Annotated in this window: 50 protein-coding genes and 1 other RNA gene (1 of these 51 only partly in view); 33 read left to right on the top strand and 18 right to left on the bottom strand. The window is 38.0% G+C overall.

What is annotated here, in order from left to right:
- The first annotated feature begins 645 nt into the window (after window positions 1-645).
- Entirely contained in the window at window positions 646-774 is a 129-nt protein-coding gene (locus ACFIJW_RS08520) for a hypothetical protein (RefSeq protein WP_375634011.1), read from the top strand.
- 72 nt (window positions 775-846) lie between these two features.
- On the opposite strand, the gene ACFIJW_RS08515 is transcribed toward ACFIJW_RS08520, so the two are convergent.
- From ACFIJW_RS08515 to gshB, 11 genes are all read right to left on the bottom strand, one after another.
- A complete protein-coding gene (locus ACFIJW_RS08515) occupies window positions 847-1,467 on the bottom strand; it encodes a ribonuclease D (RefSeq protein WP_375634010.1) in 621 nt (206 codons plus the stop codon).
- Entirely contained in the window at window positions 1,460-2,854 is a 1,395-nt protein-coding gene (locus ACFIJW_RS08510) for a M20/M25/M40 family metallo-hydrolase (RefSeq protein WP_375611787.1), read from the bottom strand. The genes ACFIJW_RS08515 and ACFIJW_RS08510 overlap by 8 nt, the downstream gene beginning before the upstream one ends.
- A gap of 82 nt (window positions 2,855-2,936) precedes the next feature.
- Complete coding sequence (gene mutM / locus ACFIJW_RS08505) at window positions 2,937-3,812, bottom strand: bifunctional DNA-formamidopyrimidine glycosylase/DNA-(apurinic or apyrimidinic site) lyase (RefSeq protein ID WP_375634008.1); 876 nt, start codon at window positions 3,810-3,812, stop codon at window positions 2,937-2,939.
- 273 nt (window positions 3,813-4,085) lie between these two features.
- Window positions 4,086-5,333: an aminopeptidase gene (locus tag ACFIJW_RS08500; RefSeq protein ID WP_375634007.1), complete on the bottom strand. Its 1,248-nt coding sequence runs from the start codon at window positions 5,331-5,333 to the stop codon at window positions 4,086-4,088.
- A 177-nt stretch (window positions 5,334-5,510) separates the two neighbouring features.
- Window positions 5,511-6,344, bottom strand: coding sequence for a cell wall hydrolase (locus tag ACFIJW_RS08495; protein WP_375634006.1), 834 nt, complete (start codon window positions 6,342-6,344; stop codon window positions 5,511-5,513).
- A gap of 550 nt (window positions 6,345-6,894) precedes the next feature.
- Window positions 6,895-7,617 carry a phosphate signaling complex protein PhoU gene (gene phoU, locus ACFIJW_RS08490; protein WP_375634004.1) on the bottom strand — a complete coding sequence of 241 codons (723 nt, stop codon included), beginning with the start codon at window positions 7,615-7,617 and terminating at the stop codon, window positions 6,895-6,897.
- 21 nt (window positions 7,618-7,638) lie between these two features.
- The gene (pstB, locus tag ACFIJW_RS08485) at window positions 7,639-8,397 is read right to left on the bottom strand and encodes a phosphate ABC transporter ATP-binding protein PstB (RefSeq protein WP_375611792.1); all 759 of its coding nucleotides are present in this window, start codon (window positions 8,395-8,397) and stop codon (window positions 7,639-7,641) included.
- Between the two features lie 51 nt (window positions 8,398-8,448).
- Window positions 8,449-9,738: a phosphate ABC transporter permease PstA gene (gene pstA / locus ACFIJW_RS08480; protein ID WP_375634003.1), complete on the bottom strand. Its 1,290-nt coding sequence runs from the start codon at window positions 9,736-9,738 to the stop codon at window positions 8,449-8,451.
- Window positions 9,735-11,195, bottom strand: a complete 1,461-nt coding sequence (gene pstC, locus ACFIJW_RS08475; protein WP_375621207.1) for a phosphate ABC transporter permease subunit PstC — start codon at window positions 11,193-11,195, stop codon at window positions 9,735-9,737. Before pstC ends, pstA begins: the two co-directional genes overlap by 4 nt.
- Before the next feature lie 75 nt (window positions 11,196-11,270).
- Window positions 11,271-12,317 carry a substrate-binding domain-containing protein gene (locus ACFIJW_RS08470; RefSeq protein WP_375613323.1) on the bottom strand — a complete coding sequence of 349 codons (1,047 nt, stop codon included), beginning with the start codon at window positions 12,315-12,317 and terminating at the stop codon, window positions 11,271-11,273.
- Window positions 12,318-12,450: 133 nt separating this feature from the next.
- Entirely contained in the window at window positions 12,451-13,398 is a 948-nt protein-coding gene (gene gshB / locus ACFIJW_RS08465; RefSeq protein WP_375634001.1) for a glutathione synthase, read from the bottom strand.
- 87 nt (window positions 13,399-13,485) lie between these two features.
- On the opposite strand from gshB, the gene ACFIJW_RS08460 reads away from it, so the two are divergent.
- The gene (locus ACFIJW_RS08460; RefSeq protein ID WP_375633999.1) at window positions 13,486-14,280 is read left to right on the top strand and encodes a molybdopterin-synthase adenylyltransferase MoeB; all 795 of its coding nucleotides are present in this window, start codon (window positions 13,486-13,488) and stop codon (window positions 14,278-14,280) included.
- A gap of 919 nt (window positions 14,281-15,199) precedes the next feature.
- On the opposite strand, the gene ACFIJW_RS08455 is transcribed toward ACFIJW_RS08460, so the two are convergent.
- Complete coding sequence (locus ACFIJW_RS08455; RefSeq protein ID WP_375633997.1) at window positions 15,200-15,763, bottom strand: c-type cytochrome; 564 nt, start codon at window positions 15,761-15,763, stop codon at window positions 15,200-15,202.
- A 104-nt stretch (window positions 15,764-15,867) separates the two neighbouring features.
- Between ACFIJW_RS08455 and ACFIJW_RS08450 the strand changes: the two genes are divergently transcribed.
- From ACFIJW_RS08450 to truB, 24 genes are all read left to right on the top strand, one after another.
- Window positions 15,868-16,599 (top strand): 3-deoxy-manno-octulosonate cytidylyltransferase, encoded by a 732-nt coding sequence (locus tag ACFIJW_RS08450; RefSeq protein ID WP_375633996.1) that lies wholly within the window; start codon window positions 15,868-15,870, stop codon window positions 16,597-16,599.
- On the top strand, window positions 16,596-17,459 hold the full coding sequence (locus ACFIJW_RS08445; protein WP_375633995.1) for a prephenate dehydratase: 864 nt from the start codon (window positions 16,596-16,598) through the stop codon (window positions 17,457-17,459). The genes ACFIJW_RS08450 and ACFIJW_RS08445 overlap by 4 nt, the downstream gene beginning before the upstream one ends.
- Before the next feature lie 538 nt (window positions 17,460-17,997).
- Window positions 17,998-18,405, top strand: a complete 408-nt coding sequence (locus tag ACFIJW_RS08440) for a hypothetical protein (protein WP_375633994.1) — start codon at window positions 17,998-18,000, stop codon at window positions 18,403-18,405.
- A gap of 1,589 nt (window positions 18,406-19,994) precedes the next feature.
- Window positions 19,995-20,092: signal recognition particle sRNA small type (gene ffs, locus ACFIJW_RS08435), an RNA gene on the top strand.
- Window positions 20,093-20,316: 224 nt separating this feature from the next.
- Window positions 20,317-22,257: a DNA polymerase III subunit gamma/tau gene (locus ACFIJW_RS08430; RefSeq protein ID WP_375633992.1), complete on the top strand. Its 1,941-nt coding sequence runs from the start codon at window positions 20,317-20,319 to the stop codon at window positions 22,255-22,257.
- A gap of 14 nt (window positions 22,258-22,271) precedes the next feature.
- Window positions 22,272-22,595, top strand: coding sequence for a YbaB/EbfC family nucleoid-associated protein (locus ACFIJW_RS08425; RefSeq protein WP_375606797.1), 324 nt, complete (start codon window positions 22,272-22,274; stop codon window positions 22,593-22,595).
- A 30-nt stretch (window positions 22,596-22,625) separates the two neighbouring features.
- The gene (gene recR, locus ACFIJW_RS08420) at window positions 22,626-23,231 is read left to right on the top strand and encodes a recombination mediator RecR (RefSeq protein WP_273790577.1); all 606 of its coding nucleotides are present in this window, start codon (window positions 22,626-22,628) and stop codon (window positions 23,229-23,231) included.
- 69 nt (window positions 23,232-23,300) lie between these two features.
- Window positions 23,301-24,329 (top strand): YeiH family protein, encoded by a 1,029-nt coding sequence (locus ACFIJW_RS08415; protein ID WP_375633991.1) that lies wholly within the window; start codon window positions 23,301-23,303, stop codon window positions 24,327-24,329.
- Window positions 24,330-25,064: 735 nt separating this feature from the next.
- Entirely contained in the window at window positions 25,065-25,751 is a 687-nt protein-coding gene (gene tsaB / locus ACFIJW_RS08410; protein WP_375633990.1) for a tRNA (adenosine(37)-N6)-threonylcarbamoyltransferase complex dimerization subunit type 1 TsaB, read from the top strand.
- Window positions 25,751-26,242, top strand: a complete 492-nt coding sequence (rimI, locus tag ACFIJW_RS08405) for a ribosomal protein S18-alanine N-acetyltransferase (protein WP_375633989.1) — start codon at window positions 25,751-25,753, stop codon at window positions 26,240-26,242. Before tsaB ends, rimI begins: the two co-directional genes overlap by 1 nt.
- A 31-nt stretch (window positions 26,243-26,273) precedes the next feature.
- Window positions 26,274-27,650, top strand: coding sequence for a tRNA (N6-isopentenyl adenosine(37)-C2)-methylthiotransferase MiaB (gene miaB / locus ACFIJW_RS08400; protein ID WP_375633987.1), 1,377 nt, complete (start codon window positions 26,274-26,276; stop codon window positions 27,648-27,650).
- Between the two features lie 159 nt (window positions 27,651-27,809).
- Window positions 27,810-28,934, top strand: a complete 1,125-nt coding sequence (locus ACFIJW_RS08395) for a PhoH family protein (protein ID WP_375634027.1) — start codon at window positions 27,810-27,812, stop codon at window positions 28,932-28,934.
- Window positions 28,931-29,398, top strand: coding sequence for an rRNA maturation RNase YbeY (gene ybeY / locus ACFIJW_RS08390; RefSeq protein WP_375633985.1), 468 nt, complete (start codon window positions 28,931-28,933; stop codon window positions 29,396-29,398). Before ACFIJW_RS08395 ends, ybeY begins: the two co-directional genes overlap by 4 nt.
- A gap of 107 nt (window positions 29,399-29,505) precedes the next feature.
- A complete protein-coding gene (locus tag ACFIJW_RS08385; RefSeq protein WP_375633984.1) occupies window positions 29,506-30,531 on the top strand; it encodes a hemolysin family protein in 1,026 nt (341 codons plus the stop codon).
- Window positions 30,494-32,128: an apolipoprotein N-acyltransferase gene (gene lnt / locus ACFIJW_RS08380; RefSeq protein ID WP_375633982.1), complete on the top strand. Its 1,635-nt coding sequence runs from the start codon at window positions 30,494-30,496 to the stop codon at window positions 32,126-32,128. Before ACFIJW_RS08385 ends, lnt begins: the two co-directional genes overlap by 38 nt.
- A gap of 148 nt (window positions 32,129-32,276) precedes the next feature.
- Window positions 32,277-32,690 carry a helix-turn-helix domain-containing protein gene (locus tag ACFIJW_RS08375; protein ID WP_375633981.1) on the top strand — a complete coding sequence of 138 codons (414 nt, stop codon included), beginning with the start codon at window positions 32,277-32,279 and terminating at the stop codon, window positions 32,688-32,690.
- 130 nt (window positions 32,691-32,820) lie between these two features.
- Entirely contained in the window at window positions 32,821-34,089 is a 1,269-nt protein-coding gene (gene metK, locus ACFIJW_RS08370) for a methionine adenosyltransferase (protein ID WP_375633979.1), read from the top strand.
- Window positions 34,086-34,787 (top strand): tRNA (guanine(46)-N(7))-methyltransferase TrmB, encoded by a 702-nt coding sequence (locus ACFIJW_RS08365; protein ID WP_375633978.1) that lies wholly within the window; start codon window positions 34,086-34,088, stop codon window positions 34,785-34,787. Before metK ends, ACFIJW_RS08365 begins: the two co-directional genes overlap by 4 nt.
- Before the next feature lie 127 nt (window positions 34,788-34,914).
- Window positions 34,915-35,565 (top strand): ribosome maturation factor RimP, encoded by a 651-nt coding sequence (gene rimP / locus ACFIJW_RS08360; protein WP_375611870.1) that lies wholly within the window; start codon window positions 34,915-34,917, stop codon window positions 35,563-35,565.
- A 47-nt stretch (window positions 35,566-35,612) separates the two neighbouring features.
- Window positions 35,613-37,244, top strand: a complete 1,632-nt coding sequence (gene nusA, locus ACFIJW_RS08355) for a transcription termination factor NusA (protein WP_375633977.1) — start codon at window positions 35,613-35,615, stop codon at window positions 37,242-37,244.
- Window positions 37,245-37,880 carry an RNA-binding protein gene (locus ACFIJW_RS08350; protein WP_375633975.1) on the top strand — a complete coding sequence of 212 codons (636 nt, stop codon included), beginning with the start codon at window positions 37,245-37,247 and terminating at the stop codon, window positions 37,878-37,880.
- Window positions 37,877-40,396 carry a translation initiation factor IF-2 gene (gene infB / locus ACFIJW_RS08345; protein ID WP_375633974.1) on the top strand — a complete coding sequence of 840 codons (2,520 nt, stop codon included), beginning with the start codon at window positions 37,877-37,879 and terminating at the stop codon, window positions 40,394-40,396. The genes ACFIJW_RS08350 and infB overlap by 4 nt, the downstream gene beginning before the upstream one ends.
- A gap of 121 nt (window positions 40,397-40,517) precedes the next feature.
- Window positions 40,518-40,925, top strand: a complete 408-nt coding sequence (gene rbfA / locus ACFIJW_RS08340; protein ID WP_375633973.1) for a 30S ribosome-binding factor RbfA — start codon at window positions 40,518-40,520, stop codon at window positions 40,923-40,925.
- A gap of 4 nt (window positions 40,926-40,929) precedes the next feature.
- Window positions 40,930-41,892, top strand: coding sequence for a tRNA pseudouridine(55) synthase TruB (gene truB, locus ACFIJW_RS08335; protein WP_375633972.1), 963 nt, complete (start codon window positions 40,930-40,932; stop codon window positions 41,890-41,892).
- A gap of 459 nt (window positions 41,893-42,351) precedes the next feature.
- Here the strand turns inward: truB and ACFIJW_RS08330 are convergent, their stop codons facing one another.
- Window positions 42,352-43,980, bottom strand: coding sequence for an MFS transporter (locus ACFIJW_RS08330; protein ID WP_375613307.1), 1,629 nt, complete (start codon window positions 43,978-43,980; stop codon window positions 42,352-42,354).
- Between the two features lie 314 nt (window positions 43,981-44,294).
- On the opposite strand from ACFIJW_RS08330, the gene rpsO reads away from it, so the two are divergent.
- The 3 genes from rpsO to ACFIJW_RS08315 all read left to right on the top strand — a co-directional run bounded on the left by rpsO (window position 44,295) and on the right by ACFIJW_RS08315 (window position 48,081).
- Window positions 44,295-44,564: a 30S ribosomal protein S15 gene (gene rpsO / locus ACFIJW_RS08325; RefSeq protein WP_005774142.1), complete on the top strand. Its 270-nt coding sequence runs from the start codon at window positions 44,295-44,297 to the stop codon at window positions 44,562-44,564.
- A 253-nt stretch (window positions 44,565-44,817) separates the two neighbouring features.
- Window positions 44,818-47,013, top strand: a complete 2,196-nt coding sequence (gene pnp, locus ACFIJW_RS08320) for a polyribonucleotide nucleotidyltransferase (protein WP_375633970.1) — start codon at window positions 44,818-44,820, stop codon at window positions 47,011-47,013.
- A gap of 72 nt (window positions 47,014-47,085) precedes the next feature.
- Complete coding sequence (locus tag ACFIJW_RS08315; RefSeq protein ID WP_375633968.1) at window positions 47,086-48,081, top strand: class I SAM-dependent methyltransferase; 996 nt, start codon at window positions 47,086-47,088, stop codon at window positions 48,079-48,081.
- Window positions 48,082-48,099: 18 nt separating this feature from the next.
- On the opposite strand, the gene hslU is transcribed toward ACFIJW_RS08315, so the two are convergent.
- Window positions 48,100-49,410 (bottom strand): ATP-dependent protease ATPase subunit HslU, encoded by a 1,311-nt coding sequence (gene hslU, locus ACFIJW_RS08310; protein WP_375633966.1) that lies wholly within the window; start codon window positions 49,408-49,410, stop codon window positions 48,100-48,102.
- Window positions 49,411-49,992, bottom strand: coding sequence for an ATP-dependent protease subunit HslV (gene hslV, locus ACFIJW_RS08305; protein ID WP_375633964.1), 582 nt, complete (start codon window positions 49,990-49,992; stop codon window positions 49,411-49,413). It lies immediately after the preceding gene.
- A gap of 220 nt (window positions 49,993-50,212) precedes the next feature.
- On the opposite strand from hslV, the gene ACFIJW_RS08300 reads away from it, so the two are divergent.
- The 4 genes from ACFIJW_RS08300 to ACFIJW_RS08285 all read left to right on the top strand — a co-directional run bounded on the left by ACFIJW_RS08300 (window position 50,213) and on the right by ACFIJW_RS08285 (window position 54,726).
- The gene (locus ACFIJW_RS08300; protein ID WP_375633962.1) at window positions 50,213-51,202 is read left to right on the top strand and encodes an asparaginase; all 990 of its coding nucleotides are present in this window, start codon (window positions 50,213-50,215) and stop codon (window positions 51,200-51,202) included.
- Between the two features lie 122 nt (window positions 51,203-51,324).
- Entirely contained in the window at window positions 51,325-52,323 is a 999-nt protein-coding gene (coaA, locus tag ACFIJW_RS08295) for a type I pantothenate kinase (RefSeq protein WP_375633960.1), read from the top strand.
- 13 nt (window positions 52,324-52,336) lie between these two features.
- Window positions 52,337-53,710: a M17 family metallopeptidase gene (locus ACFIJW_RS08290; RefSeq protein ID WP_375633958.1), complete on the top strand. Its 1,374-nt coding sequence runs from the start codon at window positions 52,337-52,339 to the stop codon at window positions 53,708-53,710.
- Between the two features lie 152 nt (window positions 53,711-53,862).
- Window positions 53,863-54,726: an NlpC/P60 family protein gene (locus ACFIJW_RS08285; protein WP_375634025.1), complete on the top strand. Its 864-nt coding sequence runs from the start codon at window positions 53,863-53,865 to the stop codon at window positions 54,724-54,726.
- Between the two features lie 921 nt (window positions 54,727-55,647).
- Here ACFIJW_RS08285 and mutT read toward each other — a convergent pair.
- From mutT to ACFIJW_RS08270, 3 genes are all read right to left on the bottom strand, one after another.
- Window positions 55,648-56,061 carry an 8-oxo-dGTP diphosphatase MutT gene (gene mutT, locus ACFIJW_RS08280; protein ID WP_375633956.1) on the bottom strand — a complete coding sequence of 138 codons (414 nt, stop codon included), beginning with the start codon at window positions 56,059-56,061 and terminating at the stop codon, window positions 55,648-55,650.
- A gap of 125 nt (window positions 56,062-56,186) precedes the next feature.
- Window positions 56,187-57,419: a bifunctional glutamate N-acetyltransferase/amino-acid acetyltransferase ArgJ gene (argJ, locus tag ACFIJW_RS08275; RefSeq protein ID WP_375633954.1), complete on the bottom strand. Its 1,233-nt coding sequence runs from the start codon at window positions 57,417-57,419 to the stop codon at window positions 56,187-56,189.
- Between the two features lie 131 nt (window positions 57,420-57,550).
- Window positions 57,551-57,671 carry the end of a peptidylprolyl isomerase gene (locus tag ACFIJW_RS08270; RefSeq protein WP_375633953.1) on the bottom strand. Its footprint extends 833 nt past the window's final position, so 121 of the gene's 954 nt are visible here — the last part of the coding sequence; its start codon lies beyond the right edge, outside the window — the gene reads right to left on this strand; its stop codon occupies window positions 57,551-57,553.

Here is a 57,671-nt window from a genome sequence, read left to right as displayed (position 1 = left end):
CAAAATTATTCGCTTACATGTCATAAATGAGGTTGATATATGGATAAGACTCTTGAAAAAAGGAGTTTTATCTTATAAAGTCATTTAAACGAAAAAGTTAACATTTTAACTTGGTAAAAGCATATTCCTTGCTAACTTGTTTCTAGGTCACTTTCTAGGTGTCGTTCTTTGCATTGTTCAGTATAATCGTGGTTATCTTTATATATTAATCATATAATATATTGATTTATAATGATAATATAGCGTTATCCATATTAAATTAGAACTCCGAATACCATAAAACCCTTTCATTCCAAATCTTCCTCATGTTTAATCAACCAAAACCATTTGTTTGTACATTACAAGTGGGGAAGCCTATGTGGAGTGAAACTGTACAATAAAGGACTAAAAATGCCTTTTATGAAACGTCTCCAGTGCCAAGGGTTGTCGCAAAATTGGGTGTTGGCAAAATGTGTGATAGTAGCGGCTTGTTAACTCTATAAGCGTAAGATGGTAGTGTTCAATAGATTTTATATTGGTATTGGAGGCTTTATCGTTATATCTTTTATGAGCACCGCCGTAAAATGAACTTGGGTGTCGGTTTCTTTACAAAAAGTACATGAATTAGCAACACAAATATATTCCGTTTAGGGCGTTCTGTTTTACATGAAGAACGTAAATCCATTAAAAAAGCATGAGGCAATGCGTAATCTCTATTATTTAACAGACATCGCTTTAAATACTTTTGAAAGTCGTAAAGCAGAATTAAAAATGATGGTAAAGATGAGAGGATAAAATGCCCATAATGTACAAGCATTTTGTCCTCTCACATCAATAATTAACTCCATTTAAAAGCCAATTTTAAAGTTAGCTATGCGCAAAAATATCAACTTCCGCCCATCCTAAAAGATCAAGCCTAGCTCTCATAGGCAAAAATTGAAAGCATGCCTTGGCAACATTTTCTCGCTCTTCACGTCTTAAACGTTCTTCAAATATAACCTTTAAACGATGCAAATATAACACATCCGACGCAGCATATTCAATTTGTGCCTGTGATAACGTTTCTGCCGCCCAATCCGAAGATTGTTGCTGTTTAGAAATATTCACATTCAGCAATTCATTACAAATTTCTTTCAAGCCATGACGATCCGTATAAGTGCGCGTGAGTTTCGAAGCAATCTTTGTACAAAAAACAGCCTCTGGCATAACACCAAATGTATGTGCTAAAATAGCAAGATCAAAACGCCCAAAATGGAATATTTTTACGACTGCTTTATCTTCAAGAAGCTTGACCAAATTAGGTGCATTCTTTTGTCCTTTAGCAATCTGTATAATATCAGCAGTACCATCTCCAGAAGAAAGCTGAACAACGCATAAACGATCACGATGGGGTTGTAATCCTAAAGTTTCAGTATCAATCGCAACAGCATCAGTTTGATAATTATCTAAGTTTGGTAAATCACCTTGATGAACGCGAATCTCAGCCATTTACCCTCCTACTTGCTAAAGCAGCAAGAATACGCGCCCAAGACCGCTGCCCCTTATGAAACGATTTTAAATTATACTTTTCATTAGGAGAATGAATACGGTCATCAGCCAGTCCAAAACCAACCAAAAGAGTTTCCATACCAAGAATTGACCGAAAATCTGCTACAATTGGGATCGAGCCCCCCATGGCTGTCAAGACAGCAGGCACTTCCCACTCTTGTGATAAGGCATCCTTCGCCTCCTTGATAAAAGATGAATCATCAGAAATCTGAAGTGCCGGAGAAGAACCGTGATTCTTAAATTCAACCTTACAATCAGCAGGAATTGAGCTACGTACATAATCACGCAACGCTTGGCGTATTTTCTCTGGATCTTGCTTATGCACCAAACGACACGATACTTTTGCACTCGCTTGAGAAGCAATAACTGTTTTCATCCCTTCCCCTTCATAGCCGCCACTAATACCATTAATTTCCATGGTAGGACGTGCCCATACAAGCTCTAAAATGCTCCGCCCTTTTTCACCAGCTGGAACGGAAAGTCCTATAGGACCAAGAAAATTTTCAGCAGTACAATTAAGTGCATTCCATGATTGTAAAATCTGTGGAGGTGTTTCTTCTACGCCATCATAAAAACCAGGAAGTGTTGCCCTATTATTTTCATCGTGAAGTCCTGCTAAGATTTTCGTTAAAATACGAATGGGGTTAGCTGCTACTCCTCCAAAATAACCAGAATGCAAATCACGATTCGCTGCTGTGATAATAATCTCTTCTGCCATAATTCCCCGAAGAGAAAGAGCAATAGATGGTGTATCCGCATCCCACATTGACGTGTCACAAACTAATGCATAATCTGCCTTAAGTTCATCTGTATTTGCTTTTAAAAAAGGAATAAGGGAAGGAGAAGCACATTCTTCTTCTCCCTCAAATAAAACAGTAACTTTAATAGGAAGCTGCCCTGTTTCTTTCTTAAATGCACGACATGCTTCAATAAAAGTCATCAACTGACCTTTGTCATCTGAAGCTCCACGAGCACAAATAACTTTCTCTCCATCTCTCTCTTTTAAAGAAGGTGTAAATGGATCATCCTCCCATAAACTCAATGGATCAACAGGTTGAACATCATAATGTCCGTAAAACAACACATGCAAACAATCATCTGAAGGTCCTGGATGATGCCCAACAACCATTGGATGCCCCGGCGTATCACGGCGTGAAGCCTCAAAACCGATGCTTTTTAAATCCTCTACTAACCAATCAGCTGCTTTACGACATGCATCCTTGTAAGCCGAGTCTGTAGAAATCGATTGAAAACGTAAAAGAGAAAAAAGGCGTTCAAGGCTCTTCTCTATATTTCCATCAAGATGTGTTAGTACTTTATTCAGCATAAAAAAACCTTTCAAGCCTTGTGTAATTATATATAGATGCGATGACTTTAAGCCTCTTGTAAGATTTTGCAAGACACCTTATTCATTTTTGACATTGTGAGCAGTAAAAACTTGAACGTCCAGCCTGTAAAATGCGCATAATAGGCGCTCCACATTCCAAACATTGCTTGCCTTCTCGTCCATAAACTGAAAAAGTATGCTGAAAATAACCAAGCGAACCATCTATATGCATATAATCACGTAAAGAAGAGCCACCAGACAAAATGGCTTCAGAAATCACATTGCATATATTTTGTGCTAAAGAATCTGCAAATTCACGTGCACGTGCCGTTTTTGATGCCAATGTAAATGCACCACGTTGTGGAGACAAACGACTCCGCCAAAGTGCTTCGCAAACATAAATATTCCCAAGACCTGCAACAATAGACTGATCAAGTAAAACACCCTTGAGAGACATTTTTTTATTAACAAAAGCCTTTTGTAAATAACGACCAGAAAACGAATTACTCATAGGTTCAAGACCTAGCTTATTTAAAAGTGGATGTTCATAAAGCTTATCCGTATCGACTAAAAGCATAAACCCAAAGCGACGCACATCATTATAAATAAGACGATAAACGTCACCATTCTTTGTCTGAATCTCCATGACAAAATGATCATGTTTAACTAATTTACTTGACGCTAAACAAGCTTTTCTTAAAAAATCATTCTCTATACGCCATGAACCAGACATTCCTAAATGGCTTAAAATCGTTTCATCCTGAGAAAGATGAAATAATAAATATTTCGCACGCCGGCCAAGTTCTATAATTGTTCTGCCAATAAGGCGCTCAGAAAAAGCCTCAGGAAAAGGAAAGCGCAAATCTCTACGATTAAGTTTGACAGATACTATCTTTGCATCAGTTACAACGGACTCAAGTCCACGACGAACTGTCTCTACTTCAGGAAGCTCAGGCATTACTCTTCTTTAATAATTATACACTTTCCAATCGTATCTCTGATAAATTGACTTCTTCCCACCCCTCAAAGAACGAAGACTTCCTCTACATCTACTAAACAAATTCTTGATGAGTGGATTTTACTTGGATTCCTACTCATGTGAGTCATTTAACTAAAGGCTTTATGGACAAACCCTGCCTTGAATATATACCACACACTCTAAAATACTTAACGTATCAATGAGGCTTACATCCCACCCCACCTCAAATGACCGTGTTTTATGGTAACAAAATTAAGCCCATTCACCCTTACGAAATACAGGAACTCTTACACCATCTTGGGTAATGCCATCTATGTCAATTTCACCAGAACCAATCATCCAGTCAATATGAATGACACTTTTATTCCCACCACGTGCTGCAATCTCTTCTGACGTCAATGATGCCCCATCTAAAAAGCATTTGGAATAACACTGCCCTAAAGCAATATGACATGCAGCATTTTCATCAAATAAGGTATTATAAAAAAGGAGGCCACTCTTAGAAATTGGTGAAGAATGGGGCACAAGGGCAACTTCGCCCAACCGGCTTGCACCCTCATCACTTTGCAAAACCTGCTGTAAAACTTCTTGGCCTGTTGATGCACGAGCCTCAACAATACGCCCTGCTTCAAAACGTACTTCAATATTATCAACCAGAGTTCCTTGATAGGAAAGGGGCTTTGTTGAGCGAACGAAACCTTCAACCTTATGAGCATGAGGAGTCGTGAAAACTTCTTCTGTCGGAATATTCGGATTGCAAATAACACCATTTTGAGCAACGGATGCACCACCATGCCATTCATGATCATCTGCCAAACCAACAGTTAAATCAGTCCCTGGCCCTGTAAAGTGTAAGGCAGAAAAACGCTGCTCATTAAGCCAAGATGATCGTTTCTTTAAATTCTCGTTATGGACAGTCCACGCCTGCACCGGATCTTCTCCTGTAACACGTGAAGCAGAAAAAATTGCATCGGCTAATTTTTTAATCGCCTCATTAAGTGGTAAAGAAGGAAACATTGCCTCAGCCCATCCTGCTGTTGGATAAGCAACAATCGACCAATTCATAGCAAAATTTGATATTTGCTTGAGTGCCGGCTGGTAAGCTATTGAAGTGGCTTTATTTAAACGTGAAACCTTATCAAAATCCTGATTGGAAAGGAGCAAAGGATTATCACCAACAATCGCTAAACGCGCTGCCCCATTTTCAAAAGCCTTTGCCATTCCCTCATAAAGCCAAGAAGGGGCACAATCAAAACTAGTTGTATGGGCATTTTCAAACCGTGTAAGCGATAACATATCATCACTAAAAATTGGTGTAATGACACCAGCACCAACCTTATAAGCATGATATGCAATACGCCGAACAAAAGGTAACGCTGAAACTGGAGCAGTTAAAACAAGATCCTGCCCCTCTTGTAAATTCAACCCCACTTTCACTGTAATTTCTGCAAGACGATTAAGCATTTCAGGCGAAATTGTCTCATGAATATCAAAGTACATTACCAATACCCTTCTTTAAATAGAATGCGTTCTTTATGTCGTCATATTATAAATTGTTTTTCAGATCCTTTGAGTTCGCTTTCTCTACGTATATTTATGCGTATCATTATCGCTAAAATTCACTTAATTCATAAACCGCAATGGGTATATCATCCTTCTTTGGTCATGAAAAACTTACTAGTTCCTGTGTCGTTTTTCTAACATTGCAACAATTGCATTTAACTGATCAGATGAAGGTAAAGCCATAATCGTTTTATTTTCCTCTTTCCTAGCTAGATGTTGAGGTGCATAGGCAGGAATAGGAACTTTATCAAGCTGTACCATAGCAAAAGGAGCAGGATGTGCCGTCTTGGACTGTGCTACTTCTGTCAAAGGAGATGTACTTTTCTCTGCCTTTACTCCCCTACTCTCTAAGCCTTCATCTATAAAGCTTGGCGCATGACCAGAACGTTCTTGAGCAAAAGCATAAGCAACATCATAAGGGCGATTATTTGTAGGAACTTGAAGTTCTCCATCACGTGATCGTTTTTCATAAAAAGCATTTCCCCCTGCAACCTGAACATAATGCATGTTTTTATACGGAAAAGACAAACCAGCGGTATGAAAAAACTTAGCGTGTTTAACTTTCTTATCTCGTTCACCCCGTAAAACGGCATCAGCCGCCTCTCTTACACGAGCAACAGATGCTTTCTCCGTCATAGGACGCGTTAAAACACCAGGAGCAAATTGCCTATATTGACCAACAACACCACAAATCGTCTTAGGATAGGCGGTTGAATTAACACGATTCATAACAACCGTTCCAACGGCAATCATTCCTTCACGGCTTGTGCGATTTGATTCAAAATACATCGCTCGCATAAGACATTGACGCTCTGTCAATGGATATGTAACCGTTTTTGTCTTATTATTATCTACTTTTCCAGCATCTAAATAACTTGAAGCACATCCCACAACAACTAACGGCGCTACACAACAGGTAACAAAAACATTCCAACGATTTTTTTTCATCTTATGCAACACATTCCTATAATCTCTGAGATATTCAAGTCTTGAAATGAGCTTTAAATGTATCTCTCAATAAAGTACATAGCTAATTGTTACCACTCAGTAAAATTTTAATACAAGAGGTAATCAAAAAGTATCTATGCAAAATAAAAAATAAAAAACTATTAATTTGCGGATCGATATTGTTATTCTTCATGGCTCAATATAGGCTGCTATAATAACCCACACGTTTCAATTACAATAAAGTAACACTATCCACTTCTTCTACATACGAAAAAATAATACAGATATCCCCTTTAATATAAAATTTTAACAAAATGATCTGAAAGGAAATCCCCTAGAAAACTCCCCTCCTGCCACAATACGAGTGATGATATCATCCAATATACAAATATGTCAAACCAAGAGTTAACAATCTGCCATGCTTCTCTGAAAAAACTCTTTGTTGCTTCTTTGTGCTTTTCCATAGATGGTTATCTTATTCTTTCTATAGCTGCACTATAAGAGAATACTCATATATCTACAAACTGATTTTATATATATAAGAGAAATTTTAATCTATTTTCTTCTCACCTACCCCAACTTTATAAGTAAGGTCATCGCGAGGACGATCAGAGGACATATGGTAACCCGTTATGATATAATGCAGCATTTCAGCAATATTAGTAACATGATCACCAATTCGTTCAATATTTTTTAAACAAAACAGTAAGTGCGTACAAACCGTAATATTGCGCATATCTTCCATCATATACGTCAAAAGTTCACGAAAAAGAGAAGTATACAAAGCATCAATCTTCTCATCACGCTCACGCACCGCGTCAACACGCTCTAATAGGCGACTCGTATAAGCATTTAAGACTTCTTTTAATTGATTGAGTGCTAAAGCTGTAATTGTTTCAAGCCCATGATAAACAGAAGCAGATTGACGTATTTCTGAAAGTGCAACAGTCCTTTTAGCAATGTTTTTTGCCATATCCCCAATCCGTTCAAGATCAGAAGAAATACGAATGGCTCCAATAATTTCACGCAAATCGACAGCCATCGGTTGGCGTTTGCAAATAATAGCAACCGCTTTTTCATCAATGTCACGTTCTGCTTCATCTAAAAACACATCATCGGCAATCACTGTCGTTGCAAGTTGAAGATCACTACACACAACCGATGCGACAGAACGTTCAATCATCCTTTCTGCATGGCTCCCCATTTCTGTAATCCTTACTCTTAAATATTTTAGTTCTGCATCATAAGAACGGACAGTATGTTTCATAGACATATCTTACACTCCTCAATTCACCTATCCAAAACGCCCCGTAATATAATCTTGCGTCCGTTGCTCTTTTGGTGAGGTAAAGATCATTTCAGTCGCACCAACTTCTACCAAATGCCCTAAATGAAACATAGCCGTATATTGAGAAACACGTGCGGCCTGTTGCATGGAATGCGTTACGATAACAATTGTATAATTTTGCCGTAACGCATCGATAAGCTCTTCAATCCGTGCTGTCGCAATGGGATCAAGAGCTGAACATGGCTCATCCATCAAAATAACTTCAGGACTAACCGCAATAGCACGTGCAATACACAAACGCTGTTGTTGTCCCCCTGATAAACTTGTTCCAAGATCATGAAGGCGGTCTTTTACTTCTTCAAACAAACCTGCCTGCCTCAAACTCTTTTCAACGACATCATGCAATTCAGAGCGTGTTTTAACTAAACCATGAATGCGTGGACCATACGCAACATTCTCAAATATAGATTTTGGAAAAGGGCTGGGCTTTTGAAAAACCATTCCAACACGAGCGCGCAATTCTACAACATCAATCCGTGTGTCATAAATATTCTCCCCATCTAAGGTAATAAGACCAGTTGTTTTAGCGCCTTCAATTGTATCATTCATACGGTTAAAACAACGCAAAAAAGTTGACTTTCCGCATCCTGATGGACCAATCAAAGCAGTTACTTGATGTTCAGGAATATCAAGTGTAATACCGTGGAGTGCTTCTTTATCTCCGTAAGAAACCTTCACATCCTGACCGCGCATTTTAATCTTCATTACAAAAATTCACCTTACAAAAATCTTATCAAAGCTGTTGTTTTATTAAAATTACTGGCGGCGTTCAAATCGTCGACGTAAAAAAACCGCAGAAATATTCATGATCGCAAGAAAAATCATCAATACAATAATAGCACCTGATGTCTTTTCAACAAAAGCACGCTCTGCTTCACCCGCCCACATAAAAATTTGAACAGGCAAAGCCGTTGCTGGATCCATGGGGGTCGTAGGAATATTAACAACAAAAGCAACCATTCCAATCAAAAGCAAAGGAGCTGTTTCACCCAAAGCCTGAGCGACTCCAATAATTGTGCCTGTCAAAATGCCAGGCGCAGCTAAAGGAACAACATGATGAAAAATCATTTGTGTTTTTGATGCTCCCAACCCCAAAGCTGCTGCACGAATAGAGAGAGGAACAGCACGCAGAGCAGAACGTGTTGCAATAATGATCGTGGGAAGAGTCATGAGCGCTAAAACAAGACCACCAACAAAAGAGGCTGAACGTGGTAATCCTAAAAAATTAACAAAAAAAGAGAGTCCTAAAAGACCAAACACAATTGAAGGAACAGCTGCAAGATTATTGATATTAACCTCTATAAAATCTGTAAATTTATTTTTGCGTGCATATTCTTCTAAATAAAGAGCCGTTGCTATACCTATTGGAAGTGAAACTAATAAAACGATGCCTATCATATAAAGAGAACCAATGATCGCAACACCTAATCCCGCAGTCTCAGGACGACTTGAAGCGCCAAATGTAAAAAAACCAATATTAAATGTTTTATAAAGCGTACCATCATGCGCTAAACGCTTTATCCATTCTATTTGTCGATTAGAAACTTTACGGTTTTTTTCTGCTACACGCAAATCAATCTGTCCCTTATAAGCAGAATCAATATCCGCAGATGCCAAAACTTTAACTTTTTGCATTGTGCCAATCAGTTTTGGATTTTTTGTCACCATTTCACGCAGTTGAACACGGACACCATTCGAAAACATACGGTTAACGTCTCGAAGAGAGGCTCGATCATTTTGATTGATATTAAGTTTCTTTGCTAAAGCATTGCGTACAAGAAGTGGATAATTCGCCGTCATGAGCACTTGTGGTTTTGTTTTACGTTGACCACTTGGATCAATGATCTTTTCATCCAAATAAATCGACAATGTCATTTCACTTTGAAAAAAAGCTGTATAACCCTGACTAATGATAGACCATAAAAGCGCAAATAAAAAAAACAAACCAATAAAAATGGCAATCAAACCATAGGCACGAAAACGACGTTCAGCCCAATACCGACGCTTGAGACTAATATTGCGACGAGGAAAAAAATCTTCATTCATTCATATTGTTCCCGATATTTACGCACAATATAAAGAGCCAGAATATTCATCAAAAGTGTCATAACAAAGAGCGTCATCCCTAAGGCAAAAGCCACCAGAGTTTGTGGAGAATTAAACTCAAAATCACCGGTCAATTGATTAACAATCTTAACAGTCATCGTAGTCATTGCTTCGAAAGGATTGAGTGTTAAGTTTGCTGCAACACCTGCCGCCAAAACCACAATCATTGTTTCTCCAATTGCACGCGATGCCGTCAACAAAATGGCCCCCATAATCCCTGGAAGCGCTGCTGGTATAACAACTTTTTTAATTGTTTCAGATTGCGTTGCGCCTAAACCATAAGAACCTTCACGTAAAATGCGTGGAACAGCCGTAATAACATCATCCGATAAAGAGGAAACAAAAGGTATCAACATAATTCCCATCACAACTCCAGCAGTCAAAACACTTTGTGCCATAATAAAACTAACCCCGTCTGAGAGAGAAGCAGAGAGATCTCGTAAAAATGGTCCCACAACCTTCAAAGCAAAAAAGCCATAAACAATCGTTGGAATGCCAGCAAGAACTTCTAACAATGGCTTCACAATTGCTCGCAATCGCGCAGAAGCATACTCCGCCATATAAAGAGCTGAAAATAGTCCTATAGGTACAGCAAAAAGCATGGCAACAAATGCAATATAAAGCGTACCAGCAAGAAGCGGTATTAAACCAAATTGTCCTACTTCATCGCTGGAACCGCTCGCGGAAAAACGCGGATCCCAAACTGTTCCTAAAAAGAAATTTGAAAAGGATACAGACTGAAAAAAGCTTACTGTCTGAAAAAGCATAGAAAGCGCAATGGCTATTGTTGTCAAGACTGCAACAATAGATGCACAAATCAATCCAATAATAATAAAAGATTCAACCTTATTACGGGCACGTTGATGAGGCGCAATTTGCATCATTCCACAGATAAAACCAAAGGACGCAATAGCAAAAAGAAAAACATAACCTATAAACTTAAGCTTTTCAGAAGAAAATACCCACGACTGTGCTATTTTGAACACATCATCCGATGCTTCATCGGATAAAATCAATCCCTTCGCGAGTAATTGTGCCTGCACTTCCTTATAGGAAGCGCTAGAAAGATTCCCCTCAAAGCGATGAATCTTTTTGACGAGACTTCGAAGTGTCTCCCAAAGTAGATCGTGATTTACAGGCTCTGTTACATGCGCACTATACGCCTCAAGCTCTCGAGAGGCATTATATTCTAAATAAATTGTACTCCCAGCATCCCAAACAATTAAAAAAATAAAAGCTGGAATAACAGTAATCAAAAATGTCCACCAGCCATAATAATACGCACGAGAATGCATTTTATGTTGTCTGTATTCAAGAATGCGTGCTCGCATATAAGAAATACAAAAACCACAAAATCCAAAAGTCAATAATAACAAAATAATAAAGGAAATGCGCATTTTATCTTTCAGTTTTTATAAAAAAATAGCATCCAAATTCCCTATCCCAGAAATCCAACAAATTTTCCCTGCAAATTATTTCAATGTCATTACTCGACCAGCAGAAAAATCAGAACGCTGTGCTTGACGCTCCTTTTCAGGAGAAACAATCAAACCATATTCAGCCAAAGGACCCTCTGGACCAATCATTTGATCAGAAAGAAAAAAGTCAACATACTCTCGCAAACCTGAAATAATACCTAAATGTGCTTTCTTAATATAGAAAAAAAGCGGACGAGAAACCGGATATTGTCCACTAGAAATCGTCTCAACTGTTGGCGCAAAACCGTTAATATCGGCAACCTTTAGTTTATCAGCATTATTTTGATAAAAAGACAAACCAAAAATACCAACCCCTGTTTTATTAGAAGTTAGACGCGCAAATGTTTCAGAATAATCACCATCAATATCAACCGCTTTTCCATCCTTACGTACCGCAATACAAGCAGTGTGTATCTCCTTATCATCCATTCCTAAAGACTTCATCACCTCAACTGCCCCACTCTCTTTACACCCCTTAGTAAGTAATTTTTCCTCAAAAACTTCACGTGTCCCATGCTTCTCCCCAGGAATATACGCTGCTATCGTCCAATCAGGAAGAGCACTATTAACTGCACTCCATTTCAAAACATTATTCGGTTGCAACTTTCCGTCTATAATAATTCGAGCAGCAAGGGCTTTATAAACATCTACTGGCTGTAATTTCCAATCAGGTCCCTTAATATCAGTTGCAAAAACAATGCCATCATACCCAATACGTATTTCCTCAACATCTTTTACACCAGCATCAAAACAAGACTGTAATTCACTCGGTTTCATTGCTCGCGAAGCATTAACAATATCAACAGTGTTCTCCCCAATACCACGGCAGAATTCCTTAATACCAGCTCCTGTTCCTCCCGATTCGATAACAGGAACCTTAAAATGGGGATAAATTTCTCCAAATGTTTCAGCAACAATCTTTTGATAAGGTAAAACTGTAGATGAACCAGTAATCTGTATTTGATCGCGCGCATTGCCTCCATTTGCTGACAGCAGTAGCGCAAAAATCAATCCCACTCCAATTGATAATACTTTGTTCATCTATAAACTCCCTAAAAATTGAAAACAAAACCTCTTAATTTATATTATACGGTCATTCTAGTTCACATTTGCAACATAACAAATATAAAAAACAACATGGATCATTTTTTTAAAACCATGTTTTTGTCCTCTGTCAAATAAATTCATTTGAACGCTTGAACTCAATAACATCCCAAAACAAATGAGCAACATCCGTACCGCAGAAGCGTTTAATTTCACGAATTCCCGTAGGAGACGTCACATTAATTTCTGTTATATAATCTCCAATCACATCAATCCCCACAAAAAGAAGACCGCGTTCCTTTAAGGCTGGACCAATGCGTTCACAAATTTCATAATCACGTTTTGTTAACTCCACATTTTCCGCGCGACCTCCAACATGCATATTAGAGCGCACATCTGTTTCTGTCGGAATTCGATTAATAGCTCCAACAGGTGTACCATCAAGCAAAATAATCCTTTTATCTCCTTTTCGTACTGCCTCTAAATAGCGCTGAACAATAAAAGGTTCGTGATAAATTTCTGCAAATATTTCCAACAATGATGCTAAATTGCGATCATCTTGTTTTAAATAAAAAATACCAGCGCCCCCATTTCCATAAAGTGGTTTAACAATAATATCGCCAAATGTCTCTCTAAAAGCTGTTATTTCTTCAATATCTTTGGTAATTAATGTTTCTGGCATCAGATCAGAAAATTCAGTAACAAAAATTTTTTCTGGACTGTTGCGTACCCATGCCGGATCATTCACAACGAGTGTTTTAGGATGAATACGTTCTAACAAATGAGTTGTTGTGATATAATTGAGATTAAAAGGTGGATCTTGGCGTAAAAGAACCACATCCATATCTGTTAATTCCGTACGAACAGGCTTTTCTAATCGATAGTGGCTTCCCTCTTTATCATGTACAATCAATGGCTCTAGTCGTGCAATCACACAACCATCGTATAGAGATAAACGATCTGGTGTATAATGGAAGAGAGAGTGTCCACGTTCTTGGGCTGCTAAAGCGAGTGCAAATGTCGTATCTCCTTGAATCCGAACTGTTGAAATATGATCCATCTGAATGGCAATTTTCATAAATAAATCCTCTCTATCCTAAAAGCAGACTGGTCTATGCATCATAAACTTAGTAAACAATAAAAGAACTATGACAAGAGAAAATTTATGACACAAGAAACAGATATAAAATTAAACAACAAAGAAATCGAACGCTATGCACGCCACATCATTTTGCCTGAAATTGGTGGTGCAGGGCAACAAAAGCTAAAAAAAGCACGCGTTCTTGTTGTAGGCGCTGGTGGTCTTGGTGCTCCTGTCTTAACCTATTTGGCTGCCGCAGGTGTTGGAACTCTTGGAATTGTCGATAACGACATCGTTTCACTTTCCAATTTACAACGCCAAGTTATTCATAAAACAAATGCAATCAACAAAAGCAAAACAGACAGTGCTGAAACTACTATAAAAGCAATAAATCCCCATGTTGTAGTTGAAAAACACACCCTACGCTTAGATAACAGTAATGTGGATAAACTGCTCAATGCTTACCACATCATTGTTGATGGAAGTGATAATTTTACGACACGCTATCTTCTTGCTGATCACGCTGCCCAATGTAAAAAACCTTTAATAAGTGGTGCTGTAGAACGTTTTAATGGCTCATTAACCGTCCTTATGCCATATAAAGACAATAATCCTCACTATCGCGATTTATTCCCCACCTCTCCAGCTCACGGGACTATCCCAACATGCGCTGAAGCTGGAATTATCGGTGTTTTACCCGGTGTTATTGGGACCCTACAAGCAATGGAAGTTATTAAAATGATCACAAACATCGGAGAGCCATTAGTAGGAAAGATTCTTCTCTATAATGGATTATTAGCACAATTTAATATTATTACTTATAAACGCTCAAATTATAAAGAAAATGCCATAGTTATTAAGAAGCTTGGAGAATCTTGATGATGTTCTCTCTTCCACTAACTTTTAGCACTCTCGCAATATGTATTGAAATACTAATATTTTATCGTAAGTCATCGAAACATTGTAACCAATGAAACCTATTAAATTTATCACAAATATGGAAAACCTTTTGTGAAAAAATAATTCTCTATAATGGATTATCATCATAATTTCATGTCATCGTCTATAAATAGACAGAGACTCGTGCAAACTTAGCTCCCATCAGTATTCTTGTGTAAAAAAATTTTCAACGTAGATAAAAATACAATCAACGGAACTCTATTCAACTATTTTACTAGTCACACATAAAAATTGTTTCACATGAAAGTGCTCACTTCAAACCATAACCTATAAATAATCTAAGTCATATTTTAGTGATCGGTACTATAAAAGGTCAATGATCTGTCCACACACTTCTAACCTTAAGAGAAAACGTCTATTCATCAAGCATCATAAAATGCAGCTTAGGATTATTGCACGTATAAGAACAATCAATTGTCTCAGTTCATAAGAAAAATACATGGGAATTGATGTAAAAGTACATGGGGATTTGTATATAGAAGGATTGAGATAAACCTCATGGAGAGCTTTAATTACATAATTATTGCATTCAGAAGCAGAAAGCTGCGGCTCATAAATTGATAATCCTTCAGCAATAATTTCACAGACAAGTATATGTAGAAAAAGTGAAGCACACAAATCTTGAAAACCAATCCACAGATGACAGCGTAAAGAGTGCATTTTTATAAAAGATCTCTTTAAAATAAGCGAGTAAATATGCAATGTTAAATGTGTTCTGTTTTGCGTGAGGGGCGTTCCCCCCTAACAAAACATCAATAAGAGCTCTTTTTATAAAACTGTGAAACTAAAATTACAAAAAAATCAGACTTCTTTCTAAAATTAACATCTATGGTATAAGTTAATTTGGCTCGTTCGCTTTATTATTATCCATTGGTAAAGGAACAGGATGATCGGATAAACTGCGTAAATAAAGCAAAAGATCGGCACGATCTTGGTCATTTTTAATTCCACGAAAAGACATAATGGTCCCAGGAAAAGCTTCACGCGGAGAACGCAGATAACGATCTAACGTTACAAAATCCCATTTTTGATCAGAGTGCGCACGCAATGCCCGTGAATAAGCAAAACCTGCTGCTGATGCCAAAGGGCGGTCAACAATCTCCCAGAGAACTGGACCAACACGCCCTGCTTCATTGCGTCCAGAAGTATGGCATATGGCACATTGGCGAAAAATTTTACGGCCATTTTCAAAATTGCCTTGTTGAAGTCGGCTATTTAGTGATAGGGAAACATCAGGTGCTTTTTGTTTTTCTTGAAATATATCATTCTTGGCAACTGTATGATGATATTGGACTGATGTAGGATGATCGTAAACTATATTGCTGAGTGTGAAAATCCCCACAATAGCAACCAGCACACATAAACAAGCACAAATAAAATAGATAACTTTCCAGCGATTCATAAAAACTCAAATGTTCACGATTTTATTACCATTTTTAGTTTAAGCTTTTTCTTTATAACACACAACATCATAAATGCATCACAGATGACATTGGGAATCTTACAATGGCTCTTGAACCAATTATTCTTATTCCTGCCCGTATGGGCTCAACCCGTCTACCTCAAAAAGCTCTCGCTGAAATTGGCGGAAAGCCAATGATTGTTCATGTCGCAGAACAAGCAAAAAAAGCCGCATTAGGTCGAACCATCGTTGCAACAGATCATAATGATATCGCTAAAGCTGTTGCAGATTATGGGCATGAATATATCATAACACGAGGTGATCATAAGTCTGGATCTGATCGTATTTATGAAGCTTTAGTACGCATTGATCCTGAACAACGCTACAACGCCATTTTAAATATACAAGGTGACCTACCAACAATCATGCCTCGTGAAATCATTCGTGCACTACGCCCTTTAGAAAATAGCTTTACTGATATTGCAACCTTGGGTGCTCAAATCATTGAAGAAAATGAAACAAGAGATCCCAATGTTGTCAAGATCATTGGGACACCGCTTTCTCAAAATCGCCTTCGTGCTCTTTACTTTACGCGCGCCAAAGCACCTTATGGAGAGGGTCCTCTTTATCACCATATTGGAATATACGCCTATAGGCGCGAAGCACTTGAGAAATTTGTATCATTCAAACCCTCACCACTTGAGAAACGTGAAAAACTTGAACAATTACGTGCATTAGAAAACAATATGCGTATTGATGTGGAAATAGTCGATACAATTCCCTTAGGTGTAGATACACAACATGATCTCGATAGAGTTTGTGAGATTTTAGCATGAAAATACTTAAAAAAACTAATAAAATTTCTTTCCAAGGAGAATACGGCGCTAATTCCCATATTGCTTGCTCCAATATGTTCCCCAATATGGATTCTGTTCCCTCTGCTACTTTCGAAGACGCCCTTAATTTAGTGGAAAGCGGGAAAGCTGATCTTGCTATGATCCCTATTGAAAATACCCTTGCGGGACGCGTTGCAGACATTCATCATCTTTTACCGCAGTCATCTCTTTATATTATTGATGAATATTTTTTACCTATCCATTTTCAACTCATGGTTTTGCCCGGCGTTACACATGACGAAATTAAAACCGTCCACAGCCATACGCATGCCCTTGCACAATGCCGAAAAATCATACGAAACAACGGTTGGAAACCTGTTGTTTCTGCTGACACCGCTGGAGCTGCAAAATTTATTAAAAAAAATGCTAAACGTTCACAGGCTGCCTTAGCACCTTTAATCGCAGCAGAACTCTATGGACTTGATATTCTTGAAAGAGATGTTGAAGATAACCCTCATAATATTACCCGTTTTGTCATCCTTTCACGCTCCAAACGGCATGTCCCCAAACCTCAAAATGGCGAAAAAATCATCACCAGTCTTCTTTTTCGAGTGCGCAATGTCCCCGCTGCTCTCTATAAAGCTATGGGAGGATTTGCAACGAATGGTATCAATATGACAAAATTAGAAAGCTATCAAATTGGTGGAAATTTCAATGCAACACAATTCTTTGTTGATATTGAAGGACATCCTGAAGACCCGATGATGAAACTTGCCTTAGAAGAATTATCTTTCTTTTCTGCAGAACTGCGTATTATCGGTACTTATCCAGCACAAAACGATCGAACATCGTATATATAAAAGCAATTAAGCTGCCATCATTTTTATTGATATCAAAAAACATCATAAAAATTTCATAATGTAACCCATCTTGAAAGGGCTCGTTTTTTTCTACTCAACACCCTTCATAAACACTGAAGAAGAAAAAACAGCTCGTAATAGAATATATAAATTATTTTCATAATATTTTCTCACAAATTATATCATGATAAACCGCAATTCAACTCGTATAAAAACCAGTGTAAAAAAACACAGTAACCAAAAATAAAAACGCTTGTACCATCTATTTCCCTTTGATATATTCAAAGAGAGCCTCTTGAGAAAAGTCATTTCCTCTGACAATATTCCAATAAAGATAACGAACTTCTAAATTAGCTCTCAAAACAATTCAAATTATTATACATAATAGGGCATTCGAATCTCTTAGATTAATATCATTCTAAACATGGTTTAAAACTAGAAAATGCAACTTAGCCCTGATTTTAGCGTTAAGTTTGAACTTGTATCTTTATAAAAACTGATTTATGATTCACCTCACTTTAGAAAAAAGGAGAGGATAATGAAAAAAGTCTTCACGCGAGGATTATTAGCCGCAAATATTCTCGCCTACTCTAGTGTTGCATTTGCTGGCTTTGGTGAAAAAAAATGGAATTTTGCGCGGGATGAAAGTGTTGTGATCACACCATCCTATACATTCCAGCAAGGAGTTGAATACTCTTGTAATATCTTTAAACCAAAGAAAGTATCCTTTACTTTATCATACTCTGCCCCTTCTGATTTAAACAAATTGAGAATTTTTGTTGATGATGAAAAGAAAATAACCCATGATAAAGAAAAGAAAATCTTTACCCTAAAAAATATAAAATCTCTTCATATAAGTTTTCCTTGGTCAGGACATTATATTTTTAAAAATATTACGAACAAAAAAGTTGTTGGAACAGATTGTGACACAGGAGGTTATGATTAACAATATTTCTATAACATCTAAATTTGAGTACAGTTATTCTTTTTTTCAGGTGTTTTTTTCAAAATAGGGCATAATGAGCCATTAAAACTAATCGCTGAAAAGGTTATTTTTATACTAATATGGCAAACCTTAAGCTGCTTATAAGGTTAGATATTAAAGAACTTTTGCGAAAAATAGAAGACTAGACTTAAATTGTTCTGTATTTTCTACTATCAGAGCTATTTTTTTAATAAGAATATAACTTCTATCTTCGCAACTTCTTTATTTTAAGTACTATAAAGCACACCGTACCCAAATCACTTAGATAACCAGAAAAGTAGAATTTGCATCTACAGATGCATTCCTCACTGCACTTTAAGTCATACTCATTCAGCTTTTTATAAAAATTTATCTCGCTTTTCCCTCCTTATTAAAGAATATAATTATTTGAAACTATAAAATGTCGCTTATATCGAATAAGAACCATTTTTATGCTTATAAAATCAGTACCCCCTTATTTCTATAGCGTTTAATGTTGCATCTTCTCTTGCTGAGTACAATCCCTTAAAAATATATGAAATCTTTTCTCAAATAATGGAAATTCATATATTGATCCATTTTGTGATGAACATCAATGTTTTTTAATTAAAAGAACAAGCACGCAAAAAAAGAGCGATAACATTTACTTAGTATTTATATTCATATATGTTAAAAGCAAAAATATTACATATTTGATATTCTCATTCACCATAGAAATGAAGTGGTTCTCTTGTACGATATTTAAGATATTGACTTATCATTATAAGAGTTCGATTTTTTATAATGAATTACAACCACGAATAAAGTAAGATTCTCTCATCTTAAATCTCATATTGAAATCAATTAAATTTGTTTCCTTGAAAGTTACAAATGGAAGTGATGTGTGAGTAAAAACGATTAAAAAAGGAATAAAAATGCTTCTTATAAAGCCTCTCAAGTGCAAGGGATCGCAACATTGGGAGTTGTTAAGTAGTATGAGGGCTAAAATTTATACTTTTATTAAGCATAAAGAGGATAGTGCACAATGGATTTATACCTCAAGGGAAGCATATATACTATTTATGAGTGGAGTTTGAAATATAGTTAAGAGTATTGAACAATAGCTCTTTAAAAAGCCTGTGAATGTACAACATTAAATGTATTATGTTTGGGATGTTTTGTATAGAGGAGCAACACCATTAAAGCAATATTTTATAATTATTTAAATAGCACTCTTCCCCCTAACTTTCGAATGTTAGCCAATTACATGATCTATATACTTTATTTGCCTTTTTTATCGTTGCAAATTTTTAATCATTCAATTTCGTAGTTTTAGAACAGGCGTATCTATCCTAAAACTCTTATATGTTTCAGCGAATGAGAATAATTATACATTCAGACGATCTTAAGCGAAAAGATATTTTCATACCAAATAAATATGAAGAGCTACTGCTATAAAAACTGGTAAATCCACAATCTCTTTGTTGTTTATATGTCAATAAATTAAACGCAAAGGAAAATTCTTCGTCTTTCTTAGGATATTTTTCGTTTCTGAGCTTGATTTTTCATTCCAAATCGACAATATGAACTTGGGAGGTTGGTGGTGGACGAACTACTCGCCAACTGGGTCAGGTCTGGAAAGAAGCAGCCCCAACGAGTTCTGGTACGGGTCATTGTTCCAACCTCCTATTTTGCTGAAGAAATTATTTTTTTATACTGTCTTTTAGCGAGGTATTTTTAATCTTCAGAGCGGCATTTGTATGCAGCAAATAAAGGGATTTTGTTGTTTTTAAACAAATTGTCCCATAAATAATTTGATTAAGAAAAAATCCTTTTATATGAGACTACAGTATTGATCTATGCTTTTGTATTATCAAAATGTACGCATAAAGAACTTCGAAGTTGGAAATATTCATGGAAAATTTACCGGTAGAAACAGCCTATCGTGTTCTTGCTCGTAAATATCGGCCCCAAAACTTCTCTGACCTCATTGGTCAGGAAGCTATGGTGCGTACTCTCACCAATGCCTTTGAAAAAGGTCGTATTGCACAAGCGTGGATGTTAACAGGGATTCGTGGCGTAGGTAAAACCACAACAGCACGTATTTTGGCACGTGCGCTTAATTATAAAACAAAAGATATTGACCAACCAACAACTGTATTGGACTCTCTTGGTGAACATTGCACACAAATTATCGAAGGGCGCCATATTGATGTTATAGAAATGGATGCCGCTTCTCATACGGGCATTGATGATATTCGTGAAATTATTGAACAAATACGCTATCGTCCTGTTTCTGCACGCTATAAAGTTTACATTATCGATGAAGTACATATGCTCTCAACACAAGCCTTTAATGGTTTATTGAAAACTCTTGAAGAACCACCTTCCCATGTGAAATTTATTTTTGCCACAACAGAAATTCGCAAAGTTCCTATTACAATTCTTTCGCGTTGCCAACGTTTTGATTTGCGACGTATTGAATCAAAAGCTTTGAGTGCACATTTGCGCCAAATTGCGAAATATGAAAAGGTAGAAGTAGAAGATCAAGCGCTCTCTATGATTGCCCGTGCTGCAGAAGGATCTGCACGTGATGCATTATCCATTTTTGATCAAGCAATCGCCCATAGCAATGGCAATGTTAATGCTATTGCGGTGCGTACAATGTTAGGATTAGCGGATCAAGCACGTATTATTGATCTTTTTGAATTTATCATGAAGGGCGATGTTGTCAATGCGTTACATGAATTACGCAGTCAATATGAAGCAGGTGCTGATCCTCTTACTATATTGACAGAACTAGCCGATTTTAATCATCTGGTCACACGTTTACGTTTTACACCAGAAATAGTGGAAGATTTCTCTCTGACTGAAGAACAACGTTTAAGAAGTTTAGACTTTTCAAAAAAACTTTCCGTTCCTATTTTATCCCGAAACTGGCAAATGTTACTCAAAGGTTTACAGGAAGTTAATCAAACTGCACGTCCTCTTCAAGCCGCTGAAATGCTTTTAATTCGTCTTGCTCACACGGCTGACTTACCAACTCTTGATGAGGCTTTAAAAAAGCTTACGCAAGAAAAAACGCCTCTCACACTGGTTAAAAATTCTTCTCATCAAGAATCTACAAATGCAAATAATATAACAAAAGAAACAATGGTCGGAGCCCATGCTTCCTCGAGCGTTTCAAATATATTAGCCGATCAATCAGATTTAAAAAGCTCTTTGAAAAACCAATTAGATCATTCCTTACAACCAGAAAATTTAGTTAAAAATCAAAACCATGACAAAATCAACGCCCAAGAAGTAACAGAAATTCTAGAAACTTCTCAATCTACTGATTTTTCTGAAAAGATTGCAAATTTATCGCATTCTGTCACGCAAACAACAGAAAAGATTACTGAACCTAAAACTCTCGTGATTAATTCTTTGCACGATATTGTTCAATTAGCCGAACAGCATAATGACGTTCCTTTCAAACTCCTTGTTAAAGAATTTGTTCATCCTGTTTCTTTTGAAGCTGGGCATATTACCTTGAGACTTTCTGAAAATACCCCACAATTTCTTGCTCATGATATAGAAAAAAAGATATCTCAATGGACTGAAAAACGCTGGACAATAACTTTTGTTAATGAAGGAGGTGGCCCAACCTTACAGGAGGAAAGTATAGCGATTCAAAAGACTCTTTTTTCCAATGCAGAAACAGATCCTGATATCGCGAAAATCCTCAATCATTTCCCAGAAGCAAAAATTGTCGATATTCGACTCAATAAAGAAGAAAATGATCTTGATTTACTCCCCAATACCTTTAAAAATGCTGATATTTTTAAAAATAAAAATGATATCAATGATGAATAAGGATACCTATTCCTATGCGTGAAATGATGAGCATGATGAAAAAAGCCAAAGAAATGCAAGAAAAAATGCAGAAGATTCAGGAGGAAATAGCTAATCTGCAAGCTGTGGGCACTGCAGGGGGTGGTCTCGTCAATATCACTTTAAATGGCAAAAATATTATAACAGCAATTCAAATTGATCCTTCATTACTCAAACCTGAGGAAGCTGAAATTCTTGAAGATCTCATTATGGCGGCTTATAATGAAGCAAGAACAAAAATCGAAGTCGCAATAGAAGAAAAAACCAAAAGTATGACCGCAGGGCTACCACTCCCATCAGGTTTCAAGCTTCCATTTTAATGAAACGGATTTTTTCCGTGGGACAAAAATATGTCTAAATACATTGCAGGACCTGAAATTGAACGTCTCATTCAGATTTTATCACGGTTACCAGGTCTTGGTCCACGTTCAGCACGTCGTGCTGCGCTTCATCTTATCAAAAAAAAAGAGACATTGCTGGAGCCTTTGGGAGCGGCTATACAAGCAGCTATAGAAAAAGTCGGCATTTGTTCTGTTTGTGGAAATGTCGATACCATTGATCCTTGTTCAATTTGCACAGATTTACGCCGCGATGATACAACAATCATTGTTGTTGAGGATATTGCTGATCTGTGGGCTCTTGAGCGCGCAAAAACTTTAGCCGCACGTTACCATGTGTTGGGTGGACGACTCTCCCCCTTAGATGGAATAGGCCCTGATGAACTCAATATTGCCACCTTAATACAACGTGTTGTACAAAACCCTATTACGGAGATTATTCTTGCTGTCAATGCGACTGTCGAAGGTCAAACAACTGCTCACTATATCACCGATCAGCTTTCCAATTTTCCAGTTAAAATTACGCGACTTGCTCATGGTGTCCCTGTAGGAGGCGAGCTTGATTATCTTGATGACGGAACTTTAGCAGCAGCTGTACAAGCAAGAACAAATCTTTAAAAATTTCTTTCTCTTACCTGTTATTTCGTTTTATTTACTATTATTTCTTTGTATGGGGAAAATATTCAAGTGATAAAGAAAAAACTCTCACTTTTAAACGACTTTGGTCCTGGTATTCTAGTATGTTTACTCATATCAGCCTTAGCTTATGGCTTAGAAGTCGTAGAAAAACAGCTTTTTGGACAAGCTTGGCTTGAAAGCATTGTTTTGGCAATTCTTTTAGGATCGATTATCCGTAGTTGTTTTCCTTTGCCAACATATTTTCAAAAAGGTATCACCTTTTGTGCAAAAACACTTCTCGAAATTGCTATCGTTCTTCTAGGAGCAAGCATTAGCATTAACGCAGTCCTTTCAGCTGGCTGGAATTTGCTTGCTAGTATCATATTCGTGATATTCGTAACGATTATCCTGAGCTTTGCCATCGGCCGACTTTTCGGGCTTTCTACACATTTAGCAATGCTGGTCGCTTGTGGGAATGCTATTTGTGGCAATTCAGCTATTGTCGCCGTTGCACCTGTCATAAAAGCAAAACATGACGATGTAGCCGCGTCAATTGCCTTCACTGCTCTTTTAGGAATTCTTATTATTTTATTTCTACCCTTTTTACATCCGTCTCTGAATTTGTCATTTAGCCAATATGGTGTGCTTGCTGGCATGGTTGTTTATGCTGTACCACAGGTTTTAGCAGCAACAGCATCTGTCTCTTTTCTGAGTGTTCAAATTGCAACAATTGTCAAATTAGTACGGGTTCTCATGTTAGGCCCTGTTATTTTTACTCTATCAATCATTTATCGCCGATCAGCACAAACACGCTTGCGTTTACATACCCTCGTCCCATGGTTTATCATTGGCTTTATTATCATGATGCTTGTTCGCTCAAGTGGTCTTATCCCTGAAAAGGCTATCAATCCCATCAAATTTATTGCCCAGTTGTTTACTGTTATCTCAATGGCTGCACTAGGATTAGGTGTTGATATCCGATCACTAAAAAAAGCAGGATGGCGCGTCATTTTGGCTTCAACCTGCTCCATAATTATTCTCGGTATTTGTAGCCTTATCATGATACAATTAAATGATTTAAATCATATAACATTTTAAATGTGTATTGATTATTATTTTTTCAACGTAGTATGCAATCAACCCAAAGTCCTCATTATTATTAAAATCAGTTCTTTCATAAACCAGAAAAAGTTCTAAAATACTGCTCATTATTCTATACAAAAAATTGAAAGAGCTGATATTTAAGTGAAAACTGTCAAATTTGCTTTTCAGTCCATAATGATTTGCAACAGGGTAGTATCGAAATACGTAACTCATGCAAAACAATGCCATTTCTTTCATCTGCTCTCATTACGCTGAGGTTTTTATATAAAGACGGATAGAATATATTCTTATTTGGAAAAAATGTGGGGTCATAACTTTTCCTCTTTTAAATTACTTTTACTTACTATGTAATACAAGTGGCATCATCGTACTATTTGATAGCTTAAAAGTTGTGACAATCCTTACATTTAAACGATTCGTGAAAGGAGTTTTTATTCTTTTCTTCAACAGTTTTGATTCATACGCTAACTCCGCTTGTAATATACAAGCTAATAACTTTAATTGTTTCACCATAAGTAGATTTAAAATAAGAGAATCTTATAATACTCAAGATACTCATTCAAAAAGTGATAAAAATAAGGATTAAATCAACATCTCGTTCTACCCCATAAAAAGATATTGTTGCTTATTGGCACTAGTAACTTTCTTACAAATGAAATATACGATAATGAAAATATTAAAAATACAGCAGGACTTTTATTTATCGTTTTATTCAACTAAAATATTTTTATGCTTATCCTTGCTATAGATACTGCTTCAATTTATTGTGCTGTTGCGCTTATTCGTCATAAATCTGTTATTGCGCGTATCAATGAGCGCATGAACAAAGGACATGCTGAAAAACTTATTGGGCAGATTACACAAATAATGACACAAGCCAATATGACGCTTGATCAAGTTGAGCGTATTGCTGTCAATATTGGACCTGGGTCATTTACTGGTGTACGTGTCGGTGTTGCAACAGCGCGCGCTTTGGCATTAGCACTTGAAATACCAGCTATTGGTGTGAGTGCTCTTGAAGCGTTAGCAGCACAAGTCATAAACAGTAAAAGTACAGCATCGGCAATTACTGTTGTCATTGAAGCAGGGAGAGGAATGTTCTACCATCAAAATTTTCATAATGATCTCACACCTTTGGGAGAGCCGGCATTAAAAACAATTGAAAATATCCTCGAAGATTTGCCAAAAAAAACCCGACTGACTGGCTCAGCTGCTGATGTCGTTGTGGAGCATGTTAAAAACCATAAAATATACGAAAAAATTGTCCTAGAAAAAATCCCCTGCGAAGCGGCCGATATTGTAAACTATGCTTATCTTGCTGCAAACAAACAATCAAAAAATTCACCTCGCCCACTCTATCTACGCAGCGCTGATGCAAAACAACAAACCAATTTTGCTTTACCACAAAAAAAATAATGCCCAAATTTTCATTGACAAAAAAGAATTTTGGAATTGCTCCGCTACAAGTTAATGATAGTGCTTCTCTTCATCAAATTCATCAGCATTGTTTTACCCCTTCTTGGGAAAAACAAGCTTTTGATAATTTCTTAACAGATCACTCTATCTTCGGACACAAAGTTTTTCTCATTGATCGCTCTGATCAAATTTTAGGCTTTTGCCTATGCCGTCTCATCCTTGATGAAGCAGAAATCATCACAATTGCTGTTCATCCTCATTATCGTCAACAAGGAATTGGTACCTTTCTTATCGAAAGCACAGTTCACCATCTTCACGACAAGGGCGCCATAAAATTATTCTTGGAAGTAGAAGCCACAAATCTTTCTGCTTTGAACCTTTATCAACGCTTTGAATTTCAAAAAATTTCTGAACGTCTTGCCTACTACGCGTCAAAAAATGGTCGTGGTGATGCAATTATCATGCAAAAAACTTTTAAGCAAATAGATTGAGATTTGTGTAAAAAACATTTACACATGCGCTATGAATAAAGTAAATCCTAAAAATACGCCTCCTGTTGCTCCTAAAAAGGTTTTTATCAAAACCTATGGATGTCAAATGAACGTTTATGATAGCCAACGGATGACTGATAGTCTCAGTTCGCAAGGCTATGTGACAACACAAATTCCCAATGATGCCGATCTTATTCTTGTTAATACCTGTCATATTCGTGAAAAAGCAGCAGAAAAACTTTATTCTGATCTCGGTCGTTTGCGCGTTATGCGTCAAGAGCGCACACCTGATAAACCCCTTATGGTTGGTGTAACAGGTTGTGTTGCACAAGCTGAGGGAAGTGAAATCTTGCGCCGTGCTCCAACAGTGGATCTTGTTATTGGTCCGCAAATGTATCATCGCTTGCCAGAATTGTTAGAAAAAGCCAAACAAGGGAAAAAAATTATCGAAACAGACTATGCTGTTGAAGATAAATTTGCTCATTTGCCGCCCCATAATAAACATGCAGTAAGAAAACGAGGTGTTAGCGCATTTTTAACAGTGCAGGAAGGTTGCGATAAATTTTGCACTTTTTGTGTTGTTCCGTACACACGCGGTGCTGAAATATCACGATCCGTTGAACAAATTACTGAAGAGGCCCTTCAACTCATCGAAGCGGGTGTCAAAGAAATTACGCTGCTTGGACAAAATGTCAATGGTTGGCATGGACAAAGTGCTGATGGCAAAACTTGGCGTCTTGGCGATCTTCTTTATCATCTCGCAAAACTCGATGGTTTAAAGCGTTTGCGTTACACAACCAGCCACCCACGTGATATGGATGATAGCCTTATTGCCGCGCATCGAGATCTTGATATGTTAATGCCTTACCTCCATCTTCCTGTTCAATCAGGTTCAGATCGCATCTTAAAAGCCATGAACCGACAACACAAAAGCTCTCATTATCTTCATCTTATCGAAAAAATTCGAACCGTACGGCCAGATATTGCCTTTTCAGGCGATTTTATTGTAGGGTTTCCAGGAGAAACAGATGAAGACTTTGAAGAAACCATTAAACTTATTCAACAAGTACAGTACAGTTCAGCTTATTCTTTTAAATATTCCCCCCGTCCTGGAACAGTGGGAGCCACAATGAAAAATCATGTTGATGAATCTGTAAAAGATGCCCGACTTCAACATTTACAAATCCTTCTCCTTGAGCAACAAAATGCATTTTTGCGTTCTAAAATTGGTCAAAAAACGAACGTTCTCATCGAAAAAACTGGACGTCACTCAGGACAAATGGTAGGGCGTTCCCCTTGGCTTTTACCTGTTGTCGTCGATACAGAAGCCTCTACAGGTAGCGTGATAGAAATTCATATTAAAAATGCAAGCTCAAACAGTTTTGTTGGTGAAGTGACAAATAGATAGACATGCCTCTAACACCTTGTTCACAATAAATATTTTGGAAAATTCTTTTATTTTAAAAGAAAATGATTACATCTAAAGCGTGCACTTTTTGTAAAAAATTGTCTTTTATAAAGTTTACTTAAAAAAGTGTGCAATATTTATGTAGATATGGAGAATAGGCTGAAAGCTTCAACCGAAAAAATAAAGCGTATTAAAGAAAAAGTAAATACGTCCCTTGAAAAGGCTGATACCTTGAAACAAACAAGCGCTTCAGATCTGAGCCAAGTTGTTTTGATTTTCGAAAATAATCAATATGCAAAAGCAGTTTTTGGTAAATTTGACGAAAATCTCGCTTATATCGAAAAAAAACTCGAACTTAGTATTCATCCGCGTGGTAATGAAGTCTTAATCCGTGGAAATATTTCCGTTATAAAACGTGCGCAATATGTATTGCAGCAGCTTTATGAACGTGCCAAAACACATCAAGAGCTCACTTTATCAGATATAAAAGGAGCGATTGCTATGGCAAATATACCAAAGAAGCAGAAAGAAGACACAATAACACACAAATCTGCAACGAAACGTATACCAGCACGGTTGAGTACCCATAAAAAAATAATTCATGCAAGAACTCCAACACAAGACGCTTACATAAGTGCTATGGAGCATACTGAACTTGTGTTTGGTGTAGGACCAGCAGGAACAGGAAAAACGTATCTTGCTGTTGCTCATGCTGCAATGCTTCTAGAACGTGGTATCATTGAACGAATTATTCTCTCACGTCCGGCTGTTGAAGCTGGAGAACGTCTTGGTTTTCTTCCCGGTGATCTCAAAGAAAAAGTCGACCCATATTTACGACCACTTTATGATGCTCTTTATGATATGATGCCCGCTGAAAAAATAGAACGCATTTTAGCTTCTGGTGTCATAGAAATTGCTCCTCTCGCCTTTATGCGCGGACGAACACTTGCCCATGCTGCTGTTATTCTTGATGAGGCACAAAATACTACGCCCATGCAAATGAAGATGTTCCTCACACGTCTTGGAGAAGGAACGCGTATGATCGTTACCGGTGACGTAAGCCAAATTGATTTGCCTACAGGGCAAAAATCAGGTCTCATTGAAGCAGTTCGCATTCTTTCAAATATAGAAAATATTGCAATTGTGCATTTTGATGAAAAAGATGTTGTACGCCATCCACTTGTTGCTGCTATCGTTCGTGCTTATGATCGTGATTCCGAAATACAAAATAAAAAAAAATTATTCACACGCGATGCATTAAAAAATGAATTTGATTCATCATGATTATTATTGATATAATGATTAAAAGCGCAGGGTGGAATGATGAGAAAATGCTTTATAATATCACTGAAAAAGCATTAATGACAGCTATGCATCATGTTTCATTGGAAAATGTTGTAAGCGAGATTAGCCTGCTTTTTACGGATGATGAACATATGGCACAAATCAATGCACAATGGCGCAACAAAAACAAATCTACTAATGTACTATCCTTTCCTGCTTTTCCACTTAAAGCTGGAAATCGACCTGGTCCCATGCTCGGTGATATTATTATTGCCCGAGAAACTGTTGTTTTCGAAGCAGAGAAAGAAGGAAAAACATTTCAAGACCATTTAACACATATGATTGTTCATGGTATCTTGCATCTGCTTGGTTATGACCATGAAACTGATGATGAAGCATATAAAATGGAAAAGCTCGAAAGGGAAATTCTTCAAAAGCTTTCCATAAAAGATCCTTACGCATAATTGTCTATCAATGATAAAATTTAACTTTTAAAATCAATATTACCAGCATACCATTTAAAGCCTCTTATTTATCTGTTATAAAAGAAAGTCTAGAAGATTTCAAAACCATGGCAAACAAAATAAATGCACAAAATAATAATCAAGCATCTTCTAATAATGAAAAAGACCCCTCTCAGCAAACGAATCATACAGAAAAATATTCCCTGATGAATCATTTGTTTTCATTCTTACGGGGTCGAAATTGTGCATCTACGTCACTGCGCGATGATCTTACCGTTGCACTCACGACTAACAATGAAAAAGATACCGCCCTCTTCTCACCTGAAGAACGTACTATGCTGCATAACATTTTACGCTTACGTGAAGCACGCGTGGATGATGTTATGATACCTCGTTCTGAAATCGAAGCATTAGAAATAAACACCTCTCTTGGAGAAACCCTTAAATGTTTTGCAAAAATTGGTCATTCTCGTATCCCCGTTTATGCTGAAACTTTAGATGATCCGCGCGGCATGATCCATATCCGCGATATTCTTAACTACATCACTCGCTTTATTATCAATCCAACAAAAACCGAACAAAAATCCGATTTTCTTCAATTAAACCATACAGACTTGCATACTCCAATTGGTGAATTGGATTTGATCCGAACAGTTCTCTTTGTTCCCAGTTCTATGCTTGCAAGCAAATTATTAACACGGATGCAAACTACACGAACTCAAATGGCTTTAGTTATTGATGAACATGGAGGAACAGATGGTCTCGTTTCAATGGAAGATATTGTTGAGTTAGTCGTTGGAGATATCGAAGATGAACATGATAATGTCGACAATGCTATCGTACGTGAACCAAATAATAAATGGCTCGTTGATGCAAAAACTGAACTAGAAGATGTGGAGAAAGCTCTTGGTCCTGATTTTATCGTAGGAGAATATGGTGATGAAGTTGATACTATTGGTGGTTTGATCGTCTCAATTCTTGATCGCATTCCTGCCAAAGGTGAAATTGTCGAAGCTGTACCTGGCTATAGATTTCGTATTTTAGAAGCTGATAAACGCCGGATCAAACGGTTGCGCATTTTTCGCATTCCCAAAAATGAGAATCTTGAGAACAATGCCATCCCTAAAGAATAGTCCAGCGTTTTTAAACAATTTCATCGTTTTTTTATTCTCTGTTACAGGCTGGAAGCGCCAAGCATGGATATTTCTGTGTGGTGCTCTTACTTCTTTTGCACTTCCACCCTTTTATTTAACACCTCTTTGCTTTCTAACTTTCCCTCTCTTTATTGTTTTACTTGACTCAATACAGGACACCAAAAACAATAAAAAACATTTTTTTACTTACGCTTTAAGCTGTGGAACCTTTGGTTTTAGTTATTTTATTTGCGGCCTTTGGTGGCTATGCAATGCTTTGTTAACAGATCCAGATTCTTTTGGTTGGGCCGTCCCATTAGCCATTTTAGTCCCTCCACTCTACCTTTCTTTTTATTGGTTTTTTTCTGGTTTCATTGTCGGTTTATTATGGACAAAAGGAATAGCACGCTTTTTTGTTTTAGCCTTTGCATTAGGATTATCCGAGTGGTTGCGTGCGTTTTTATTCACAGGATTTCCATGGAATTCTCTTGGCTATACAGCCATGCCAACCCCAGTGTTCATGCAATCTGATGCAATCGTAGGACTTTACGGAATGAATATTCTTGCTGTCTTAGCCTACAGTTTGCCAACTGTTTTATTAACGGATGAAAAAAAGAAAGTGGCACTTTCTCTTTGCTTATCACTTATATTAATTCACTGTGGTTTTGGGTTTTATCGTCTTCATACTATAGAAAACACAGCTGAAGATCAAAAAAGTGCTTATTGGGTGCGCATTGTTCAACCGTCCATCCAACAAAATATAAAATTGCGTGATAATACACGAGAATCTATGTTGGAAGCGCATATGAAGCTAAGTGCAACGCCAACAACCGATCAAAATTCAGAACCCGATTTTATCGTATGGTCTGAAGCTTCCGTTCCTTACCTTCTCTATGATAACTCATCTACCACAATGCGCATTGCCTCTCTTTTAAAACCTAAACAATGGGCTATCGTTGGAGCAATACGCGCCAGCAATGATCTACCTCATTCCCAAACACAATATTTTAATACAATTGCAGTCATTAATGCTCAAGGTAATATTTTAAATACTTCCGATAAACTTCATTTGGTTCCTTTTGGTGAGTATCTTCCTTATCAGAATTTATTGAAAAAAATTGGATTGCGTACCCTTGCCGATAATATTGGTGGATATAGTGCTGCAAGTGTGCGCAAAATTGTTACAATGCCAAACGGATTTTCTTATCTACCCTTGATTTGTTATGAAGCAATATTTCCCCATGAAATGACTTTTAAAGGCTCCCCGCCTCAAGCAATTATTAATATTACAAATGATGCATGGTTTGGTGTAACACCTGGACCCTATCAACATCTTCAACAAGCACAGCTTCGTGCCGTTGAACTGGGAATCCCCCTCATACGGGCAGCCAATAATGGCATATCAGCTGTTATTGATTCTTATGGACGAATCGTTGTAGCTCTTCGACAAAATGCTGTGGGCATTATTGATTCACGAGTTCCATCATCCATTACCCCTATAGGAAGCAATGAATACAGAACTTTCTCTACTTTTATCTTATTCATCCTTATGCTATTGTGTCGTATTGGTTTTGGTTTTACAAAACAGCTTAAATGATTCAAGTGCCCTTTGTACGGTATTATGTTGCGTGTACCAGTAATATTGGGAAAAAATATTACATATTGTTTTAATTATATGATAAATCAACTGCGCATAAATATGATGTTGGTTTAGAAGAAAAATGCTGGAAATAAAGAGTTGCATTATGACCGAAACTAAAAAAAAACCTGACCCTATAGATATCTATGTTGGAACTCGTATCCGTTTACGTCGTAATATTTTAGGACTCACTCAAGAGAAACTAGGTGAAAAATTAGGAATTACTTTTCAGCAAATCCAAAAATATGAAAAAGGAACAAACCGTATTGGTGCCAGCCGTCTTCAAGCGATAGCGGAAATTATGGATGTTCCTGTTTCTTACTTTTTTGATAAAGGTATTACCTCCCAACAAGTAGAGGGTTTTGCTGAAAGTGAACACAATTTTATAGACTTTTGTTCTAGCAGCGAAGGGATTCAACTCATGCGCGCTTTTACAAATATATCTGATGCTAAAGTGCGTCGAAAAATTATTGACTTGGCAAAAGCACTTTCTGAGGAAGATTTGACAAATAAGTTATAAATTAAAATTATATCTTTTCTCTTTTATTCATATACATTTGCATTGACTATTTGCTGTAGAATTAGCAAATGGTGACGACTTTAGTAAGCAATTGATTAAATCGTTGGTTTTCTTTTTTGAAGGAGTTCCTATGCCGCATCAAGATTATCTTTTTACGAGCGAATCGGTATCGGAAGGACATCCTGATAAAATTTGTGATCGTATTTCCGATGAAATCGTTGATATGATCTATAAAGAAGCTGAAAAGACTGGTACTGATCCATGGTTAGTACGCGTTGCCTGTGAAACTCTCGTCAGTGTCAACCGTGTTGTTATCGCTGGTGAAGTACGTGTTCCCGATACGCTATTAAAAAAAGATAAAAATAAAGAATTCATCTATGATGAAACTAGCTTTCCACTCATTAATCCCACACGTTTTCGTACAGCAGCCCGCCGTGCTATTCGTACCATTGGCTATGAACAAACAGGCTTCCATTGGAAAACTGTTAAAATTGATGTTCTTTTGCGCCCACAATCAGCTGATATAGCAAGAGGGGTTGATAATGCTACGGATCGGCATGGTGAAGAAGGAGCAGGTGATCAAGGTATCATGTTTGGATATGCTTGCCGTGAAACACCTGATCTCATGCCTGCGCCAATTTATTATGCGCATAAAATTCTCAAACTTCTTGCCGCAGCTCGTCATAAAGGAGAGGGAGAAACTGGAAAATTAGGACCAGATGCTAAAAGCCAAATAACCATACGTTATAAAAATGGAAAACCGATAGAGGTCACATCCATTGTTCTTTCAACGCAGCACCTTGATGAAAGCTGGGATTCCAATAAAGTACGTACAGTGGTTGAACCTTACATTCGCCAAGCTTTACATGACATTCCCATTGCAGCTCAATGCAGTTGGTATATTAACCCAACAGGAAAATTTGTCATTGGAGGACCTCAAAGCGATGCCGGATTAACGGGACGCAAAATTATTGTGGATACTTACGGAGGTGCAGCACCCCATGGAGGCGGTGCTTTTTCAGGAAAAGATACAACAAAAGTTGATCGTTCTGCTGCCTATGCGGCACGCTATCTGGCTAAGAATATTGTTGCTGCTGATTTAGCAGAGAGATGCACCATTCAACTCTCCTATGCAATTGGTATTGCACAACCTTTATCTATTTATCTTAATCTTCATGGAACAGGAAAAGTCGATGAAAAAGTTATTGAAGAAGCCATCCGCAAAATAATGGACCTTTCACCTACCGGCATTCGAAAACATCTTGACCTCAATAAACCTATTTATGCGAAAACAGCTGCCTATGGTCACTTTGGTCGTAAACCAAAACACGATGGTTCGTTTTCATGGGAAAAAACTGATCTCGTGAAAACGCTTCAAACAATGATCCAAATCCCATGATTAAACATAATATACGTAAGAGTGAAGCATTTTTTGGACGCCGACAAGGAAAACAACTTCGAAACAGTCAGCTTACACGTATACAAATGCTTCTCCCCAATTTGAATATTGATTTAAATGTCCCTCCTCCCTTAAACCTTACATCCTTATTTTCAAGCAAAGTAAGAGAAATTCGACTTGAAATCGGTTTTGGTGGAGGTGAACATTTACTTCATGAAATGGAATATTTTCCAAAAACCGGTTTTATCGGCGTCGAGCCCTTTATCAATGGCATGGCAAAAATATTATCGTCTCTTGAACAGCATCAAAACCATCAAAATCGTCTTCGCCTCTATAATGATGATGCTACACGCCTTCTTGATTGGCTCCCTGATAACTCGCTTGATGGAATAGACCTCTTCTATCCTGATCCTTGGCCGAAAAAGAAACACTGGAAACGACGCTTCATCAACATAAAAAATCTTAACCGTTTTGCTCGTGTTCTTAAAATAGGGAAGTTTTTGCGCTTTGCTAGCGATATAGACAGTTATGTAAACTGGACTTTGTACCATTGTGCACAACATGATCACTTTGAATGGAAAGCAGAAAGCCCTCAAGACTGGAAACTCCCTTATCCACTATGGAGCGGAACCCGCTATGAAGCAAAAGCTTTACGCGAAGGACGAACGCCTTCCTATCTTACCTTTATCAAGAAATAAATGATCAAGCGCTTTTCTCATAAACAACTTGAAAAATTTTGAATTTAAGAGTATCAATAGTTAAATTCTTGGTCTTATGATGAAGAGTGGGCCGTTGGACCCGCTCTTTTTTAATATCATAAAACTGATGAAACCAACTTGGATAAAATGTATGAACGAAGCTGAAAAAATAAGCAATCTTGACGAACCGCGCCTGTTTGAAGAAGATGGTATCGAAGCACAGGTTGCTGCTCTTGTCATACCACTACTTAAACCTTTAGGTTTTCGTTTGGTTCGTGTGAAACTTCTTGGTCAAAATGGTTTAACACTTCAAATTATGGTTGAACGTGCCGATGGTTCTATGACCATAGAAGATTGTGAAACTGTTAGTCGAACAGTTTCTCCCCTCCTTGATGTACAAAATGTTATTGAACGCAAATATCATTTAGAAATCTCATCACCTGGAATTGATCGTCCATTGGTAAGAAAATCTGATTTTTTTCATTGGCAAGGGCATCTTGCAAAAATTGAAACCAAAATAACAATTGATGGGCGCCGAAAATTTCGTGGGACACTTACAAATATCACGCAAGATGGATTTATTTTAAACACTGATAAAGCTGCTTATGGAGAAGCCATGTATACCCCTATTTCCTTTTGTGATATCATAAATGCGCATTTAGTGCTTACCGATGAGCTTATTCGCGATGCATTGAAACAAAATAAAGATTTAAGTCAACAATTCATTGCCGAAGAGAACGCTAACGACTCTATACAGACGCTCAATTTCAAAAAATAATATCACTGGGAAATACCCATCGTGTGGCACAAAGAAGGAGAAAATTGATGGCTACAAGCGCTAACAGGCTTGAGATTCTGCAAATTGCAGATGCTGTTGCACGTGAAAAGTCAATCGACCGTGAAATTGTCATTTCTGCGATGGCTGATGCTATTCAAAAAGCAGCACGTTCTCGTTATGGTCAAGAAACCAATATTCGTGCTGAAATCAATTCTAAAACAGGTGAAATTAAATTACAGCGCCTGCTTAAAATCGTTGATGTCGTTGAAGACTATACAACGGAAATTACTTTGTCTGATGCTCTCAAACGTCAAACAGAAGCAAAAATTGGTGATTTTTTTGCTGATCTTTTACCTCCTATGGATTTTGGACGTATCGCAGCACAATCTGCTAAACAGGTTATTGTACAAAAAGTACGCGATGCAGAGCGCGATCAGCAATATGAAGAATTCAAAAATAAAGTTGGTGAAATTATTTCTGGTACAGTTAAGCGTGTGGAATATGGTAACGTCATCGTTGATCTAGGACGCGGTGAAGCTATTGTTCGCCGTGATGAATTAATTCCTCGTGAATCATTCCGCTATGGAGATCGCATTCGTGCTTTTGTCAATGATGTACACCGTGAAACGCGTGGTCCACAAATTTTCCTTTCACGCACACATCCCCAATTTATGGTAAAACTTTTCACTATGGAAGTACCAGAAATTTATGATGGTATTATAGAAATCAAATCTGTTGCTCGTGATCCAGGTTCACGGGCTAAAATCGCCGTTGTTTCACGCGATGGTTCCATTGATCCTGTTGGAGCATGCGTTGGAATGCGAGGAAGTCGTGTACAAGCTGTTGTTGCTGAATTACAAGGCGAAAAAATTGATATTATTCCTTGGTCGCCTGATGCGGCAACATTTGTCGTTAATGCACTGCAACCTGCTGAAGTTTCTAAAATCATCCTTGATGAAGATGCTGAACGGATTGAAGTTATTGTGCCAGATGATCAACTTAGCCTTGCTATTGGACGACGTGGGCAAAATGTTCGCTTGGCTTCGCAACTAACAGGATGGAACATTGATATTTTAACGGAAAAGGAAGAATCTGAAAATCGTCAAAAAGAATTTACTGAACGGAGTAAATTGTTTATGGCAGCCTTAGAGGTTGACGAAATGATCGGACAGGTTATGGCATCAGAGGGTTTTTCTTCTATTGAAGAAATCGCCTATATTGATCTTGAAGAAATCGCTTCTATTGATGGTTTTGACCATGATACCGCCGCTGAAATCCAAAGTCGTGCCCGCGAATATCTTGATCATCAAGAAAAAGAACTTGATGAAAAACGCAAAAAGCTCGGAGTTTCTGACGAGTTGCGAACACTTCCTGGAATGACAAGTGCTATGTTGGTTGCTGTAGGTCAGGATGGTGTAAAAACAATAGAAGACTTTGCTGGCTATGCCGTTGATGATTTAGCTGGTTGGAGAGAACGTAAAGAAGGTCAAACACAGAATTTTTCTGGTATTTTAACCCCTTTTGACATTACACGCGCAGATGCAGAAGCTATGGTTTTAGCCGCACGTGTACAAGCAGGCTGGATAGACCAAACTGATCTTGTTACAGAAAATCCTGTAGAAGATGAAAATTCTGCAGAAAATGAAAAAACAGATGATTTGGATGTGGATACACTTTAAATGAATGAACGGACTTGCATTGTGACCCGAAAAAATGCTTCAGCACAAACGCTGATCCGTTTTGTTATTGGTCCCAATAACCAAATTGTTCCTGATCTTAAAGCGAATTTACCAGGGCGTGGCGTTTGGATTTCTGCCCATCACGCTGTTATTGAGAAAGCAATCAAACAGAAAGCTTTTCATAGAAATTTTAAAACAGATGTTGAAGTTACACCAAATCTTGTGCATGTTGTTGATACGCTTTTACTAAAAGCCGCTCTTTCAAGCCTTTCCATGGCACGAAAAGCGGGAGCAATTGTTATGGGAGCAACAAAGGTTGACGCTGCTATCCGCTCTGGTAAAGTTATTCTTGTACTTCATGCTAAAGAAACAACAGAAGATGGGAAACGAAAAATTGCACAGGCCATCCATTCAATACAACAACAAACAAATCGGACTATAAAAACCATATCTTTATTTACAAATGATGAAATGCGAGTGGCTTTTGGCTCTAATCCTGTAATGCACGCGGCCTTACTGGACACAAAAGCTGCTGAAGGATTTCTCAAAACGACATGTAGATTGATCAGCTATCGTGACGACAAGCATAGTAAGTCTAGTGAGATGACGGCACAAGCCGTGAAGGAAGTACAATGAGTGAAAATAACAACGACAAAACAACGGTCAAGAAGATACTAACTCTCAAGAGGTCTGTCTTGGAAACGAGCACGGTTAAACAAAATTTTAGTCATGGCCGTACGAAGGCTGTCGTTGTCGAAACCAAACGGCGTAAAATTACGCGACCTGATGAAAAAGCTGAAACCCTACAGCCCATTACAAAGCCGCATGTGGCCCCCCAGCGTTCTAAACCGCGTTTTGAGGAAAAAAAGCCTCAAGAATCTGTGGCCAAAAGCAATCTTTCATCAACTGAAATGGAAGCGAGACTTCGCGCGTTAGAAGAAGCACATATCCAAGAAAGAATAACGCGAGAACAAGCCGAAGAAGAAGCAAGACGCGCTAAAGAGCGTGAAGAAATTTTACAGCAAGAAATTAAAGAAAAAGAAATCCATCTCCAACAAGAAGAAGAAATATCGCCAGTGCAGACTCCACCTGTTCCCCCTCTCATTGAACAGGCAGATATTCCTATTGCCACTAAACAGACAACCGTGGTTGAAAAACGCAAAATAGATGACAATAATGAGGAAGAACGGCATAGTCGACGTGCTAATCCTGCTAAATCAGAAATACGTGTACCCAAAGTTGTCAAAGGAGCTGATGAGCGGAGACGCGGAAAGCTAACTCTGAATAGTGCACTGGATGAAGAAGGAAGCGCACGTGGGCGCTCAATGGCTGCAATGCGGCGTAGACAGGAAAAATTTAAGCGTGCACAAAATCAAGAACCAAGAGAAAAAATTTCTCGCGAAGTTGTTCTTCCTGAAACGATTACCATTCAAGAGCTCGCACAACGTATGACTGAGCGTTCTGTTGATGTGATTAAATTCTTGATGAAACAAGGACAAATGATGAAACCTGGCGATGTTATTGATGCAGATGTTGCCGAACTCATCGCTGTTGAATTTGGCCATACTGTTAAACGTGTTTTAGAATCTGACGTAGAAGAAGGTATCTTTAATATAACAGATAATCCTCAAAACATGCAGCAGCGCGCCCCTGTTGTAACCATTATGGGCCATGTTGACCACGGAAAAACTTCTCTTTTGGATGCTATTCGTAAAGCAAATGTTGTTTCTGGCGAAGCAGGAGGTATTACGCAGCATATTGGTGCCTATCAAGTAGAACAAAACGGTCAAAAAATTACCTTTATTGATACACCAGGTCATGCTGCATTTACGGCTATGCGTGCACGCGGAGCTCGTGTTACTGATATTGCTGTTCTCGTTGTAGCCGCTGATGATAGTGTTATGCCTCAAACGATTGAATCAATCAATCATGCGAAAGCTGCTGGTGTACCTATCATTGTTGCTATCAACAAAATTGATAAACCAGCTGCGAATGCACAAAAAGTGCGTACAGAACTTCTACAACATGAAGTGTTTGTTGAAACTATGGGTGGTGAAACTTTGGACGTTGAAGTTTCTGCTAAAACTGGTCAAAATCTTGATAAACTTCTCGAAGCTATCCTTCTTCAGGCTGAAATGCTTGATCTGAAAGCAGATCCCCAACGAACTGCAGAGGGCGTTATCATTGAAGCCAAATTGGATCGCGGACGTGGGTCTGTTGCAACAGTTCTTGTTCAAAAAGGTACATTACACCCTTCTGATATTATAGTTGCTGGAAATGAATGGGGTCGTGTGCGTGCTTTGATTGACGACCATGGCCGCCATGTCAAAGAAGCCGTTCCCTCTACACCAATTGAAATTTTAGGCATGCAAGGAACACCACAAGCCGGAGACCGTTTTGCTGTTGTCACACATGAAGCAAAAGCACGTGAAATTTCTGAATATCGACAACGATTAGCACGTGATAAAGCTGTTGCGCGGCAAACTGGTTCGCGTGGTTCTCTTGAGCAAATGATGACAAAATTGCAAACGACTGGTGTTAAGGAATTTTCTCTTATTATAAAAGGGGATGTGCAAGGATCAATCGAAGCAATTGCTTCAGCATTGGAAAAACTTGGAAATGATGAGGTTCGTGCACGTATTGTACATTCTGGTGCTGGAGGAATTACCGAAAGTGATATTTCTCTTGCAGAAGCTTCTAACTCTGCTGTAATTGGCTTTAATGTTCGAGCCAATAAGCAAGCACGTGATTTTGCTAAAACACAAGGAATTGAGATTCGTTATTACAACATCATTTATGATCTTGTTGACGATATCAAGGCTGCCATGTCTGGATTACTCTCACCAGAACAGCGTGAAACTTTCCTTGGTAATGCTGAAATTCTAGAAGTCTTTAACATTACAAAAATTGGAAAAGTTGCAGGATGTCGTGTTACAGAAGGTAAAATAGAACGAGGAGCCGGTGTTCGCCTTATCCGCGATAATATCGTTATTCACGAAGGAAAGCTGAAAACACTCAAACGCTTTAGGGATGAAGTCAATGAAGTGCAAAGTGGTCAAGAATGTGGAATAGCCTTTGAAAATTATGAAGACATGCGTGCAGGAGACATCATTGAGACCTTCCGTATCGAACATATTAATCGCACATTATAAAATAATCCAATAACTTTACTCTGTTGTGAAATGAGAAAAGTTATTAGGTTTTATACACAATATCTCTTTTTCCTTATCTAAATGGTCAAAAAAGAGATCTTGTAGCAAGGATAAAACTTTGATGAAAAATGCAGGGCCATCACAACGGCAACTTAGAGTAGCAGAGCAAGTACGTCATGCAATAGCGCATATATTACAGCGTGATATTTTGCTTGATGATATCTTAAAAGATATTGTTATTTCTGTCTCTGAAGTACGCATGTCACCAGATTTAAAAATTGCTACTTGCTTTGTATCACCTCTCAGCACTCTTAAAAATGCTTCTCATACCGATGTTGTTGATACCCTCAATAAACATAGTCGTTTTCTCCGTGGAGAAATCAGTCATGCGTTGCGACAAATGAAATATATGCCAGAACTGCGTTTCCGAATTGATAATAGTTTTGATAATTTTTCAAAAATTGATGCCCTCCTTCGCTCGCCTGAGGTTGCGCGCGATCTTCACCATAGTGATACAGATGAGGATTAAAGATATGGCGCGGCAACACAAGAAAAAAGGGCGTCCTGTTTCTGGCTGGGTCATATTTGATAAACCAAAAGGAATGAAATCAACAGAAGCTGTCTCACAAATCAAATGGCTCTTCCATGCTCAAAAGGCAGGACATGCGGGTACACTTGATCCTCTTGCTTCTGGTCTCCTTCCCATTGCATTGGGCGAAGCAACCAAAACCGTCCCTTACGTGATGCAAGGCAAAAAAACTTACCGTTTTCATATTGCTTGGGGGCAAGAGCGCTCAACAGATGATTTAGAAGGAGAAATAACGAAAACTTCTCTCATACGTCCAACACAAGAAGAAATACTTGCTCTTCTTCCTCAATATACAGGTGTTATTTTGCAAACACCTCCACAATTTTCAGCAATCAAAATTGCCGGAAATCGTGCCTATGATTTAGCGCGTGAAGGGGAAGTTGTTGAAATTCCGCCCCGTGAAGTGGAAATAGAAACTTTCAAGTTATTAGAAATGCCTACCAAAGAGCATTCTGTCTTTGAAATAACCTGCGGAAAAGGAACTTATGTGCGCTCTTTAGCACGCGATATGGGACGTGATCTCAGTTGCTATGGGCATATTGCTGATTTAAGACGTATTGCCGTCGCACCTTTTGATGAAGAAGATCTCATTACATGGGAGGAACTAAAAGCAGCCATTCCGCCAAATAAAAACACTACAGATGAAAATAATCGTTCTTTTGAAAAAAACTTCACAACACTTGATGAGCTCTTAATTGACACAAGCGCCGCATTGGATTGCCTCCCTCACTATATCCTTAATGAAACTCAAGCACAGAGGATTATAAGAGGCCATTCTATCCTCTTGAATCATCACAAAGTACCTCTTGATGAAGAGGAAGTTTGTGTCCTCTATAAGGAACAACTTCTTGCTATTGGCACTCTCGACAAAGGTCTATTTAAACCAAAGCGGATTTTCACAATTTAATCGATTCTTTTCCCAACCACCTTCTGCGGAAAGATATTTTTCTCTATCAATTAAGAAACATATGGTGCTTTTCATTGTCTATATTTACCGTATTCATATCAAAATTTAAGTCAGTGCTATAAGCTAACACCACCACACACTTTTTCCTCTTAATGTCGCAACAATCCTTGCATTTAAAGGATTCATAAGAGGCTTTTTATTTCTTTTTTAATCGTTTTTTACTCATACTTTAGTCCTCGTTTATAATGTACAAGCAAAGATATGGACTGATTTACTCTAAATAGATTTGAAACGAGAAAAGCTTAAGATTTTCAGAACTATCACTCAACATGAAAAATAACAAATAACCATTATAAATCAATTCATTAAATATTGAAACAGCAATTTTTTTATGATTATGCTAACAAATTGATCGAAATAATATTAATATATTTAATATTTACAAAAACTGTTTTAATCCTAAGGGAGATGATCAGAGGAAACTTTTAAAAGCATCTCATTGGCTTGAGGTATTGTTTGGCGTTCAATCATGCGGTGCACTCTTATACCGTTAGGAGCACAATTTAAATGACGCAGACGCTTATTGACTTCTGCATCTGCTTTTGTACGACGATGATTATGGCGTAAATAATCTACCCATGTTGGCATATGATAAGCCTCTGTCCAATATTCAGGTCTTTCAAGATCTCGTAAAAGGACCCACTGACGCGCACCATCACGTAATCGAATATGGCGTCGACGCGTCATCACTTTGAGAAACTCTTCAAGATCATTTTCATGAATTTTATAATCGATCATTATCATGATCGGTCCACTTCTTGCTTTGAGGTCAAGTAATAATTCCGGCTCTCTAAAATGATCAAGAGGATTTAAATCTATCTGAGGAATTTCTTGAATTCTAAATTTTACCCCCGCAAGAGCACCAAAAATCAAGAATAGAGAACAAACGCTCAAAGCAATTGTTGGAGAATAACCATCAGCCAAAACTCCCCAGATTGCACTTCCAATAGCCATCCCCCCATAAGATGCCGTTTGATAAAGTGCTAAAGAACGTGCAACAACCCAGCGTGGTGTAGAGAGTTGTACAGATGTATTAAACAATGATAATGCCAAAACCCAACATAACCCTGCAGGAAATAAAGCAATATGGCTTATAATCAGTGAACGGCTTATTCCCAATAAAAAGCAAGAAAAGGCAAAACCAATAAATGCACTTGCAATAATTGTTTCTGAACGAAAATGATGCCGTACAACTGCATTAATAATACCTGCTGTCATGGCTCCTAACCCAAAACAACCGAGCAATGTACCATAAAGAAGGGCACTTCCTCCAAGAACTTTATGCGCAACAATTGGCAAAAGTGCTAAAATAGAAATTGCTCCTATACCAAAAAGGAACGCTCGAACCATAATACTCAGGAGATTAGGTGACATCGCAACATAACGCAAACCATCTGAGACAGCTCCTAACAGCCTTTCTCGTGGTAATGAGTTGTTTTCATAATTCGACTTCCAGAAAAACAACGCACCAATAAGAGGAATATAGCTTATAGCATTAAACAAAAAAGCAGCAGATGCCCCCAAAGTTGCAATGATGGCACCACCAATAGCAGGACCAACACTCCGCATCAAATTAAAGCCTACACTATTCAAACTAACAGCAGCAGGAATATTTTCCCTGCTCACAATATCTCCTATCGTTGCTTGCCAAGAAGGATTATAAAAAGCTGTGCCACATCCAATCAAAAACGTAAAACATAACAAAAGCCAAGGTGTTAGAAATCCCATATAGGCTAAAACAGATAAACTCATGGATATGACCATCATCATAATCTGCGCACACAACATAATTTGACGCCGATTAAAATTATCCGCTAATGCCCCTGCCATCAAAGAAAACATAACAAGTGGTAATGTTGTGGCACTTTGAACAAGCCCAACCATGGAATGCGAAGAACTAATCAACGCCATTAACCACCCTGCTCCAACAGCCTGTATCAGCCCCCCTAAATTAGAAATAAGAGTAGATGACCATAGATTTCGAAATACCGAATTACGAAAAAGTTTTAATGTTGAAATGCTCTGCATCTTTTTCCTCCAAATCGGTATTTATCATCTTTGTTATCACACACACGCTCATAATCTTTGTATCAAAAGGATGCATAATTCTTTAAAAAACTTCTCATAAAACTCTATTTAAATCAATATTTCAAAACAAAAGCTTTTATTTAAAGAAAGACTTCAAAATGCTGTAAAGGACTAGTATTTTAACCTTCTTTCCTATATAAGGACGAAAATAGGTAAGAGTCTTTGACTCTTCTTGTTTCCTCACAGACCCTTGCTGAACGACATCTCGGCTATGGGTGACTTTATGTTTCTTCGTTTTTGGAAAGGATAATACGATGTCGATTACAGCTGAACGTAAACAAGCTCTTGTCGCAGAATACGCAAATAAAGTTGGTGATACAGGATCACCAGAAGTACAGATTGCTGTACTTTCTGAACGTATTTCTAATTTAACAAACCACTTTAAATCTCACAAAAAGGATAATCATTCTCGTCGTGGTCTTTTGAAGATGGTGTCTCAACGTCGGCGTCTTCTTGATTATCTTAAAGGAGTTGACCAAAATCGTTATCAGACACTTATCAAAAAGTTAGGTTTGCGTCGCTAAAAGAAAAATGGTGGTGGCGTTTAAAAAAAAACCACCCATTTTTTCAACGTGTTGCTTTTAATTAAAAAATTTAAAAACTGACAAGTTATTATGGGATAGGACTGCTTATCATTTCGCATTTAAGGCAGTTTACTTCTCTATTCTCGTAACAAAGATAAAAAGTATGTTGTCCACCCCAGAGCTTGGAAATATGCTACGCAAAACCAGAATGTGAGCAATCAAAGATTTAAACACTGGTCATTAAGGATAAAAAATGTTCAAAACGCATAAGATAGAAATTGAATGGGCTGGGCGTCCTCTCACCCTTGAAACAGGGAAAATAGCACGTCAAGCTGATGGTGCAGTGATTGCTACCTATGGAGAAACTATTGTCTTAGCAACCGTTGTATCAGCCAAAAGTCCAAAACCAGACCAGGACTTTTTTCCACTCACCGTTAATTATCAAGAAAAATCCTATGCTGTTGGTCGAATACCTGGGGGCTATTTAAAACGTGAAAGTCGACCAAGTGAAAATGAAACTTTGGTTTCACGTTTGATTGATCGCCCAATTCGTCCCCTTTTCGTTGAGGGATATAAAAATGATACGCAAGTGATTGTTTCCGTTATACAGCATGATCTCGAAAATAATCCCGATATCCTTGCGATGATTGCATCTTCTGCCGCATTGACCCTGTCAGGTGTTCCTTTCATGGGGCCTATAGCCGGTGCCCGCGTTGGCTATTGTAATGGACAATATATTCTTAATCCTCATATTGATGAAATGCCTGAATCAAAACTTGATCTTGTTGTTGCTGGAACAGAAAGTGCTGTTTTGATGGTTGAATCAGAAGCACAAGAATTATCGGAAGATATCATGTTGGGAGCAGTGATGTTTGGTCACAAAGGCCTTCAACCTGTCCTTGATGCCATTATAAAGCTTGCTGAAGTTGCTGCAAAAGATCCTCGTGATTTTGTTCCTGAAAATCTTTCTGAACTTGAAAAAGCGGTGCAGAAAATGGCAGAACAGGATATACGAAAGGCTTACACAATTACTGATAAGCAAGAACGTTATGCTGCAATTGATGCACTAAAGACAGAAATCCTCAATAAATTTATGCCAGAAACAGAAAAAGACTGTCAATTTAGTGCAGATCAAATTGCAACCGTATTTAAACAGTTGCAAGCAAAAATTGTTCGCGGGAATATTCTTGATACCCAAAAGCGGATTGATGGACGCAATCTTTCTACCGTGCGCCCTATCCAATCAGAAGTAAGTATTTTACCCCGCACACATGGATCAGCACTCTTTACCCGCGGAGAAACACAAGCTATTGTCGTTGCAACACTAGGAACTGGTGAAGATGAACAATATGTTGATTCCTTAACGGGAATGTATAAGGAAACATTCCTTCTCCATTACAATTTTCCACCATTTTCAGTGGGTGAAACGGGACGCCTTGGTTCTCCTGGTCGTCGTGAAATTGGACATGGCAAATTGGCATGGCGAGCAATTCACCCCATGTTGCCAACGAAAGAATCTTTCCCTTATACTATTCGTGCTGTCTCAGAAATCACTGAATCCAATGGATCTTCTTCTATGGCAACGGTTTGTGGGACCTCACTTGCTCTCATGGATGCCGGCGTTCCTCTAGCACGCCCTGTTGCTGGTATTGCCATGGGCTTGATTAAAGAAGGAGAACGCTTTGCTGTTCTGTCTGATATTTTAGGGGATGAAGATCATCTTGGAGATATGGATTTCAAAGTCGCAGGAACAGAAAATGGTATTACTGCCTTGCAAATGGATATCAAAATTGATGGTATTACCGAAGAAATTATGAAAATCGCGCTTGAACAAGCCAAAGGTGGACGAATCCATATCCTCAATGAGATGGCGAAAGCTTTAACCAGTGCACGTGCTGAGCTGAGTGAATTTTCTCCACGAATCGAAGTTATGAATATTTCTGTCGATAAAATCCGTGATGTTATCGGCTCTGGTGGTAAAGTTATTCGGGAAATCGTGGAACAAACTGGAGCAAAAATTAATATTGAAGATGATGGTACCATTAAAATTGCTTCTGCTGATGCTAAAACCATTGAAGCAGCAAAACGCTGGATCCATTCTATTGTCGATGAGCCTGAAGTTGGTGCTGTCTACCAAGGAACAGTTGTAAAAACTGCAGAATTTGGTGCATTTATAAACTTCTTTGGTTCTCGTGATGGACTCGTTCATATCTCTCAGCTTGCATCAGAACGCGTCACCAAAACAACCGATATTGTGAAGGAAGGTGACAAAGTTTGGGTTAAATTAATGGGCTTTGATGAGCGTGGAAAAGTTCGGTTATCAATGAAGGTTGTTGATCAAAAAACCGGAAAGGAAATCACCGGTGATAAAGCGATGAATGAAGAAAAGTGCGTGGATGAAAAAAAACAACCTGAAAATAAGCGCCGCCGTAAGAAAAAAGAAGAGTAAGTTTTTCCTCTTATCGTATCATGAAATGCCATCCCAACATTGGAGTGGCATTTTTCTTTGAAAGAGTCATATGTGTTATTATTTTTGCCTTTTGAAAATCATGAACTCCCATATCCTGATCCAAACCAATGTTGGTTAAGTTTCGGTTTAACAGAAATCCCAGCTCCAGAATGGGCACAGAATTTAAAAGTTATTACGCCTTGGCGACCAGATTTTTTAAAATTTGTCGATACTCAATTTCACTGCTCTCCCCAAATAGATAAAACCTTCAGCTATGATGGTGCATTTTTACATTTGAGCAAATATCGTGGTTTTAACCAAAATTGTTTTCTTGATTTATTAGAATGCGTTAAACCCAATGGATGGATTGTAATCAGTGGGAATAAAACTGCTGGTGCTGCTTCAATGATGAAGTGGGTCAAAACAATTGTTCCCATCACCAACAAATTGTCTAAAAATCATGGTCTTGTATTTTGGTTGCAAGTTCCTCAACAAATTGAGAGACATAACATTGCACAATTGCGCTCACCACCGCTCACTTTTGGTAAATTTCAAACCACTTCTGGTATGTTCTCACACGGACGTATTGATCCGGGATCCGCTGCACTTGCTTCTTATATGCCCAAAGTTATTTCTGGAAAAATGGCTGATTTTGGTGCTGGATGGGGCTATCTTTCTCACGTTGCGCTTGAAAGAAGTGAAAAACTCACCGCTCTCGACCTTTATGAAGCAGACTACAACGCTTTGAGAGCAGCAAAACAGCACCTTAAATCCAGAACAGCTCCTTTTTCAATTCATTTTTATTGGCACGACCTTGTGCATGAACCTATCACAAATCTGTATGACACAATCATTTCAAACCCACCGTTTCACACGCAACAAACGACAGATATTTCATTAGGAAAAAATTTTATTATAAATGCTGCAAAGTGCCTAAAACCAGGCGGCAGTCTGCTTTTTGTTGCAAACCGCCACCTGCCTTATGAAACATTATTAAAAAATATTTTCCGCACAGTGTTGATACATGAACAAGCCCATGGTTTCAAAATTATCGAAGCGCGCAGATAAAGAAAACAAGCGATAACTCTAAAGAATAAAACGTGAAAGATCGATATCAGCAGCAAGTTCGCCAATAGATTTTCTCACATAAGCGGCATCAATTGTAAAGGATGTTCCAGCTTTATCAGGTGCCGTGAAAGAAATTTCATCCAAAACGCGCTCCATCACTGTTTGCAAACGACGTGCCCCTATATTTTCAATCCTTGCATTTAAATCTACAGCAATATCTGCTAAAGCATCAATTGCATCATCGGTAATTTCTAAATGAACCTCTTCTGTTGCCATAAGAGCAATATATTGTTTAATCAAACTAGCTTCTGGTTCCGTTAGAATGCGCCGTAAATCTTCTCTTGTTAAAGGGTTTAGCTCCACACGGATGGGCAAACGTCCTTGAAGTTCCGGTAATAAATCAGATGGCTTAGAAACATGAAATGCACCTGAGGCAATAAAAAGAATATGATCTGTTTTGATTTGCCCATATTTTGTAGCAATTGTTGTTCCTTCAACCAAAGGCAAAAGATCCCGTTGAACGCCCTCACGCGAAACCGCAACACTTGCTCCACCATCCCTAGTTGCAATTTTATCAATCTCGTCAATAAAAACAATCCCGTCATTTTCAGCAACACGAAGCGCTTCTTGAATAATTTGATCCTGATCAAGGAGTTTTTCAGATTCATCATCAATGAGCGGCTTAAAAGCATCCCTTACTGTCGTCTTACGAACTTTTGTACGACTGCCCATTTTACCCAAAATATCTGATAAATTCATAATACCCATTTGTGCCCCAGGCATACCAGGAATATCAAAGGTTGAAGCACTATTGCTATTATTATCGGCTACTTCAATTTCAATCTCTTTCTCATCCAATTCACCTCCACGCAATTTTTTGCGAAAACTATCACGGGTAGCGGGACTGGCTGTTTTACCAACAAGGGCATCTAAAACGCGCTCTTCAGCATTCACGTGAGCCTTTTCTTTTATTTCATCCCGTTTCTTTTCACGCACAAGAGAAATGGCAATTTCAACAAGATCTCGAATAATTTGCTCAACATCACGTCCCACATAACCAACTTCAGTAAATTTAGTCGCTTCTACTTTAACGAAGGGTGCTCCAGAAAGTTTTGCTAATCGACGTGCAATACCAGTTTTACCAACTCCTGTTGGCCCTATCATTAAAATATTTTTTGGCATAACTTCTTCACGCATCGGCGCATCAAGCTGTTGCCTACGCCACCGATTGCGCAGTGCAATAGCTACAGAGCGTTTGGCATCATTTTGGCCAATAATAAAACGATCAAGTTCAGAAACAGTTTCACGAGGGGAAAATACAACACACATTTAAATAGCTTTCTCTAAAGAAGATAATTCTGCATCCAATGTTTCAATCGTAAAATGATCATTGGTGTAAACACAAATTTTAGCGGCAATAGCCATAGCTTTACGAGCAATAGTTTCTGCATCCAAATCCAAATCCATGAGTGCACGCGCTGCTGAAAGAGCAAAATTTCCTCCAGAGCCAATTGCCATAACCCCATCTTCTGGTTCTAAGACATCACCAAGCCCTGTTAGAGCCAAAGTTACTTTCTTATCAGCCACGAGCATCATTGCTTCGAGACGACGCAAATAGCGATCTGTTCTCCAATCTTTTGCAAGTTCCACACAAGCACGCATAAGCTGATCAGGATATTGCTCAAGCTTTGTTTCCAATCTCTCCAGTAATGTAAAAGCATCTGCCGTAGCACCAGCAAAACCAGCAATAACCACTCCGTTCTTTCCAAGACGACGCACTTTACGTGCATTACCTTTCATAATTGTCTGTCCAAGAGAGACCTGACCATCCCCGGACATCACGACTTTTCCACCTTTTCGTACCGTAATAATTGTTGTACCATACATTATGTCTGGCTTATGTTCTGTCATAAGGAAACTCCTTAATATTAACTTTACTTTTTAATATTGATTTCTTTTCATACAATGTAAAACTCAATTACTATTGTCCTATTTAAGAACATATACAGCAAAACACAATGATTCAGCATAACTCAATTTGTTGAAAATGGAAAAATGATATCATTGTTGTCAATGTAAATTACTGCTAAATAGCTTTATATAAACAGTTTGTGCTTTTTAGAGGAAAATTATGAAAAAAATAGCCATAGGGACCTTAGGTGGAACAATTGCAATGACTGCTGATAGTTTTGGTCACATGCAACCGACTTTAACTTCAGATAACCTCATAAAAAGTGTTCCTGATTTAAATAACGTTGCTGATATTAATGCACAAACATTAATGCAAATACCAAGTGGATCTTTATCGTTTCAAATGCTTTTTGAAATAATTAAGTGGGCAAAACAACAAATAAACGCTGGTGCAGAAGGTATTGTTTTAACACAAGGGACTGATACTCTGGAAGAAACAGCTTTTTTTCTTTCTCTTTATTGGAAAGAAGCCGAACCACTCATCATAACCGGTGCTATGCGCATGCCTCATGAAGCAGGCGCCGATGGCCCCGCCAACATTTTAGCAGCCACTCGTGTCGCAGCAGCCACACAAAGTCGTAACAGGGGCGTTCTTGTTGTCATAAATGATACAATTCATTCACCTTATTGGCTCTATAAAAGTCATACCGTCAAAGTCGAAACATTTCAATCAGGTCTTGCAGGTATTTTAGGAACTATTTTAGAGGGAAAACTTATTTATTTCAATGATCGAAAATTTTTCCCAAAAACGTTTGATCTTCCCCAAAACCATGATCATCAAATTGCACTCCTCTATTCCTCTTTATCATCTGATGCACAATTAATGAAACTATGCCTTGAAAGTGGGTATTATGCTGGAGTTGTTATTGCTGGTTTTGGTGCAGGACACTGTAGTTTTCAAGAAGCAGACCTTGTACAACAATATGCACAAAAAATACCAATCATTATTGCTAGTCGTTGTTGTAATGGCTCAACAACTCGTATAACTTATGGCTATAAAGGCTCCGAAATCGATATGATTGCTTCTGGTGCTCTCATGTCTGGTTATTTATCAGCCGTAAAAGCGCGCCTACTTTTATGGGCTTTTTGGGCACAAGGGTACTCATTAGCACAAATCCGTGCAAACTGGAATGACTGGACTATAAGTTAATGAAAAATGATCTATTATCTTAAAAGAAGAGAGCATGCAAAACAAAATTTACTTGAAAATAAAGCCGCTCATCTGTCTGCTCTTAATCAATTGCTGCTGCAAAAAATTCTCGACCAATACAAATGATTGATACGACTATACAAAAAATTAATCAGAAAGATAATCTGGTCAAATCCGTTTCTGACCGATATTCACCCTATCGCGTTTTTACTGCACAAGAATGGTCAGAGTTTCGTGCAGACACACCTCTTACTTTGACTTTTGATGAAATTAAGCGTTTACGCTCTATTGATGATCCTATTGATCTTAAAGAAGTCCAACGCATTTATCTTTCTTTATCGCGTCTATTATCATGCCATGTTGAAGCAGTACAGGAACTTTTTCACAAACGTCAGCAGTTTCTCCATCAAGAAGAGAGTAGAAAAACGCCCTTTATTATTGGAATTGCTGGTTCTGTAGCTGTAGGAAAATCAACCACGGCTCGCATTCTTCAAGAACTGTTGAAAAGATGGACATCTAGCCTTAAAGTTGATCTGATAACGACGGATGGTTTTCTCTATCCTAACGCAATCTTACAGCAAAAAAATCGAATGAATCGCAAAGGATTTCCTGATTCCTATGACATTAAAAAGTTGCTGTGCTTTCTTTCGGCGATAAAAGCAGGTATCGGAAATGTCCGTGCCCCGCTTTACTCACATATGATCTATGATGTTCTAGAAAATCAGACTATTACCATTGATCGTCCTGATATTTTAATTGTTGAAGGTATTAATGTATTACAGGTCAGTGATCTTCCTAAAGATGGGAAAGTTATTCCTTTCGTATCAGATTTTTTTGATTTTTCAATCTATGTCGATGCCGAAACAGAAGTCATTCGTCACTGGTATTTAGAGCGCTTTAAACGTTTGCGTAAAACAGCTTTTCAAAATCCTGAATCCTATTTTCATCGTTATGCCCACCTCAATGAAAAAGAAGCTTCAAAAATCGCTGAGGATCTTTGGCAAACGATTAATTTAAAAAATTTACAGGAAAATATATTGCCAACACGACCACGGTCCAATCTCATTCTACGAAAGGGAAAAAATCATTTGGTCGAATATGTCGCACTTAGACGACTATAAGGATCTCATAACTATGCAGCACCACCACATTCATTTTACCTCAACGCGTATCGATAACAGTTGCCCTATCATCTTGGTAAACCAAAGAACTCTTGCCAACTTATCACTTGATGCGTCAACAACAGCATGGATAAAAGTTAATGACTTTACTGGTAAAGCAGGACAAATACTCTTTATTCCTCACGAAACGGGACATTTAAAAAAAGTTTTATTTGGAATTGGCAATGGTAACGATCCTTTTATCACAGGACTGCTTGCTCAAAAGCTTCCTGCTGGTCAATGGCATCTAGAAGGTACAACCTCTGATGAAATAAATACCTATCTTGGATTGGCATTTGGTAGCTATCAATTTAATCGCTATCGTCAAAATTCTTCTTTCAAATCATTATCTATCCATGTCAATGAGGCGATTGATCTTAATGAGCTCCAACGAATTTATGAAGCTGTCTTTTTCGTCCGTGATCTCATTAATATTCCAGCCAATGATATGAACCCTGATACTCTCGAAAAAGAAGCTCGAAAACTAGGAAAAACCTACGGTGCTCATATCAAAAGTATTTGTGGAGACGATCTCTTAATCCATAACTTTCCGATGATTCATGCTGTAGGACGAGCAGGCAGCACTGCACCACGACTGATTGAGTTACTCTGGGGGCAAGAACATCATCCTAAAATAACGTTGGTGGGCAAAGGCGTAACTTTTGATACTGGAGGTCTCGATATTAAATCAGCCAATAACATGTTGCTTATGAAAAAAGATATGGGGGGTGGAGCAAACGTTTTGGGATTGGCTAAACTTATCATGGATGCAAAATTGCCTTTCCGTTTACGCGTTTTGATTCCAGCTGTAGAAAATGCAATTTCTGGGAATGCTTACCGACCAGGTGATATTCTCAAAAGTCGTAAAGGTTTAAGTGTTGAAGTAGGTAATACAGATGCTGAAGGGCGAATTGTCCTTGCCGATGCACTCGCCTATGGTGATGAAGAAAGTCCACAATTCATGCTTTGTATGGCTACTTTAACAGGGGCAGCGCGTATAGCATTAGGACCAGATCTTCCCGCATTTTATTGTAATGATTCAATATGGGCACAACAAATTTCTGAATCTGCTCACGCTGTCTTTGATCCTCTTTGGCAAATGCCCCTTTGGAAACCTTATCAAGAGATGTTATCATCACCAATTGCTGATCTTAACAATGTAACTGGAAATAGCTTTGCTGGTTCTATAACGGCTGCTTTATTTCTTAATTCTTTTGTTGAAAAAGCTGAACATTTTGCGCATTTTGACCTTTATGGATGGGTTCCAAAAGAAAAACCAGGATACCCTATTGGTGGATCAGCACAAACTATTCGTGCCCTTTATAATATTTTTAAAAATGAATTTTGACACAAATATCCACAAAAATGGACAATTTTGCAGCTTAAAGAATAATTGGTCTTACACTGTGTTCTTAGTTTTGTTTGAGGATAAAAACCTTACCAATACAGTTTTCATGAGTTTGTTTAAAGGTAAGGAGTAACAAAATGGACAGCAAAAAGATGATCTCTAAAGACCCAAGACTTCATGCATTCAGAGATGATCTAGCAGATCAACGTCTTGAAACAGAAATTACAGCTCAGCGCTTTGTTCAAGGTGAAAAAAGACGTGTTAATACAGCGGTCGCTGAACTTTTTAAAGAAAATAGTAAAAAAAGTGAAAGACAAACAGAATGCTTATTGGGAGAAGAACTTCTCATTTTTGAACAAGGGGAAACATTGTCGTGGGGACAATCACTCAAAGATGGTTATGTCGGTTATATTGATACAAAAGTTCTTTGTACATCAACCATAAAACAAACCCATGTTGTTTCAGTACCACGCACATTTAAATATTTACACGCTGACTTACGTGGACCAATAGTATCCCCATTATCTATGGGAAGCAAAGTCAGTGTTGTTGATGAAATTGAAGTCCGTGACACAATGTATTCTATTCTTGAAAATAGAACAGCAATCATTACGAGCCATCTCAGCCCCATTGGACGCGTATATGAAGATTATGTCACAGTTGCAGAAACCTTTATCCGTACACCTTATCTTTGGGGTGGTGTCAGCGGTTTTGGAATTGATTGTTCGGGACTCATTCAGCTCTCTATGATGATGACTGATCAAATAGTTTTACGTGACACCGATATGCAGCAAAAAACTATAGGCAGTCCTCTTACAGATACTGATAAACTTCAACGAGGTGATTTAATTTTTTGGAAAGATCATGTTGCTATTATGGTCGATCACGCAAATATTATTCACGCAAATGGTTTTTCTATGGACGTTATGATTGAGCCATTGGAAAAAACAATTACGCGTATCGCTAAAAAAAATCAATATCCCATCGCAAAACGCCGTCCAATTCAAGAAACTTAATACATGCCTCCTATAAAAAGTTAATTGAATGTTTTTATTATACAATAGATTGATTTATAAGGATAACTATCCATCATTCGCTCTGCATCAAGCATTCTAAATATCGTAAAATTCTCTTATTTCAAATCTGTTTTTATGTTGAATCAATCAAAATCGCTTGCTTGTTCATCACAAGCGAAATTGATGTATAAGTAAAAATGATTACGAAAAGAAAAAATATCCCTTCTGAATGCTCTCAAATGCCAAGAGCTATCATAACTAACATTGGAACCAGCTTACTCCTTCATAAGCGTAAAGATAGTGGCGCTCAATAGATTTTATCTTATAAGGCTTTACCATTATACCATTCACGAGTGCCAGCACGAAATGGGCTTTGGAATATTGCGAGATGTCTCTTTTAAACAACCCCGTAAATATGCAACACAATGGCGTTCTATATTACGTAAGGGATATGCCCCTCTTAATCAAAAGCAACATTTTTTGAAATTTTTCCTATTATCGATATCTTATGAAATAAATACTCCTAATATCTCTCGATGCATCCAAGACAATCTCTCAATAATAATCGCGAAAAGTATAAATCCATTATCTACCACCATTTTTATGCTTATGAAGCGCGCAAAGGCATCATTATACACTTTTTGCCAATTCTCAATGTTGCGATAACCCTTGGCTATTGAAGAGTGTTCTTTCAGCACGTATTTTATTTATTTCTGTCTTAAATAATTTTATCCATATGACCCGCCCCACTTGGAACGTGCAAAAGAATGATTTTGATTAATTTAACATAAAACAGATTTGAAATGAAAAAATTTTTTATGACCCTGGACTTCCCCATTCAACATAAAAAAAAATTATAAATTATTATTATAACTCAATATATTGATTTATATTTAAACAATATTTCCTTCTTATGACACATTAAAGAAGGTGATTTTTCAATACCTGAACCAATGGTTTATCAGCATCAGGCATAGGGTATTTATCAAGATCATTAATAAAAACCCATTCTAAATTTTGCCCTTCTCGTCCTTGCGCAACGCCCTCATAATGGTCACAAAGATACAATGGCATTAAGAGATGAAATGTTTTATAGCTATGACTTGCAAATGTTAAAGGGTGTAAATTATTTGGTTGAACATAAATACCAAGCTCTTCCTCTAGTTCACGAATCAATGATGCTTCCAGAGTTTCACCTTGCTCAACCTTGCCACCAGGAAACTCCCATAAACCAGCCAGCGATTTTCCTTCAGGACGCTGTGTAAGCAAAACACGATTATTCTGATCTAACAGTGCGCATGCAACAACAAGAAGAATGGAACTTTTCATACACATATTACTCCCCAATAGGGAACATAAAGATAACTGACTTTTCTATCATATCCCCTCTGCTCCTAAAAGAGCTCACATACCCCATTTGCTCTGAAAAATAATAAACTGTTAAATATAAAGTGCATCCATTAACTTCTGTAATCGCTATTGATCATAACGTACTCTTTTGTTAAATCGCAAGACCAAACCGTCGCCGTGCTCTTACCCAAACCGATATCAACACGAATCGTGATGTGCTTACCTTGCATATAAGTACCTATTGTTTCTTCACAATACTCAGGATCTCGTACGCCATTCACGGCCACACGATGCTCACCAAACCAAATCGTCAATAGATCACGATCGACTTCAACACCGGCCTTCCCAACTGCCATAACGACCCGCCCCCAATTCGCATCTTCACCGGCAATAGCCGTTTTTACGAGCGGTGAATTTGCAATTGATAAAGCAATAGTTTTAGCTGCATTATTTGTTGTAGCACCCACCACATTAACCTCAATTAAATGACGAGCACCTTCACCATCACAAACAACTTGTAGTGCAAGTTCATGCAGAAGTGCACTCAATTGTTTCACAAAAACCCCATAACGCGGATCAGATTTACTTGTAAGACATGGAAAATGTTCTTTCCCTGTCGCAAACAACATAAGCGTATCTGAAGTTGAGGTATCGCTATCAACAGTAATTGAATTGAAAGAACCCTCAACTGCCTCTGATAACATGGATTGGAGTACATCCGAAGAAATGGTAGCATCACTAACCACAAATGACAGCATTGTCGCCATATCGGGTGCAATCATACCAGCACCTTTTGCAATTCCATTAATGGTAACACGCTCTCCCCCACAGTCAAAAGTGCGCGTCGCAAGTTTTGGAAATGTGTCCGTTGTCATTATGGCTTTTGCAGCTTCCAACCAATTTCCCTCTTCTGCTGTCTCTGTCATACTTGGTAAAAGATTGACAATACCCGATGCATCCATTGGCTCACCAATAACACCCGTAGAAGCTATAAAAATTTCATCTTCTCTAACCTTTAAAGCGTTCGCTGCTGCACAAATAATTGCATCGGTTGTGTGCTTTCCTTTGCTTCCTGTAAAAGCATTTGCATTTCCAGAATTCACAACAACACCCCTCGCAACCCCATGAGGAAGCGATGCACGACAATGCTCTACAGGGGCAGATGGACATTTTGAACGAGTAAAAACACCGGCCACACTCACTGGCTTATCAAATATGATGAAAAGAAGATCTGTACGATCTTTATATTTAATCCCAGCTTCAGCTGTTGCTATCCGTACACCAGATAATGGAGAAAGCTCCTGGATCTTTTGAGGCGACAAAGGAGAAATTTTCAAAACCACAATATGCTTTCTATAAAAACAAATGAAACGATTGCAGATCAATAACCTCTCATAGAAAACTGCTAGGCTTTTTGAACAAAACTAACCTAGCAAATTATCTATTAAAGAGGCTATCCACCTATTTTTCCTAGCTATTCCGTATCTTCTTCATCAGATGTTTCATCGGGAAGTAGCGTCCCATTTTGATGAAGCGATTCCATGATTTTTGTAACATTAGGATCAGGGTATTTCACATCTATCTTGCTACGTAAA

Source organism: Bartonella sp. MM97QHHN, assembly GCF_042194285.1.
In the GTDB taxonomy this organism is placed as follows: domain Bacteria; phylum Pseudomonadota; class Alphaproteobacteria; order Rhizobiales; family Rhizobiaceae; genus Bartonella.
Note: the sequence above shows the minus strand (reverse complement) of the source record. Positions and strands in the feature narration are given on the sequence as shown.

Excerpts from the sequence above, each read along its gene's own strand:
- ACFIJW_RS08520 (WP_375634011.1), top strand. The coding sequence starts at position 646 with ATGAAGAACGTAAATCCATTAAAAAAGCATGAGGCAATGCGTAATCTC.
- ACFIJW_RS08515 (WP_375634010.1), bottom strand. The coding sequence starts at position 1,467 with ATGGCTGAGATTCGCGTTCATCAAGGTGATTTACCAAACTTAGATAAT.
- ACFIJW_RS08510 (WP_375611787.1), bottom strand. The coding sequence starts at position 2,854 with ATGCTGAATAAAGTACTAACACATCTTGATGGAAATATAGAGAAGAGC.
- mutM (WP_375634008.1), bottom strand. The coding sequence starts at position 3,812 with ATGCCTGAGCTTCCTGAAGTAGAGACAGTTCGTCGTGGACTTGAGTCC.
- ACFIJW_RS08500 (WP_375634007.1), bottom strand. The coding sequence starts at position 5,333 with ATGTACTTTGATATTCATGAGACAATTTCGCCTGAAATGCTTAATCGT.
- ACFIJW_RS08495 (WP_375634006.1), bottom strand. The coding sequence starts at position 6,344 with ATGAAAAAAAATCGTTGGAATGTTTTTGTTACCTGTTGTGTAGCGCCG.
- phoU (WP_375634004.1), bottom strand. The coding sequence starts at position 7,617 with ATGTCTATGAAACATACTGTCCGTTCTTATGATGCAGAACTAAAATAT.
- pstB (WP_375611792.1), bottom strand. The coding sequence starts at position 8,397 with ATGAAGATTAAAATGCGCGGTCAGGATGTGAAGGTTTCTTACGGAGAT.
- pstA (WP_375634003.1), bottom strand. The coding sequence starts at position 9,738 with ATGAATGAAGATTTTTTTCCTCGTCGCAATATTAGTCTCAAGCGTCGG.
- pstC (WP_375621207.1), bottom strand. The coding sequence starts at position 11,195 with ATGCGCATTTCCTTTATTATTTTGTTATTATTGACTTTTGGATTTTGT.
- ACFIJW_RS08470 (WP_375613323.1), bottom strand. The coding sequence starts at position 12,317 with ATGAACAAAGTATTATCAATTGGAGTGGGATTGATTTTTGCGCTACTG.
- gshB (WP_375634001.1), bottom strand. The coding sequence starts at position 13,398 with ATGAAAATTGCCATTCAGATGGATCATATTTCAACAGTTCGGATTCAA.
- ACFIJW_RS08460 (WP_375633999.1), top strand. The coding sequence starts at position 13,486 with ATGACACAAGAAACAGATATAAAATTAAACAACAAAGAAATCGAACGC.
- ACFIJW_RS08455 (WP_375633997.1), bottom strand. The coding sequence starts at position 15,763 with ATGAATCGCTGGAAAGTTATCTATTTTATTTGTGCTTGTTTATGTGTG.
- ACFIJW_RS08450 (WP_375633996.1), top strand. The coding sequence starts at position 15,868 with ATGGCTCTTGAACCAATTATTCTTATTCCTGCCCGTATGGGCTCAACC.
- ACFIJW_RS08445 (WP_375633995.1), top strand. The coding sequence starts at position 16,596 with ATGAAAATACTTAAAAAAACTAATAAAATTTCTTTCCAAGGAGAATAC.
- ACFIJW_RS08440 (WP_375633994.1), top strand. The coding sequence starts at position 17,998 with ATGAAAAAAGTCTTCACGCGAGGATTATTAGCCGCAAATATTCTCGCC.
- ACFIJW_RS08430 (WP_375633992.1), top strand. The coding sequence starts at position 20,317 with ATGGAAAATTTACCGGTAGAAACAGCCTATCGTGTTCTTGCTCGTAAA.
- ACFIJW_RS08425 (WP_375606797.1), top strand. The coding sequence starts at position 22,272 with ATGCGTGAAATGATGAGCATGATGAAAAAAGCCAAAGAAATGCAAGAA.
- recR (WP_273790577.1), top strand. The coding sequence starts at position 22,626 with ATGTCTAAATACATTGCAGGACCTGAAATTGAACGTCTCATTCAGATT.
- tsaB (WP_375633990.1), top strand. The coding sequence starts at position 25,065 with ATGCTTATCCTTGCTATAGATACTGCTTCAATTTATTGTGCTGTTGCG.
- rimI (WP_375633989.1), top strand. The coding sequence starts at position 25,751 with ATGCCCAAATTTTCATTGACAAAAAAGAATTTTGGAATTGCTCCGCTA.
- miaB (WP_375633987.1), top strand. The coding sequence starts at position 26,274 with ATGAATAAAGTAAATCCTAAAAATACGCCTCCTGTTGCTCCTAAAAAG.
- ybeY (WP_375633985.1), top strand. The coding sequence starts at position 28,931 with ATGATTATTATTGATATAATGATTAAAAGCGCAGGGTGGAATGATGAG.
- ACFIJW_RS08385 (WP_375633984.1), top strand. The coding sequence starts at position 29,506 with ATGGCAAACAAAATAAATGCACAAAATAATAATCAAGCATCTTCTAAT.
- lnt (WP_375633982.1), top strand. The coding sequence starts at position 30,494 with ATGAGAATCTTGAGAACAATGCCATCCCTAAAGAATAGTCCAGCGTTT.
- ACFIJW_RS08375 (WP_375633981.1), top strand. The coding sequence starts at position 32,277 with ATGACCGAAACTAAAAAAAAACCTGACCCTATAGATATCTATGTTGGA.
- metK (WP_375633979.1), top strand. The coding sequence starts at position 32,821 with ATGCCGCATCAAGATTATCTTTTTACGAGCGAATCGGTATCGGAAGGA.
- ACFIJW_RS08365 (WP_375633978.1), top strand. The coding sequence starts at position 34,086 with ATGATTAAACATAATATACGTAAGAGTGAAGCATTTTTTGGACGCCGA.
- rimP (WP_375611870.1), top strand. The coding sequence starts at position 34,915 with ATGAAACCAACTTGGATAAAATGTATGAACGAAGCTGAAAAAATAAGC.
- nusA (WP_375633977.1), top strand. The coding sequence starts at position 35,613 with ATGGCTACAAGCGCTAACAGGCTTGAGATTCTGCAAATTGCAGATGCT.
- ACFIJW_RS08350 (WP_375633975.1), top strand. The coding sequence starts at position 37,245 with ATGAATGAACGGACTTGCATTGTGACCCGAAAAAATGCTTCAGCACAA.
- infB (WP_375633974.1), top strand. The coding sequence starts at position 37,877 with ATGAGTGAAAATAACAACGACAAAACAACGGTCAAGAAGATACTAACT.
- rbfA (WP_375633973.1), top strand. The coding sequence starts at position 40,518 with ATGAAAAATGCAGGGCCATCACAACGGCAACTTAGAGTAGCAGAGCAA.
- truB (WP_375633972.1), top strand. The coding sequence starts at position 40,930 with ATGGCGCGGCAACACAAGAAAAAAGGGCGTCCTGTTTCTGGCTGGGTC.
- ACFIJW_RS08330 (WP_375613307.1), bottom strand. The coding sequence starts at position 43,980 with ATGCAGAGCATTTCAACATTAAAACTTTTTCGTAATTCGGTATTTCGA.
- rpsO (WP_005774142.1), top strand. The coding sequence starts at position 44,295 with ATGTCGATTACAGCTGAACGTAAACAAGCTCTTGTCGCAGAATACGCA.
- pnp (WP_375633970.1), top strand. The coding sequence starts at position 44,818 with ATGTTCAAAACGCATAAGATAGAAATTGAATGGGCTGGGCGTCCTCTC.
- hslU (WP_375633966.1), bottom strand. The coding sequence starts at position 49,410 with ATGTGTGTTGTATTTTCCCCTCGTGAAACTGTTTCTGAACTTGATCGT.
- hslV (WP_375633964.1), bottom strand. The coding sequence starts at position 49,992 with ATGACAGAACATAAGCCAGACATAATGTATGGTACAACAATTATTACG.
- ACFIJW_RS08300 (WP_375633962.1), top strand. The coding sequence starts at position 50,213 with ATGAAAAAAATAGCCATAGGGACCTTAGGTGGAACAATTGCAATGACT.
- coaA (WP_375633960.1), top strand. The coding sequence starts at position 51,325 with ATGATTGATACGACTATACAAAAAATTAATCAGAAAGATAATCTGGTC.
- ACFIJW_RS08290 (WP_375633958.1), top strand. The coding sequence starts at position 52,337 with ATGCAGCACCACCACATTCATTTTACCTCAACGCGTATCGATAACAGT.
- ACFIJW_RS08285 (WP_375634025.1), top strand. The coding sequence starts at position 53,863 with ATGATCTCTAAAGACCCAAGACTTCATGCATTCAGAGATGATCTAGCA.
- mutT (WP_375633956.1), bottom strand. The coding sequence starts at position 56,061 with ATGTGTATGAAAAGTTCCATTCTTCTTGTTGTTGCATGCGCACTGTTA.